The 56697-nt window shown below is 59.5% G+C and carries 54 protein-coding genes (2 of these 54 running past the window's edge); 27 read left to right on the forward strand and 27 right to left on the reverse strand.

Annotated features, from left to right (window positions below):
* Positions 1–3397 carry the 5' portion of a dermonecrotic toxin domain-containing protein gene (locus LJX92_RS05480; protein WP_228309391.1) on the reverse strand. Its footprint begins 2174 nt before the window's first position, so 3397 of the gene's 5571 nt are visible here — the first part of the coding sequence; its start codon is at positions 3395–3397; its stop codon lies beyond the left edge, outside the window.
* Positions 3398–3678: 281 nt separating this feature from the next.
* Between LJX92_RS05480 and LJX92_RS05485 the strand changes: the two genes are divergently transcribed.
* The 5 genes from LJX92_RS05485 to LJX92_RS05505 all read left to right on the forward strand — a co-directional run bounded on the left by LJX92_RS05485 (position 3679) and on the right by LJX92_RS05505 (position 7265).
* Entirely contained in the window at positions 3679–4698 is a 1020-nt protein-coding gene (locus tag LJX92_RS05485; RefSeq protein ID WP_216090811.1) for an alpha/beta fold hydrolase, read from the forward strand.
* 55 nt (positions 4699–4753) lie between these two features.
* Positions 4754–5407 carry a DsbA family oxidoreductase gene (locus tag LJX92_RS05490; protein ID WP_032877552.1) on the forward strand — a complete coding sequence of 218 codons (654 nt, stop codon included), beginning with the start codon at positions 4754–4756 and terminating at the stop codon, positions 5405–5407.
* Between the two features lie 159 nt (positions 5408–5566).
* Positions 5567–6487 carry an arginase family protein gene (locus LJX92_RS05495; protein WP_103733406.1) on the forward strand — a complete coding sequence of 307 codons (921 nt, stop codon included), beginning with the start codon at positions 5567–5569 and terminating at the stop codon, positions 6485–6487.
* A complete protein-coding gene (locus tag LJX92_RS05500; protein WP_032877549.1) occupies positions 6484–6864 on the forward strand; it encodes an EamA family transporter in 381 nt (126 codons plus the stop codon). The genes LJX92_RS05495 and LJX92_RS05500 overlap by 4 nt, the downstream gene beginning before the upstream one ends.
* Entirely contained in the window at positions 6861–7265 is a 405-nt protein-coding gene (locus tag LJX92_RS05505) for an EamA family transporter (protein ID WP_078820405.1), read from the forward strand. The genes LJX92_RS05500 and LJX92_RS05505 overlap by 4 nt, the downstream gene beginning before the upstream one ends.
* A 108-nt stretch (positions 7266–7373) precedes the next feature.
* Here the strand turns inward: LJX92_RS05505 and LJX92_RS05510 are convergent, their stop codons facing one another.
* Entirely contained in the window at positions 7374–8144 is a 771-nt protein-coding gene (locus tag LJX92_RS05510) for a MipA/OmpV family protein (RefSeq protein WP_005785228.1), read from the reverse strand.
* Positions 8145–8370: 226 nt separating this feature from the next.
* On the opposite strand from LJX92_RS05510, the gene LJX92_RS05515 reads away from it, so the two are divergent.
* Genes LJX92_RS05515 through LJX92_RS05540 form a run of 6 tightly spaced genes read left to right on the forward strand, consistent with a single transcriptional unit; the run spans position 8371 to position 15700 of the window.
* Positions 8371–9075: an MtnX-like HAD-IB family phosphatase gene (locus LJX92_RS05515; protein WP_228309392.1), complete on the forward strand. Its 705-nt coding sequence runs from the start codon at positions 8371–8373 to the stop codon at positions 9073–9075.
* On the forward strand, positions 9068–10462 hold the full coding sequence (locus tag LJX92_RS05520) for an aspartate aminotransferase family protein (protein WP_005785231.1): 1395 nt from the start codon (positions 9068–9070) through the stop codon (positions 10460–10462). Before LJX92_RS05515 ends, LJX92_RS05520 begins: the two co-directional genes overlap by 8 nt.
* Complete coding sequence (locus LJX92_RS05525; protein ID WP_005785233.1) at positions 10459–11352, forward strand: alpha/beta hydrolase; 894 nt, start codon at positions 10459–10461, stop codon at positions 11350–11352. The genes LJX92_RS05520 and LJX92_RS05525 overlap by 4 nt, the downstream gene beginning before the upstream one ends.
* Positions 11353–11410: 58 nt before the next feature.
* Complete coding sequence (locus LJX92_RS05530; protein ID WP_228309393.1) at positions 11411–12535, forward strand: GNAT family N-acetyltransferase; 1125 nt, start codon at positions 11411–11413, stop codon at positions 12533–12535.
* Positions 12535–14313 (forward strand): HAMP domain-containing sensor histidine kinase, encoded by a 1779-nt coding sequence (locus tag LJX92_RS05535; protein ID WP_078820407.1) that lies wholly within the window; start codon positions 12535–12537, stop codon positions 14311–14313. The genes LJX92_RS05530 and LJX92_RS05535 overlap by 1 nt, the downstream gene beginning before the upstream one ends.
* Positions 14303–15700, forward strand: coding sequence for a sigma-54-dependent transcriptional regulator (locus LJX92_RS05540; protein ID WP_005785239.1), 1398 nt, complete (start codon positions 14303–14305; stop codon positions 15698–15700). The genes LJX92_RS05535 and LJX92_RS05540 overlap by 11 nt, the downstream gene beginning before the upstream one ends.
* Before the next feature lie 58 nt (positions 15701–15758).
* Here LJX92_RS05540 and LJX92_RS05545 read toward each other — a convergent pair whose 3' ends face one another.
* The 11 genes from LJX92_RS05545 to LJX92_RS05595 form a co-directional block, all read right to left on the reverse strand.
* Positions 15759–16097, reverse strand: a complete 339-nt coding sequence (locus tag LJX92_RS05545; protein WP_005785241.1) for a GlpM family protein — start codon at positions 16095–16097, stop codon at positions 15759–15761.
* On the reverse strand, positions 16097–17377 hold the full coding sequence (locus tag LJX92_RS05550) for a sigma-54-dependent transcriptional regulator (protein WP_236648085.1): 1281 nt from the start codon (positions 17375–17377) through the stop codon (positions 16097–16099). The genes LJX92_RS05545 and LJX92_RS05550 overlap by 1 nt, the downstream gene beginning before the upstream one ends.
* A 53-nt stretch (positions 17378–17430) precedes the next feature.
* Positions 17431–19332 carry a sensor histidine kinase gene (locus LJX92_RS05555; RefSeq protein ID WP_228309394.1) on the reverse strand — a complete coding sequence of 634 codons (1902 nt, stop codon included), beginning with the start codon at positions 19330–19332 and terminating at the stop codon, positions 17431–17433.
* A gap of 170 nt (positions 19333–19502) precedes the next feature.
* The gene (locus LJX92_RS05560; protein ID WP_003188952.1) at positions 19503–20237 is read right to left on the reverse strand and encodes an amino acid ABC transporter ATP-binding protein; all 735 of its coding nucleotides are present in this window, start codon (positions 20235–20237) and stop codon (positions 19503–19505) included.
* A complete protein-coding gene (locus LJX92_RS05565) occupies positions 20234–20905 on the reverse strand; it encodes an amino acid ABC transporter permease (protein ID WP_003188954.1) in 672 nt (223 codons plus the stop codon). Before LJX92_RS05565 ends, LJX92_RS05560 begins: the two co-directional genes overlap by 4 nt.
* Positions 20905–21651, reverse strand: coding sequence for an amino acid ABC transporter permease (locus LJX92_RS05570; protein ID WP_003188956.1), 747 nt, complete (start codon positions 21649–21651; stop codon positions 20905–20907). Before LJX92_RS05570 ends, LJX92_RS05565 begins: the two co-directional genes overlap by 1 nt.
* A 193-nt stretch (positions 21652–21844) precedes the next feature.
* Positions 21845–22771 carry a glutamate/aspartate ABC transporter substrate-binding protein gene (locus tag LJX92_RS05575; protein ID WP_005785249.1) on the reverse strand — a complete coding sequence of 309 codons (927 nt, stop codon included), beginning with the start codon at positions 22769–22771 and terminating at the stop codon, positions 21845–21847.
* Between the two features lie 361 nt (positions 22772–23132).
* Positions 23133–24671, reverse strand: a complete 1539-nt coding sequence (glpD, locus tag LJX92_RS05580) for a glycerol-3-phosphate dehydrogenase (protein WP_228309395.1) — start codon at positions 24669–24671, stop codon at positions 23133–23135.
* Between the two features lie 276 nt (positions 24672–24947).
* A complete protein-coding gene (locus LJX92_RS05585) occupies positions 24948–25703 on the reverse strand; it encodes a DeoR/GlpR family transcriptional regulator (protein ID WP_003188962.1) in 756 nt (251 codons plus the stop codon).
* A 73-nt stretch (positions 25704–25776) separates the two neighbouring features.
* Entirely contained in the window at positions 25777–27282 is a 1506-nt protein-coding gene (glpK, locus tag LJX92_RS05590) for a glycerol kinase GlpK (protein ID WP_005785253.1), read from the reverse strand.
* 76 nt (positions 27283–27358) lie between these two features.
* Positions 27359–28213, reverse strand: a complete 855-nt coding sequence (locus tag LJX92_RS05595) for an MIP/aquaporin family protein (RefSeq protein ID WP_032877537.1) — start codon at positions 28211–28213, stop codon at positions 27359–27361.
* Positions 28214–28540: 327 nt separating this feature from the next.
* On the opposite strand from LJX92_RS05595, the gene ybaK reads away from it, so the two are divergent.
* Complete coding sequence (gene ybaK, locus LJX92_RS05600; RefSeq protein WP_005785257.1) at positions 28541–29011, forward strand: Cys-tRNA(Pro) deacylase; 471 nt, start codon at positions 28541–28543, stop codon at positions 29009–29011.
* Between the two features lie 62 nt (positions 29012–29073).
* Here ybaK and LJX92_RS05605 read toward each other — a convergent pair whose 3' ends face one another.
* Entirely contained in the window at positions 29074–30117 is a 1044-nt protein-coding gene (locus LJX92_RS05605; RefSeq protein ID WP_078820412.1) for an ABC transporter ATP-binding protein, read from the reverse strand.
* Entirely contained in the window at positions 30114–31034 is a 921-nt protein-coding gene (gene argF / locus LJX92_RS05610; protein ID WP_057701405.1) for an ornithine carbamoyltransferase, read from the reverse strand. The genes LJX92_RS05605 and argF overlap by 4 nt, the downstream gene beginning before the upstream one ends.
* Positions 31035–31467: 433 nt before the next feature.
* Between argF and LJX92_RS05615 the strand changes: the two genes are divergently transcribed.
* Together LJX92_RS05615 and grxD are read left to right on the forward strand one after the other, a co-directional pair.
* Entirely contained in the window at positions 31468–33576 is a 2109-nt protein-coding gene (locus tag LJX92_RS05615; RefSeq protein WP_032877531.1) for a molybdopterin oxidoreductase family protein, read from the forward strand.
* Positions 33577–33662: 86 nt separating this feature from the next.
* Positions 33663–34001 carry a Grx4 family monothiol glutaredoxin gene (gene grxD, locus LJX92_RS05620; RefSeq protein ID WP_005785264.1) on the forward strand — a complete coding sequence of 113 codons (339 nt, stop codon included), beginning with the start codon at positions 33663–33665 and terminating at the stop codon, positions 33999–34001.
* Between the two features lie 61 nt (positions 34002–34062).
* On the opposite strand, the gene bfr is transcribed toward grxD, so the two are convergent.
* Positions 34063–34533: a bacterioferritin gene (gene bfr, locus LJX92_RS05625; RefSeq protein ID WP_005785266.1), complete on the reverse strand. Its 471-nt coding sequence runs from the start codon at positions 34531–34533 to the stop codon at positions 34063–34065.
* A gap of 200 nt (positions 34534–34733) precedes the next feature.
* Positions 34734–34952, reverse strand: a complete 219-nt coding sequence (locus LJX92_RS05630; protein WP_005785268.1) for a bacterioferritin-associated ferredoxin — start codon at positions 34950–34952, stop codon at positions 34734–34736.
* 244 nt (positions 34953–35196) lie between these two features.
* On the opposite strand from LJX92_RS05630, the gene LJX92_RS05635 reads away from it, so the two are divergent.
* A complete protein-coding gene (locus tag LJX92_RS05635; protein ID WP_003172097.1) occupies positions 35197–35799 on the forward strand; it encodes a peroxiredoxin in 603 nt (200 codons plus the stop codon).
* Positions 35800–35867: 68 nt separating this feature from the next.
* Here LJX92_RS05635 and rnt read toward each other — a convergent pair whose 3' ends face one another.
* Positions 35868–36539 carry a ribonuclease T gene (rnt, locus tag LJX92_RS05640; RefSeq protein ID WP_005785271.1) on the reverse strand — a complete coding sequence of 224 codons (672 nt, stop codon included), beginning with the start codon at positions 36537–36539 and terminating at the stop codon, positions 35868–35870.
* The gene (pyrC, locus tag LJX92_RS05645) at positions 36536–37582 is read right to left on the reverse strand and encodes a dihydroorotase (RefSeq protein WP_223017644.1); all 1047 of its coding nucleotides are present in this window, start codon (positions 37580–37582) and stop codon (positions 36536–36538) included. The genes rnt and pyrC overlap by 4 nt, the downstream gene beginning before the upstream one ends.
* Positions 37583–37738: 156 nt before the next feature.
* Here pyrC and LJX92_RS05650 point away from each other — a divergent pair, with 156 nt between their 5' ends.
* The 3 genes from LJX92_RS05650 to LJX92_RS05660 all read left to right on the forward strand — a co-directional run bounded on the left by LJX92_RS05650 (position 37739) and on the right by LJX92_RS05660 (position 41258).
* Positions 37739–38647: a flagellar protein MotY gene (locus LJX92_RS05650; RefSeq protein WP_032877528.1), complete on the forward strand. Its 909-nt coding sequence runs from the start codon at positions 37739–37741 to the stop codon at positions 38645–38647.
* 128 nt (positions 38648–38775) lie between these two features.
* Positions 38776–39993: an argininosuccinate synthase gene (locus LJX92_RS05655; RefSeq protein ID WP_005785276.1), complete on the forward strand. Its 1218-nt coding sequence runs from the start codon at positions 38776–38778 to the stop codon at positions 39991–39993.
* A gap of 632 nt (positions 39994–40625) precedes the next feature.
* Positions 40626–41258 carry a response regulator transcription factor gene (locus tag LJX92_RS05660; RefSeq protein WP_005785278.1) on the forward strand — a complete coding sequence of 211 codons (633 nt, stop codon included), beginning with the start codon at positions 40626–40628 and terminating at the stop codon, positions 41256–41258.
* 82 nt (positions 41259–41340) lie between these two features.
* Here the strand turns inward: LJX92_RS05660 and LJX92_RS05665 are convergent, their stop codons facing one another.
* The 4 genes from LJX92_RS05665 to metG all read right to left on the reverse strand — a co-directional run bounded on the left by LJX92_RS05665 (position 41341) and on the right by metG (position 45432).
* Positions 41341–41520: a PA3496 family putative envelope integrity protein gene (locus LJX92_RS05665; RefSeq protein WP_005785279.1), complete on the reverse strand. Its 180-nt coding sequence runs from the start codon at positions 41518–41520 to the stop codon at positions 41341–41343.
* Positions 41521–41627: 107 nt separating this feature from the next.
* Positions 41628–42266 carry an endonuclease III gene (gene nth / locus LJX92_RS05670; protein WP_032877527.1) on the reverse strand — a complete coding sequence of 213 codons (639 nt, stop codon included), beginning with the start codon at positions 42264–42266 and terminating at the stop codon, positions 41628–41630.
* A gap of 58 nt (positions 42267–42324) precedes the next feature.
* Positions 42325–43293, reverse strand: coding sequence for an electron transport complex subunit RsxB (gene rsxB / locus LJX92_RS05675; RefSeq protein ID WP_228309396.1), 969 nt, complete (start codon positions 43291–43293; stop codon positions 42325–42327).
* Positions 43294–43380: 87 nt separating this feature from the next.
* Positions 43381–45432 (reverse strand): methionine--tRNA ligase, encoded by a 2052-nt coding sequence (gene metG, locus LJX92_RS05680; RefSeq protein ID WP_228309397.1) that lies wholly within the window; start codon positions 45430–45432, stop codon positions 43381–43383.
* Positions 45433–45604: 172 nt separating this feature from the next.
* Here metG and apbC point away from each other — a divergent pair, with 172 nt between their 5' ends.
* A complete protein-coding gene (gene apbC, locus LJX92_RS05685) occupies positions 45605–46699 on the forward strand; it encodes an iron-sulfur cluster carrier protein ApbC (RefSeq protein WP_032877523.1) in 1095 nt (364 codons plus the stop codon).
* 461 nt (positions 46700–47160) lie between these two features.
* On the opposite strand, the gene fdxA is transcribed toward apbC, so the two are convergent.
* The 4 genes from fdxA to LJX92_RS05705 form a co-directional block, all read right to left on the reverse strand.
* Positions 47161–47484 carry a ferredoxin FdxA gene (gene fdxA / locus LJX92_RS05690; protein ID WP_003208688.1) on the reverse strand — a complete coding sequence of 108 codons (324 nt, stop codon included), beginning with the start codon at positions 47482–47484 and terminating at the stop codon, positions 47161–47163.
* A 142-nt stretch (positions 47485–47626) separates the two neighbouring features.
* On the reverse strand, positions 47627–50218 hold the full coding sequence (mutS, locus tag LJX92_RS05695) for a DNA mismatch repair protein MutS (RefSeq protein WP_228309398.1): 2592 nt from the start codon (positions 50216–50218) through the stop codon (positions 47627–47629).
* Between the two features lie 281 nt (positions 50219–50499).
* Positions 50500–50871, reverse strand: coding sequence for a hypothetical protein (locus tag LJX92_RS05700; protein ID WP_032877520.1), 372 nt, complete (start codon positions 50869–50871; stop codon positions 50500–50502).
* Entirely contained in the window at positions 50864–51352 is a 489-nt protein-coding gene (locus LJX92_RS05705; RefSeq protein ID WP_032877518.1) for a Panacea domain-containing protein, read from the reverse strand. The genes LJX92_RS05700 and LJX92_RS05705 overlap by 8 nt, the downstream gene beginning before the upstream one ends.
* Before the next feature lie 233 nt (positions 51353–51585).
* On the opposite strand from LJX92_RS05705, the gene LJX92_RS05710 reads away from it, so the two are divergent.
* From LJX92_RS05710 to LJX92_RS05745, 8 genes are all read left to right on the forward strand, one after another.
* Positions 51586–52329: a LexA family transcriptional regulator gene (locus tag LJX92_RS05710; RefSeq protein WP_177327421.1), complete on the forward strand. Its 744-nt coding sequence runs from the start codon at positions 51586–51588 to the stop codon at positions 52327–52329.
* 590 nt (positions 52330–52919) lie between these two features.
* Positions 52920–53258: a phage holin family protein gene (locus tag LJX92_RS05715; protein WP_005785384.1), complete on the forward strand. Its 339-nt coding sequence runs from the start codon at positions 52920–52922 to the stop codon at positions 53256–53258.
* 23 nt (positions 53259–53281) lie between these two features.
* Positions 53282–53797, forward strand: coding sequence for a hypothetical protein (locus LJX92_RS05720; RefSeq protein WP_078820417.1), 516 nt, complete (start codon positions 53282–53284; stop codon positions 53795–53797).
* A 3-nt stretch (positions 53798–53800) separates the two neighbouring features.
* Positions 53801–54412 (forward strand): phage baseplate assembly protein V, encoded by a 612-nt coding sequence (locus LJX92_RS05725; protein WP_060767087.1) that lies wholly within the window; start codon positions 53801–53803, stop codon positions 54410–54412.
* A gap of 9 nt (positions 54413–54421) precedes the next feature.
* Positions 54422–54754, forward strand: a complete 333-nt coding sequence (locus LJX92_RS05730; protein ID WP_148852484.1) for a phage baseplate protein — start codon at positions 54422–54424, stop codon at positions 54752–54754.
* Positions 54751–55746, forward strand: coding sequence for a baseplate J/gp47 family protein (locus LJX92_RS05735; RefSeq protein ID WP_228309399.1), 996 nt, complete (start codon positions 54751–54753; stop codon positions 55744–55746). The genes LJX92_RS05730 and LJX92_RS05735 overlap by 4 nt, the downstream gene beginning before the upstream one ends.
* Positions 55743–56381 (forward strand): phage tail protein I, encoded by a 639-nt coding sequence (locus tag LJX92_RS05740; RefSeq protein ID WP_228309400.1) that lies wholly within the window; start codon positions 55743–55745, stop codon positions 56379–56381. The genes LJX92_RS05735 and LJX92_RS05740 overlap by 4 nt, the downstream gene beginning before the upstream one ends.
* A protein-coding gene (locus LJX92_RS05745; RefSeq protein ID WP_228309401.1) for a phage tail protein crosses the window boundary here: on the forward strand, positions 56378–56697 show its 5' portion. The gene runs 211 nt beyond the window's last position; the window shows 320 of its 531 coding nt (coding positions 1–320); its start codon is at positions 56378–56380; the stop codon falls past the right edge of the window. The genes LJX92_RS05740 and LJX92_RS05745 overlap by 4 nt, the downstream gene beginning before the upstream one ends.

Below are 56697 nucleotides of genomic sequence, written 5' to 3' on the forward strand. Positions count from 1 at the left end.
CCTGGCGGCGTTTCAAGGATCGCCAGAAGCTTGGGCTTGGCGCCTGTTTGCCTTGGCGTGCTGCGGTCAGTTGGCGGGCGGTGCTGGCGCGTGCGCTGGGCACCGCGGCCATGGCCAGGGCATCCATGGCCGCATACAACAGGCTTTCGAACACCGAGGCCAGCAGGTCGATGCCATCGTCGATATCACCGCGCCGGAACGCAGCAACCGCCTGATGTAGGCTGATGCGAGCGTCTACCAGGGATACGGCGGTGCCAACCACCGGGACAATACTCAGGGCAATTTTGATGCCGTTGAACACCTTGGCGCTTTGAAGATGGTACCTCTCATTGGCCAGATCATCGTTGGAGCGCGAGTCATTACGATGGGCTTCGAGCAGGCGGCCCCTATGGGCATTCAACTGATGGACAGCCAGCGAAGTGGTGGCCGGCCAAGCAAAGCCTGACTGGATCATCGCGTTTTGGTCTTTGTCGATGGCCTGGCCGATGCGGCTGATGTGTGCCCGTACGTCCCCCTTGATTGCACGGCCCGCGACATACTCCAACATGCTGTCGAGCCGGCACAGTTCAAACAGAGCAAGGCGCGCCTTTTCAAGGCTGGCATAACCGCGCAGGTAGCGTTGGTCGGGGGCGTCGGGTAGGTAGAGCACGATGCTCCCGCTGTTCTGTTCCTCAATGAATGTGATACCCGATAGTGTGATCGGGCTTTCCTGGTTTGTGTCCTTGCCGCCTATGCTCAGGTGGGCCGGCAACAGGCGGATGCGCTTGCCATCGACATCCCAGGCGCTCTGGGTATCGGCATCGATCGCTGTATTGAGGGTACTCAGTTCGTCGCTGTTGATATGGTTTTGCATGACCGCCAGCAGGCCTTGGGCCTTGAGCATCAGACGCAGGGGTTCGACCAGGCATTCGCGGCGGTACTGTTTTTGGAATGTAGACTCCTCCGGTGAACCATCGAAGGCCCTGATAATCCGCGTTTCATAGCGTTGCGCCAGATTGAGGTCCTTGACCATGGCCGCCAGATAGTGGCTGGTGACACCCGCCTTCAGGGTGTTGCCTTCGAGGGGATCATCGGCCGTCACTTCGACGCTCACGAACCCCAGGCGCAGACTTATATCAGAGCCGATGTTGAGTAAGGCCAGGGTATCCAGGGGCATCTTGCTGCGTTTAGCGCTGGGGACATCGATCATTTTGATTGGCGAGCCCGGCGCGGCACCGGCAACGATATCGCGCTTTTGCGCCACCGAGTCGGGCAGCTCCAGCTCCAGGGTAAAACCTTTTTTAATGCCGAAATCCTTGCGCAAGCGTGCATCCAGCTGTTGGCTGACAAACACGTCACGTGCTGGCAGCGAGCGTCCAAACAAGGCCTGTGAACGGGTCAGCGCGGGGATATAGGCGCTCAGCAGTTTCTTTAGGGTTTCGTGTTTTTCTGTGGACTGTAGGCGCATCCACGGTTGCATGTCGTTGGCCAGCACCTGGGCATTGTATTGCTCGATGAGTTGCAGGTACGCGGCTTCGCGTGCCGCGTTATCCGGGATCAGCAAGCTCGGCAGCGTTTGTGCACGCAGTCTTTCCAACTCACCGGCTAGCGTTGCGGCGTCTTCCGGGGCGGACCAGGTTTGGCGCAGTCTCGCGGCTTTTTCTTCGAAGGCGGTTTGTTGACTGCTCAGGCTGTACTCGAAGGGATCTTGGGCCAATGGCTTGAACTGCAGGGCCAGTACCTCATCTTGGGGATGGATGGCGAACAAAGCTTCTTCCAGCGCCTGTCGGGAGGCGAAGCGTTGCAAGCCGCCGTCGTTACCGGGCCAGTAGACGAAATGCGTGCCGCTGCCGGTGGTTGGGGTTTGCGGGTCCTGGGGGGGAAGCAAGACCAGCGGCCCGTTGAGTTCGGTGTGTGTCGGCTGGAGATCGCCGGGCCGCTTGACCGACAACACCAACGTCATGACGTCAGGCTCAGGCGTATCCAGGGCACTGGTGATCTGTAGCAGTTCGGCTTCGGTGATCTGGTCCAGGGCCCGCTGAATGTTCGCCTCGATCCGCAGCCCCTGCAGGCGCGCCTGGTAGAGCGCGGAGTAGTGGGTGTTGAGTGCGGCGAAATCCAAGTGTCTACGGTCCAGCATGGCGCGTGCCGCGTCTTCAGCGGCGCGTTGCTGCACTTTCAGGTTGTCCAGTTGCTGTTTGAACGATTGCCAGGCTGGGCTCGTCGGGGTGTTGCTGCCGAACAGTTTTTCCAGGGCGCGGCGGTGCTGTCTTATCAGGACCTTGCGTTGGCTGGCGTGCATGCCGTTATGCAGCAGGCCGAACTGTGGCAGGTTACTGTCGACCTGTGCATCGACGGTCGTCCCCGGTTGGTCGGGCGCTTGCGCAAAGAGTGCCTGGGCCCGGCGCTGAACATCGCGTTGGTCAATGTGCTGGCTGGCCTGGTAGGCATTGTGGATCTTGACGTGGGCCAACGGCTTGATCGCGTCCTGGTATTGCTGGTTGGCCAACTGCTTGAGCCAAAGGTTGAGGCCGGCTTCCAGCGGGTTGTTGTTGATCTTGTACTCGATACTGGCCAGGGGATCGATGTCGCTGGCTGCGAACAATGTGGTTTGCCGGTCGAGCAACCAACGTTCCAGGTCCAGGCGCCGGCTAAAGGTATGCCAGGCAGGCGCCTGTGTCGGCAGGTACACCAGTTGGCTGACCGGTTGTTCTGTATCCAGGGTCAGGACCCAGGCGCCGGGCAGCGCGATGGCATTGGCCCCGGTGCGCTTGAGCAACAGCTGCTCGGCGCAGAATTTTGGCGCGTCGGCCGTGGGCGCTACCGGGTTGATCAGCGAGAACAACGGTGTGAGCACTTCGGGATGGATCTTTTTTTCGGCCAGCAAGTGTTCACCACTGGCTTCGAAGTGGATCCGGTAGAGTTCGATCGCCCGGTTGAGGCAGGTCAGAGGCGTATTGGGGGCCCGCTCCGTGCGCCAATAGCGCAACCAGTTGTCCTCGATCGCTTGCTCCAGATCCAGGGTTTTAAGCTCATCGAGCAGTTGGGCAACGGTGTGTTGCGCCAGGGGCGGTTGCGCCGGCAGGTAAAGCAGGTTGCATTCCGGTATTTGCGTCGTGTCCAGGTTTGGGTGTTGTTGCAGGTAGAGGCAGGCATCGGTCAGGCTGATCAGGCTGCGGCCGCGTTGTTCGGTAGCGGGGAATTGCAGCATCACGCGCTCGCCGTCCAGTTGCAGATCGGTTTGGAGCAGGCGGTTGATCGAACTGCGAACCGTCGGAATGCCGGCCATCAGCGTGAGCATATCGCGGCGGCAGTCTTGCCAGCGTTGGGTGGCGTCGACCAACAGGTCTTCGTCAATGCTCGGTAGCGGCAGTGGAGACCAGACGCCGAAATCGGTGGGGCCTGTAGTGTGGGTCATGGTTTCAATCCTTGAAGTAGGGCGTTGGAGCGCACAGGCCGCTACGTTGCGGACTGTGCTGAAGTGAACAAGCTTTATTCGCTGGCGACCCAAAGGGGACGGTGCTCACGAAAAAAGAGAGCCTCATTAACGTTGAGCAAGAGGAAGGTTGTGGCCTACATAGTTAGAGGCCGATGACCGCTCGGCGTCATTCATCAAATTGTCACGCAACTGTGGCAGCGCGCTTGAACAAACTTCATCAGACTCGCGCTCTACTGGGGTTCTGCGTTTCGGTGTTTTTCATGCGTGTGTTGCTTTTACTGGCCGCTCTGCTATTCGGCCTGCCGTCCTTTGCGGCTTCTCGATGTGATGTCAATGTCCCGACCCAAACCGTCGACCTGGAACAGGTGAGCATCGCCTACCAAAGTATCGGGCGGGCGTCGGACCCTGCCTTGCTGCTGGTGATGGGCCTGGGTGGGCAGTTGATCCACTGGCCGGATGAAGTGGTGGTCGCCCTGTGCGAGCAAGGGTTTCGGGTGATCCGTTACGACAACCGTGACGTCGGCCTGTCCACCTGGCGGCAAGCGCCGGCCAGTGCCAACCTGACCTTCGAGGTGCTGCGCTACAAGCTCGGTTTGCCGGTGGCTGCGCCGTATACATTGACCGACATGGCCGACGACGCGCTGGGCTTGATGGATGCGTTGCAGGTGCAGCAATTCCATGTCCTTGGCGCAAGCATGGGCGGCATGATCGCCCAGCACCTGGCGGCAATGGCGCCGCAGCGGGTGGAAAGCCTCACGTTGATCATGACCAGCTCCGGCGCCGAGGGCCTGCCCGCCCCGAACGCGGCGCTGGTGCAATTATTGTCACGGCGCAGCGCGCCCAATCGTGAGGTGGCCCTGGAGCAGCAAGCCGATTTGCTTGCGGCGCTGGGCAGCCCGAATGTGAAGGATGATCGTCAAGCGTTGCTGCATCAGGCGGCGCTGTCCTACGACCGTGCGTTCAACCCCGAGGGCGTCAAGCGCCAGATCATGGCGATCCTCGCCGAGCCCAGCCGCGTGCCGTTGCTCAACCAACTGCGCGTGCCGACCCTGGTGGTGCACGGCACGGCCGATCCGTTGTTGCCGGTGATGCACGGCGTGCACCTGGCCGCGCATATCCAGGGTAGCCAGTTGAAACTGATACCCGGCCTGGCCCACCGTTTCCAGGAAGCGTTCAAGGCGCCGTTGCTGGCGGCGGTGTTGCCCTACCTGCAGGCTCATCGTGAAGATACCGCGCACTGGGCGCAGATCGACTTGGGCGAGCCTTCGAAGGTGTTGTGAAGTTGGTGTATCGTGCAACCTTTGCGGCGCATTCAAGCCAGCGAGGTTGCCTACCATGAGTACTCCCCTGAAAATCGATTTCGTCAGCGACGTGTCCTGCCCCTGGTGCATCATCGGCCTGCGCGGCCTGACCGAAGCCCTCGACCAGCTTGGTGCCGAGGTGCAGGCCGAGATTCATTTCCAGCCGTTCGAGCTGAACCCGAACATGCCCGCCGAAGGTCAGAACATCGTCGAGCACATCACTGAAAAATACGGCTCCACCGCCGAAGAATCCCAGGCCAACCGTGCGCGCATCCGCGACATGGGCGCAGCGTTGGGCTTCGCTTTTCGCACCGACGGCCAGAGCCGCATCTACAACACCTTCGATGCGCATCGCCTGTTGCATTGGGCCGGGTTGGAAGGCTTGCAGTACAACCTCAAGGAAGCACTCTTCAAGGCGTACTTCAGCGATGGCCAGGACCCGTCCGACCACGCGACCCTGGCGATCATTGCCGAAAGCGTCGGCCTGGACTTGAAGCGCGCCGCCGAAATTCTCGCCTCTGATGAATATGCCGCCGAAGTGCGCGAGCAGGAAAAACTGTGGATCACCCGCGGAGTGACCTCGGTGCCGACCATTGTGTTCAACGACCAGTACGCTGTCAGCGGCGGCCAGCCGGCTGAAGCCTTTGTGGGCGCGATTCGCCAGATCATTGCCGAAGCGCGATCCTGACGCCGCTCTAATGTGGGAGCTGGCTTGCCAGCTCCCACACTTGATACTCATTGTTTTCAAAAACGGCGCTCATCCAAACGCTGGCCCATCCCTTGCATTACCCCCCTAAAGCCCGGCCGGCCTGCGGTTGGGCGCTGCCATTAGGGGTGAAACACTACCTTGAACATACTTGACCTCGACCACAGCCTTACCGGCCAGGCACCCATTGCCCGACGGTTGGCCAACGGCCGGGCCACGCGTCTGGACCTGCTCGATCTGGGGCCGAAACTGCGCCTGTGGTCCACAGAAAAAACCTGGAAACGATTCACCGAACGCCTGGCCCAACGGCCTCGGCCCAGGGATGCGCGCCCGGAAATCCTGTTTGTCGGCTCCGGTGACTATCACCACCTTACGCCGGCCTTTTTGGCTGATTTGAAAGAGCCCGTCAGCCTGATCCACTTCGACAACCACCCCGACTGGGTACGCTTTGCGCCCAAGCGCCACTGTGGTTCTTGGGTCAACCGCGCACTGAAGATGCCGGCGATCAAGCGCATCGTCACCCTCGGCCCGTGCAGCGATGACCTGCATAACCCACAACTGCGTGGCGGCAACCTTGGCGCGCTCAAGCGCGGGCAATTGCAGCTGTTTCCCTGGCAGCACCCGCCGTCGAAGGTCTGGGGTCGGGTCGGTGATGGAGCGGGTCACCAGCAGCAGGAAAACCACCTGCACTGGCGCAACCTGGCAGAGCTCGATTGGGCGAAATTCCTCGACCAGATGATCGCCAGCCTGCCCACCGAAGCGATCTGGATCACCATCGACAAGGATGTGCTGGCCAGCGAAGACGCCGCTACCAATTGGGATCAGGGCGGTATGCGCCTGACCCATCTGCTCCAGGCCCTGCGGGCGTTGGCGGCGCATAAACGCATCATTGGCATCGACGTGTGCGGTGAGTTCGCCACGCCGGTGTTCAGCAACGCGTTCAAGCGCTGGGAAGCCAAGTCCGACCAGCCGCCGCCGCAGCGCTGGAGCGTGCAAGATTTGCAGCGCAATGCCGCGACCAATGAGGCCTTGATCAACCTGTTTGAGGAGCTGTTCCCGTGACCCTGACCGTGGTGTTGCTGCTGGCGTTTTCCATTGTTCTCGATGTGATTGGCCAGCTGTGTTTCAAACTGGGCGTGGACCGCTTACCGCAACTCGATGGCGGGTTCAGCCTGCGCGCATTCTGGGGCCAGGTGTTCAATGCACCGTTGCTCTGGGCCGGTGTGGGCGCCTATGTCATCGAGTTTTTCGTCTGGCTCGAAGCCCTGTCCCGTGCGCCATTGAGTCTGCTGTTTCCGTTGGCGGCTTTGGCCTATTGCCTGGTGGTTCTGGCGGGCAGGGTGGTGCTCAAGGAAAGGGTCAGCCCAAGGCGTTGGTTGGGCACGCTGGTGATTACCTTGGGTGTGATGTTGGTCGCGATTGCGGGGAGCCAGGCATGACGACGCAGACAGTCGATAGCGGTTGGTTACATGGGCGCCTGGGCACCCTGGTGCTGTGGGCGCTGCTGATTGCCACCGAAAGCGCCGGGCAATTGTTTACCAAGGTGGCCGGTGATCAATTGGGGCAGATGGATTTCACTTGGCAGTGGCTGGCCGACGTGGCGCGTAACCCGGGGATCCTGGCGGCGATTGCCAGTTACCTGGGGGCGTTTTTTGTGTGGATGCTGATCTTGCGGCGCAGCAGTTTGTCGCTGGCGTTTCCCCTGAGTTCACTGGTGTTTGTGGCGGTGCTGCTGGGGTCGTGGTTGGGGTTGGGTGAGCACATCAGCCTGTTGCATTGGGTGGGGGTGGGGGTGATTATCGGTGGTATCGCGCTTTTGGCTGAGGGCGAAGAGCACTGAAAACTGTGCTGCGAATCACAGGCAAAATGTGGGAGGGGCGGTGCGACGATTCGACTTGCCCCTCCCACATTTTGGATGTGCTTACTTAAGGCAGAACTGCATCGGGTTCTAATCGAAGGTGTAGCTGATCGCCGTCTGCACCTGCCCCTGATTCACCTCGCCGGCCTGCTTGACGATGCTGCTTCGGGCCGCCGAGCCAACCAGATGCACCCAGCTTGCGCTGGTCAGCAGCGACCAGTGGGGCGCCAGGGGAAAGGCGAAGCTTTGGCTCAACGTCACGTTCTGGAAGCCGCCGCTGGCGTTGTAGGGCCGAAAGCCGGTGGCGGCGGCTTCGTTGTTGTCTACGCCAAAGAAGGTATTGGCCTGGCGTGCATCGGCAAAATGCGCCACCAGCCCACTGCTGCCGATAATCCCGCCGCCCAACGGGTAGCCCAGTTCGCCGCCGATCTTACCCAGGGTGCCGCTCTGGGAATGCCCGCCGCCCACGGCCTGGCCCAGTTGCGCGTAGACCCGCCAGAAGTTGGCCGGGGCGTACTGGATGAAACCGCCGACCTCAGCCATGTCCGACACATTGCGCAAGCCCTGCAACTCACCGTTGGAGGTACGCCCTGCCAGGTAATTGATATAGGGGCCGGCGGTGATGCCGTGGGTGTTCAGCGCGCTCCAGGTCAAGCCGTCGTCGGTGCTCAGGCTGACGTCGCCCCAATCCAGGTCCAGGTAGGGCACGGGCCGGGTTTCGTAGCGGCTGCCGGTGGGGTCATGGGGCTGATAGCTCAGGCCCGCGCCCACGTCGCCGCTGATGCCGTCTGCCCAGGCGGCACTGGAGCAGCCCCATAGGCCGAGCAAACCTGCGAATACGGCAGAAGTGATGTTGGTCATGGTGTACGTTCCTGAGGTGACAGGCGCGCATGAACGCGCAAACCCTCGCGCCTGCGCAAGCACTCATGTTGTTTGTAGCAAGCTACAAAAATTGTAGCTTGCAGCACGCCTATCACTGCGACTCTGCCGGCAAACCCCCAGCCCCACTGGGTTTTGACTAGTTGGCACACTCCCTGCTCTATCCCTGTTGCAAGCGCATACAGCGCGCTCTCTCAGGTACAGGTAGATGATCCACTGGCATATCGTGTGTGACTTCGATGGGACCATTACCCCCACGGATGTCATCGACAACGTCCTCCAACGCTTCGCCGGCCCCGAGTGGGAAACCATTGAACAGCAATGGCTGGACGGGCATATCGGTTCACGCGAATGCCTGAGCCGCCAACTGGCGCTGATCAAGGCCACCCCAAGCGAACTGCTGGCGTATTTCGACAGCGTCGAGATCGACCCGGACTTCCCGGATTTCGTTGATCACGTCATGGACCTGGGCGCCTCTATCGAGGTGGTCAGCGACGGCATCGAGCAGGGCATCGCGCGCATCCTGTCGCGCAATTACGTGACCTTGTTGCCGATCCTCGCCAACCGCCTGCGCCAGATCGACCAGAACAGCTGGCGTATCGACTTCCCCTACGCCAGCGATGCTTGCCGCGCCGCTTCCGGCAACTGCAAGTGCAAATCCACCCCGCGCAACAAGCGTGTACTGGTGATCGGTGACGGCAAGTCCGACATGTGCGTGGCTTCCACCGCCGACTTCGTGTTCGCCAAGGGCAGCCTCGCCGAGTACTGCGTCGCCAACCACATTCCTCACGCGCGCTTCGACACCTTTGCGCAAGTGACCGCACTGCTGGCCAAGCTGCCCCAAGGCATCGCCGCCAACGCCACCACCTTCAACACCTCTTCTGACACTCAGGAACTCTTCCATCATGTCTGATATCCGTATCGCTACCGCCGAAGACCAGATCCTTCTGGATAAAGAAGCCAAGTATTGCTCCTACGGCGACACCGTTCACTACATCGAGCCTCCGCGTATTTTCAGCCGTTGCGAAGGCTCCTACGTGTGGGACACCGAAGACCAGGCTTACCTCGACCTGCAAATGTGGTACTCGGCGGTCAACTTCGGCTACGCCAACCCGCGTCTGAACAATGCGCTGAAACAACAGATCGACACCCTGCCGCAAATTGCCAGCCAGTACCTGCACAAAGGCAAGATCGAGCTCTCGGAAATGATCGCGGTCGATGCCAAGAAGAAGTTCGGTCTCGACGGCCGCGTGCACTTCAACGTCGGCGGCTCGCAGTCCATCGAAGACTCGTTGAAGGTGGTACGCAACGCCAGCAACGGCAAAAGCCTGATGTTCGCCTTTGAAGGCGGCTACCACGGCCGCACCCTCGGAGCCTCGTCGATCACCTCCAGCTTCCGCTATCGTCGTCGCTACGGCCACTTTGGCGAACGCGCCAACTTCATCCCATTCCCTTACCACTTCCGTGGCCCGAAGGGCATGACCAAGGAAGAGTACGGCAGCCATTGCGTGCAGCAGTTCGCCCGTTTGTTCGAGACCGAATACAACGGCGTCTGGGACCCCAAAACCAACCAGTGCGAATACGCAGCTTTCTATGTCGAGCCGATCCAGGGCACCGGCGGCTACGTGATCCCACCGATGAACTTCTACCGCGAGCTCAAGCACGTCCTGGACCAGCACGGCATCCTGATGGTGTCCGACGAAATCCAGATGGGCTTCTACCGCACCGGCAAGCTCTGGTCGATCGAGCACTTCGATGTGCAGCCGGACGTGATCGTGTTCGGCAAGGCCCTGACCAATGGCCTCAACCCATTGGGCGGTATCTGGGCCCGTGAAGAGTTGATCAACCCGAAGGTGTTCCCGCCAGGTTCGACTCACTCCACCTTCGCCTCCAACCCGTTGGGCACCGCCGTCGGCCTGGAAATGTTCAAGATGACCAACGAAGTCGATTACGGCGCGATGGTCATGGCCAAGGGCAAGTTCTTCCTGGAAGGCTTGCAGGACCTGCAAAAACGCTTCCCGATCATCGGCGATGTCGACGGCCTGGGCCTGGCGCTGCGCTGCGAAATCTGCGGCCCGGACGGCTTCACCCCAGACAAGGCGACCCTGGACTACATGGTCGAGGAAGGCATGAAAGGCGACATGGTGGTGGACGGCCAGAAGCTGGGTCTGATCCTCGACGTGGGCGGTTACTACAAGAACGTGATCACCCTGGCACCGTCCCTGGAAATCAGCTACCCGGAAATCGAATTGGGTCTCAAGCTGCTTGAGCAACTACTGGTGCGAGCGACCAATCGGTGAATGCGCAAGGGATCGACCTCGGTGAAGGTACCGCCGGCTTCGTTCTCGGTGAAGGTCCGGTCGGGATCCTGTTGATCCACGGCCTGACCGGCACACCGACCGAGTTGCGCCAGGTCGCCAAGGGCCTGGCCAAGACAGGCAATTGCACGGTGTATGTGCCCACGTTGGCCGGGCACTGCGGCGATAACAGCGACTTGCAGGCTACCGGCTGGCGTGACTGGTACGAAGGCGTGCGCAAGACCTTCCTGCAGGTCAAGCAACGCCACGGGCAGGTGTTTGTCGGCGGCTTGTCCATGGGCGCGGTGATGTCCATGTATGTGGCCGCCGAACACCCAGGCCAGGTCGCCGGGCTGCTGATGTACTCCACCACCCTGAAGTACGACGGCTGGAGCATCAACAAGCTGGCGTTCCTCACGCCGTTGCTGATGAAGATTCCATTCGGCGTGCACGTTTGCAGCTTCGAAGAAAAGCCGCCCTACGGCATCAAGAATGAGCGCCTGCGGGCCATCGTCGAACGGCAGATGAAGGAAGGCGAAAGCAGCGAGGCCGGTTTGCTGACCATGGAAGGCATTACCGTGCGCGAATTGCACCGCATGAACGCGGTGGTCAAAAAGCGCATGCCCGACATCAAGGTGCCGGCGCTGGTGCTGCATTCGATCGAAGACGACATCACCAGCCGCTGGAACGCCGACTACGTGGAACGCCACCTCGGCGGCCCGGTGACCAAGATTTTGCTGGATAACTGCTACCACATGATCACCGTCGACCTGCAATACCGACGGGTGATCGAGTTGAGTGCCGAGTTTGTCGAGCAGCACACAGCCTTCAGGTCAACGCCGGTCAAGGTGGGCGCTGGCTTGCCAGCCATGGCATCACTGCGGTCTGCCTGACGCACCGAGGCCAGCTCTCACATTTGATCGGCGTTCGCCATAGAAATAAGGGCAATCTGTGATAACCACCCAAGCCTTCCCGACCATCCGGGCGATCCAGCGCGATGCCTGGAATGATTGTTTTCCCGGTGCCCTGGAGGATTGGGACTATTACCTGGCTGTAGAAAACGCCGCTATCGATGATTTTCAGTGGCGTTACCTGGCGGTCTACGAAGATGAAACGTTAGTGGCTGTGGCTGCTGCGTTCATTACCCATTATCGCCTCGACACCACGGTGTCGGGGGCGGGCAAGCGCGTGACCGAACGCCTGGCTCGCCTGTGGCCGCAGGCTTTGCAATTGGCGCTGTACGCCATTGGTTCGCCGGTGGCTGAGCGTTGTGATGCGGGGGTCGCCAGCCATGTGCCCGAGGCCCGCCGCGCGTTGTTGTTGCGCCAGTTACTGGCGGCTGCGCGTCGGGATGCCGACCACTTCGGTATTGGGTTGGTGGCGGTCAAGGACGCGCCGACCAACGACCCGCATTGGGCCGACAGTTGTCGTGCGGCCGGCTTTCAGACCATGCCGAGCTTGCCGACCGGGGTGTTGCCGTTGCCCTATGGGTCGGTGGATGCGTACCTGGGCTCGCTGGGCAAATCCACGCGCAAGGACCTGCGCCGCAAGCTACGGGCACCCGGACCGCGCATCGAGTGGCGGCACAACGTCGATGATGTGCTGCCCCAGATCATGCGCCTGTACGAGGCCACGCTTGCGCGCGCAGATCTACAGTTCGAGCGCCTACCTGCCGCTTACTTCACCGGCGTGCTTGAACACCTTCACGAACGGGCGGTCTGTGTTCTTTACTGGGTGGACGAACGCCTCGTTGCGTTCAACTTGATCCTGCTGGATGAGCAGCGGCTGGTGGATAAGTTCTTTGGCCATGACATCGAATTCAGCCGTGAGTACAACCTGTACTTTCGCAGTTGGCTGACTAATGTCGACTATTGTATTGAGCACAATATCCCGGTGTACGAGTGCGGCCAGGCCGGGTATGCCAGTAAACTGCGGCTGGGGTGCGAGTTCGAGGGCAACAGCCTGTTCTTTCGCCATCGCAACTGGCTGGTCAACGGCCTGCTCAAGCTTGTAAAACTGTTTATTCGACCGGATCGTTCCGACCCTGCCATGGCTGCTGCGATAAGCGAAACCTGATGATCACCAAGACCCGCCAGAAAGCCCGCCCCTTTGCCATTTCGCGTTGGAGCGTCCAGCGCAAGCTGGTGCTGGCGTTCTGGCTGGTCAGCGTTATTCCGACCATGATTGCCGCTGAGCTGGCCGCCACCACGCTGTCGCAGATTTTCGACAGCAACGTGCGTATCTGGCTGCAAGAGTCGACCAAGATCGTCAAGGATGAGATCGGTGACATCCTTCATGACAACGCGCGCATGGCCAAGCTGTTCTTGCGCTATACCAGCCCACCGTCGTCCAAACAGGCGGCCAAGCATGACCGGCTGACCGCCGACATTGCCGATGCCACCGATATCGACGTGGTCGCGCTGATTCGCACCAGCGACCACAAAGTGGTGTTCAGCACAGCCGCCGATGACATCGTCAGGCAGATCAACCTGACCAGCAATGCCGTGCTGCAGACCGTGCAAGTCGCGGGGGTGAGCACGGGGCTGGTGGTGTCAACCTTCGAGACCAGCCGCGATGGCGTTGATTACCTGTTGTTGGTGGCGACCTACCTGGACAGCAGTTTCCTCACCAGCGTGGCCGATGTGCACTCCCTGGACCTGCGTTTGTACCTGGCCAATCCGGCGGGTTTTTCAGAGATATTTTCCACCCAGCGTTTCGAGAATCACCCTTCGCGCATCCCGAAGAACGTCGAGGCCGCGCTGCGCAGCACCAAGCAGCCCAGCGAGCAATTCACTAACCAGTACAGCGGTTTGTACTGGCCGATCTTCAATGATGCCGGCGAACTGCAAGGCGTTATATTCAGCGGCCTGTTGCGTCACACCAGCCTGGTAGGGCTGGTGAACCAGAGCAACCTGTTCGTGCTGATCTTCCTGCTCAGCTCGGCGCTGTCACTGGCGGCCGGGGTGCTGGTGTCGCAGCGCCTGACCAAACCGCTGCGCGACTTGTCCCAAGGTGTGAACGCGGTGATCTCCGGTAGTTACGCGCATCGCGTGGTGGTCAGTGGCGGTGATGAACTGGCGCAGTTGAGCAGCACCTTCAACCACATGACCGAGCGCCTCGGCGAACTGCACCACCTGGAAGCCCAACTGCGTCGGCGTGATCGGCTGCATGCCCTGGGTGAAGTCGCCATGGGCCTGGCCCATGAAATCCGCAACCCGCTGGGCATCATCAAGACCGCCACCCAATTGTTGCACCGGCGGGCCGACCTCGCGGAAACCGATAAGCGTCACCTGGAGTACGTCATCAGCGAGGTCAGCCGCATCAACGAGCTGATTACCGAGTTCCTCGATTTCGCCAAGCCCAATCCACCGATACGCGTGCTGCAGCCGGCACGTGCCCTGGTGGAAGAAATCCTCGGTTTCTGCGGCCCGGAGCTGAGCACTCACAATATTGATGCACAGATTGACGATCAGGCGCCCGACGCCACGATCTATGCCGATGCCAAGCAGCTCAAGCAGGCTTGCCTCAATCTGATACTCAACGCCATCGACGCGATGCCCGAAGGCGGGCGCCTGACCCTGGGCATCCGCAACGTGGGCGACAACACGGTGATCAGCATCGCCGATACGGGCCAGGGTATCCCGGCGGATATGGTCGAGCGTATCTTCACGCCGTTTGTCACCACCAAGGCATCGGGCACCGGACTGGGCCTGGCCAAAGTCTATTCGATCATGGAAAGTCACGACGGCAGCATCGAATGCGCCAGTGAGAAAGATGCCGGCGCCACCTTCAGCCTGTACATTCCGGCTAACGGTGAAGACGACGGCGAGGATGAGGACGGGCATGACGCATAACGTATTGGTGGTGGACGACGAGCCCAAGCTCTGTGATTTGCTGACCCAGGCCCTGAGCCAGAACGGTATCCAGGTGTTCAGCGCGGGCAACGGCCTGCATGCGCTCAAGGTGCTGGGCGAGGAGGACATCGACCTGGTGATCAGCGACTGGCGTATGCCGGGCATGGACGGGCCGGCATTGCTGGCCGAGATCAAGGTGCGCTATCCACAGGTGCCGGTGATTGTGATGACCGCCTACAGCACGGTAAAAAATGCCGTGCAGTCGATGCGCAACGGTGCCTATGACTACATCGCCAAGCCGTTCGATATCGACGAGCTGGACATCACCGTGGCCAAGGCCCTGCAATTTCGCGACATCATGCGCGATAACGCGCGGATGCGCGCCGAGCTGGATGAACATGCGCAGTTCGACAGCCTGGTGGGCGACAGCCCGGCGTTTCGCAAGGTGCTGCAAGCCGTGGACTCGGTGCGTGACAGCAGCGCAACCATCCTGCTGACCGGCGAAAGCGGCACCGGCAAGGAAATGGTCGCCCGCGCCATCCACAAGCATGGCAGCCGCGCCGACAAACCCTTTGTGGCCGTCAACTGCGCGGCGATTCCCGAAGGTTTGCTGGAAAGCGAGATGTTCGGCCATCGCAAAGGCGCCTTCACCGGCGCCGTGGCCGACCGGGTAGGGCGCTTCATGCAGGCCGACAAGGGCACGCTGTTCCTCGATGAAGTGGGGGACATGCCCCTGGCGTTGCAGGCCAAGATTTTGCGCGCCTTGCAAGAGCGGGTCATCGAGCCGGTGGGCGATCCACGCGAGCGCAAGGTGGATGTGCGGGTCATTGCCGCCACCAACAAGAACCTGCTGGACGCAGTGGCGAACAAAGAGTTTCGCGAAGACCTCTACTACCGCCTCAACGTCTTCCCGATTCCATTGCCGGCCCTGCGTGAGCGCGTGGAAGATATCGCGCCCCTGGCCCGGCATTTCGCCCAGACCTTGAGCGCCACCGCCGGTAAGCGCATTACCGGCTTCAGCCCCGAGGCATTGCAGGCGATGGCGGCGTATCACTGGCCGGGCAATATCCGCGAGCTGCAAAACTGCGTGGAGCGCGCGACCATCGTGGCAGCGTCGCCGGTGATCGAGGATATTGATTTGCCGGGTTATCTGTTTGCTTCAAAACCGAGCGAGGGCGATGTGACGGCGATCCTCAGCGACGGCCCGGGCGTGCCGCAGGATCTGGATGCGGCGCTGGCCGAGGTGGAGAAAGCCTACATTCTGGCGGCGTTGCAGGAGAGCAACGGGGTGCAGGCCGCGGCGGCGCAGCGGATCGGCATTTCCGAACGCAGTTTCTGGTATCGCCTGAAAAAACTCGGGATTCAAGTCGACAAAATCGTCCGCTGACACACGGCGGGCAAAAAATGTGGGAGGGGCTTTCTCCCACATTTTTGACCGAGTTGAGTCAGGAGTGGAGGCGAACCCAGATGCTGACCAGGATCGTCGCGGCCATCAACCAGGCCACGGCAGCCACTGCCAGTGATGCCTCCAGCCGCATCCGATCGACCATCACATACAAGGTCGCCAGGTACACGAAGTACGGAATGATCGACCACATCCCGAACACGATGGTGGTCTTCAAATCCTCCACCGAACGCCCTTTGCCGACGATGTAGTGGGCGATCAGCGCGAAGGTCGGAAACAGTGGCACCAAGCCTGCGATGTAATAGTTTTTGGTCTTGGCCAGTGCCGCCAGGATCAGCACCACCGCCGCGCCAAGTGCGGCCTTCAAGAACAGATCCATCAGTGGCTCAACCCGTATTTCTTGACCTTGTCGAACAGCGTGGTCTTGGCCATGCCCAATTCCTGGCTGGCCTGGGTCAGGTTGCCGCCGCTACGCTGCAGGGCGTCCACCAGCAGGTTGCGCTCAAAGGCTTCTACCGCTTCGGTAAAGGCCAGGCCATGGTTGCCGCTGCTGGCGCCGCTTTTCTTGAAGGCGGGCAGCCCCAGGGCAAAACGTTCGGCGACGTTGCGCAGTTCACGCACGTTGCCCGGCCAGTCGTGGCTCATCAGGCTCGACAAGGTCTGGTTGTCCAGCTCCGGCACCGCCCGGTCGAAGCGCAGCGACGATTGCTGCAGGAAGTGTTCGAACAGTTGCAGGATGTCTTCGCGCCGCTCGCGCAAAGGCGGCAGTTCCAGGGTGACCACGTTGAGGCGGTAGTACAGGTCGCTGCGGAACTGGTTGGCGCGGCTCAGTTCGTCGAGGTCGGACTTGGTGGCAGCGATTACCCGGCAATCCACTGCCACGCTCTGGTTCGAACCCAGGCGCTCCAGGGTGCGTTCCTGCAGCACCCGCAGCAGTTTGATCTGCAGGTTGATCGGCATACTTTCCACTTCATCGAGGAACAGCGTGCCTTGGTGGGCGTGTTCGATCTTGCCGATGCGGCGTTTGCCGGCGCCGGTGAAGGCATTGGCCTCGTGGCCGAAAATTTCGCTTTCGAACAGGTTTTCCGGCAGGCCCCCGCAGTTCAAGGCGACGAACTGATGGGAGTGGCGTCGGCTGAAATCATGCAGGCAACGGGCAACCAGCTCCTTGCCAGTGCCAGTCTCACCTTCGATCAGCACGTTGGCCGACGTGTCGGCGACGTTGGCGATCAGCTCGCGCAGGTTCTGCATCGCCGGCGAGCGGCCAATGATGCGGCCTTCCAGCGAATCACGCTCGGCCAACTGGCGGCGCAGTGACCAGACCTCTCGCGCCAGCCCACGCTGCTCCAGGGCGCGACGGGCAACATCGACCAGGCGCTCGGGAGAGAAGGGTTTTTCCATGAAATCGTAGGCGCCGTTGCGCATGGCGCCGACGGCCATGGAAATATCGCCATGCCCGGTAATCAGGACCACCGGCAGGCTTTTATCCAACGCCTTGAGGCGGGTCAGCAGCTCCAGACCATCGATGCCCGGCAGGCGAATATCGCTGATGACGATGCCGGCAAAGTTTTCGCCGATACGTTTGAGCGCTTCTTCGGCGCTGCCCACGCCGACGCTGTGGATGTCTTCCAGCGCCAGGGCCTGTTGGCAACCGAGCAGCACGTGGGGATCATCTTCGACGATCAGCACGGTCAGTTCTTGGGGATCAGTATTCATGTCGACTCAACTTTTTTAGCGCCCGCCAGCGGCAGGTTAAGGACAAAGGCAGTACCACCACCGGCCGGGTGTTCCACGGCCAGGCTGCCACCGGTCGCGGCTGCGAGGCTCGCGGACAGGGTCAGGCCCAGGCCCAGGCCTTGTTCGCCGGGCTTGGTGGTGAAGAAGGGTTCGAACAAATGCTTGCGTGCCTCAGGGGCGATGCCGTGACCATTGTCGCGTACCAGCAGGCGGTATTTGCCCTCGGTACTCTGGCCCTCCAACCACAATTGCGGCGCCGGTTGCATCTGCATCGCGTCCAGAGCATTACCGATCAGGTTGACCAGAATCTGTTCCAGGCGTGTCTGGTCGATCTGCAACTGGGCGGGTGCGAAGTCGCGGTGCAAGGTCAGTGGCAAACCGTCCAGGCGTGCGCCCAGCACCTGGAACGCAGCGTCCACGGCCTTGCCCAGGCTGGCTTCGCCCTGGTCATCGCCGCGCCGGGCGAACGAGCGCAGGCTGGCGGTGATACGGCCCATGCGGTCGATCAGTTCGTTGATGGTCTTGAGGTTGGTGCTGGCGGTGTCCAGGGCGCCGCGCTCAAGGAAGCGCACGGTATTGCCGGACAGGGTGCGCAGCGCGGCCAGCGGCTGGTTCAACTCGTGGGCGATGCTGGTGGACATCTGGCCGATGGCGGCGAGTTTGCCGGCCTGCACCAGTTCGTCCTGGGCGCGGCGCAGGGTCTCTTCGGCCTGGCGCCGTTCGCGGATCTGGCCCTTGAGCCGTTCGTTACTGGCGCGCAGGTCGGCGGTGCGTTCGGCGATCCGCCGCTCCAGTTGGCTGTTGGCTTCCTGCAGGGCTTCCCGAGCGGCGAGGCGGGTGGCGATGACCTTGCGTCGCTCGTTCCAGGCAATCAGCAGGAAGGCGACAAGGCCGAAGGCAACTGCCACCAGGATGCCCTGATTGATCGCGGCACGGCGCAGATCATTGAGCGGGGTGAGCAGGGTGAAATTCCACGGCGTGTCGTTGAGCGGTCGGGTTTGCGCCAGGTAGCTGACGGCGTGCTGGTCGTTGACCACTTCCGAATTGGCCGGGAAGGTCAGTTTCTCGGTGCCTTCGTTCAGGCGCTCGCGGGCCAGGGGTTGCAGTTCATTGAGCGTCGCCCAGTAATATTGCAGGCTGTGGGCCAGGCGATCCTTGGTGTCATCGCTCAGCGGGCGTACAGCCTTGAGGCGGCGCGCCGGGTCACTGGACAGAATGATGATGCCATTCTCGTCGCTCACGAACGCCTCGAGACGGGCGCGCTGCCAGCGTTCTTCGAGGGCTTCGAGGCGCACCTTGACCACGGCGACGCCGATGATCTTGCCGTGCTCTTCCAGGCCATGGGCCAGGTAATAGCCGGGTTCGCCGTTGGTGCTGCCGATACCGTAGAAACGGCCGGGCTGGCCGCGTACGGCATTCTGGAAATAGGCGCGAAAAGACAGGTCCTCACCCTGGTAACTGTCGGCATCGCGCCAGTTACTGGTGGCCAGCACGCGGCCGGTGGTGTCCATCACGTAGATGGCGCGGCTGCGACTGCGACGATTCAGGCCCTCAAGGTAGTCGTTGACCGTTTTGCGGGTTTCCTGGTTCGGCTCGGCCAGCAATTGCGACACGCTGGACTCCAGCTCCAGCAGGCTGGGCAGGTAGGTGTATTTGCTCAGTTCACTTTCGACGGTGCGGGCGTGCAACTCCAACTGGCGTTCGCCGTTGTCGCTGAGGGTGCGGATACCATAGTACTCGCTGACCCAAAAGCCGATATAACCCAGGCCGATCATCAGGGCGATGATCAACGGAGGCAGGAACAGTTGGCGTATCAGACGAGGCTTCACGGCAAGTGATGGCGGCGCGGCGCGATATTGATTGGGGTCGCATTTCATCACAGATGCCTTGGGTCAACCAGAGCTGCCAGCCTGTGCGATCCAGTGTGGGAGGGGGCTTGCCCCCGATAGCAGTGTGTCAGTCGATACATCTGTGACTGATCCACCGCTATCGGGGGCAAGCCCCCTCCCACATTGGCCATATTCCTACAGTGGGAGCTGTTTAGTACTTAGTGCTGCAGGATTTTCTCAAGGAAGTGCTGCGCACGTTCGGAGCGTGCGCTGATGTCGCCGAAGAACTCTTCTTTCGGGCAGTCTTCGATGATCTTGCCGGCGTCCATGAAGATCACGCGGTCGGCCACTTTGCGGGCGAAGCCCATTTCGTGGGTCACGCACATCATGGTCATGCCTTCATGGGCCAGTTGCACCATCACGTCGAGCACTTCGTTGACCATTTCCGGGTCCAGCGCCGAGGTCGGCTCGTCGAACAGCATGACGATCGGGTCCATGGCCAGGGCGCGGGCAATCGCCACACGTTGCTGCTGGCCGCCGGAGAGCTGGCCAGGATGCTTGTGGGCGTGTGCCGACAAGCCCACGCGGTCGAGCAGTTGCAGGCCCTTCTTGGTGGCTTCTTCCTTGCTGCGGCCCAGCACCTTGATCTGCGCGATGGTCAGGTTTTCAGTGATAGTCAGGTGCGGGAACAGCTCGAAGTGCTGGAACACCATGCCAACGCGTGAACGCAGTTTTGGCAGGTTGGTCTTCGGGTCGGCGATGGAGGTGCCATCGACCACAATGTCGCCCTTCTGGAACGGTTCCAGCGCGTTGACGCACTTGATCAGGGTGGACTTGCCCGAGCCGGAGGGCCCGCACACCACGATCACTTCGCCTTTTTTAACCTCGGTGCTGCAATCGGTCAGCACCTGGAAGTCGCCATACCACTTGTTGATGTTCTTGATAGAGATCATACGGCAAACCTTTTTTGCAGACGCTTGACCAGCAGCGAGGCGGAAAAGCTGATGATGAAGTAGACGACACCGGCAAAGATCAGGAACTCATTGGAGCGGCCGATGATGTCGCCGTTGGAGCGGGCGGAGTTGAGGAAGTCCACCAGGCCCACGGTGTAGACCAGGGAGGTGTCCTGGAACAGGATGATCGACTGTTGCAGCAGCAACGGCGTCATCTTGCGGAACGCCTGGGGCAGGATGATCAGACGCATGGTCTGGCCGTAGGTCATGCCCATCGCTTGTGCCGCTGCCATCTGGCCCTTGGGGATCGACTGCACGCCGGCCCGCACGATTTCGCAGAAGTACGCAGCCTCGAACATCATGAATGCCACGACGCAGGAAGTGAACGCACCGATCGGCGTGTCTTCGCCGGTGATCCAGCGCAGTACGAACGGCACCGCCAGGTAGAACCAGGTGATCACCAGCAGCAGCGGGATCGAGCGGAAGTAGTTCACATAGGCGCCGGCCACACGCGACAGCAGTTTATTGGACGACAAGCGCATCAGGGCCAGGATGGTCCCGATGATGATGCCGCCGACCACGCCCATGACCATCAGCTTCAAGGTCATGACCATGCCGTTCCACAGGCCCGGGATGGCGGGGATGATGCCGCTGAAATCGAAGTCCATTATTTACCCCCCACGGAGATCAGGCCGGGCACTGCGACTTTCTTCTCCACTACGCGCATCAGCAGCATCAGGCTCATGTTCAGGGTGAAGTAGATCAGCGTGGCCAGGGTGAAGGCTTCAAACAGGTTGGCCGAAAACTCGGCGGTCTGTTTGGTTTGCGCCAGCAGTTCCATCAAGCCGATCAAGGACGCCACGGAGGAGTTCTTGAACACGTTGAGGAATTCGGAGGTAAGCGGTGGAATGATGATGCGATACGCCTGGGGCAGCAGCACGTTCCAGTAGATCTGCGGCAGCTTGAAGCCCATGGCGCGCGCGGCGGATTCCTGGCCACGTGGCAGCGCCTGGATGCCTGTACGTACTTGCTCACACACACGGGCGGCGGTGAACAGGCCCAGGCACACCACAACGCTCAGGTAGGCCGAGGTGGTCGGGTTCAGGTCTTGTTTGTACCAGTCCTGCAGGTTTTGCGGCAGCATGTCCGGTACCAGGAAGTACCAGATGAACAGCTGAACCAGCAGCGGCACGTTACGAAACAGTTCTACGTAGCAGGTCGCAATGCCCGACACGAGGCGGTTTGGCACCGTGCGCATGACCCCCAGAATGGAGCCCAGCAGCAAGGCGATAATCCATGCCACGATGGCGATGGCGATGGTCCAGCCCAGCCCGGAGAGGTACCAGTCGAGATAAGTCTCGCTGCCCACGCCGGTGGACTTGAAGAACACGCCCCAGTCCCAGTTGTAATTCATTAGGGTCTCCCCTCGAGATCGATCGATGTACAAGCACCCGCTTGGGAAGATCCTTTTCCGCCCGACAATGAATGCCAGGCACACGCGATCGGCTCGAAAACCGCCAGGTCGAGTGTTCCAAGTTGAAGCTAGCAGGTAATTACAGACGCCTGAGGGAGGGTTGGCTCCCTCAGGAGATAAGCTTAGTCAGGTATCAGATTTTTACTTCTGGCGCTGGTTTGTCGCTTGGGTTGGCGATCAGCTCCTTGACCTTGTCGCTCATCGGGAAGTTCAGGTTCAGGCCCTTCGGTGGGATTGGGCTTTCGAACCATTTGGCGTAGATCTTGTTGATCTCGCCGGACTTGTACAGGGCGACAATGGCGTCATCCACGGCTTTCTTGAAGTCCGGGTCGCCTTTGCGAACCATGCAAGCATAGGCTTCGAAGGACTGCGGAGTGCCGGTGATAACCCAGTCATCCGGCTTCTTGGCCTTGGCTTCTTCACCGGCCAGCAGCGCGTCGTCCATCATGAACGCAACGGCACGGCCGCTTTCGAGCATCTGGAAGGATTCGCCGTGGTCTTTGGCAGAGATAACGTTCATGCCCATCTGCTTGTCGGCGTTCATCGCCTTGATGATGCGCTCGGACGTGGTGCCGGCGGTGGTCACGACGTTCTTGCCTTTGAGGTCGGCAAAGTCAGCGTAGGACGGCTTGCCTTCCTTGTCTTTCTTGACCAGCAGGCGGGTGCCGATTTCGAAGATGTTGACGGTGAAGTCGACTTGCTGGGCGCGTTCGGCGTTGTTGGTGGTGGAGCCGCACTCCAGATCCGCGGTGCCGTTCTGGATCAACGGGATACGGGTTTGCGAGGTCACCAGGTTGTATTTGGCTTTCAGGTCGGGTTTGTTCAGGTCTTTTTTCAGTTGTTCAACGACGGCCAACTGAATGTCGTGGGAGTAGCCCACGGGTTTGCCCGAACCATCCGCAATGTAGGAAAACGGAATAGAGCTGTCGCGGTGAGCGAGAGTGATGGTGCCGGAGTCGTTGATTTTCTTCAGCGTGCCGGTGAGTTCTGCGGCGAAAACTGGAGTGCTGATCAGAGCAGCAGCGATAGCTGCGCCCAGGATATGGGGAACGATACGCATCAATACTTCCTCGACATTTGTTTTTTTTATGAAGCCAGGTGAACGGCTCTCTTGTATAGCGAATGCCCGTGACGGCTCCTAAGGCGCCTCAGGTAATCGTCAGAGAGTGTAGAGCATGAGTCGTGCCATACCGAAAATAAAAGGGTAACTACATGATTTATATGGATATTAACTTTTTGTTTCGGCGATATTTTCAGGCGGAGGTCCGGCAAACCGAATAGGGTGGAGGGGTGTGTTCGGAAAACCGAATAGTCCGTAGGGGCGAGCTTGCTCGCGAAAAACGCAAAAACGCCGCGTTTATGCTGAATAAACGCGCGCTCTCAGGTTTTTCGCGAGCAAGCTCGCTCCTACAATTGGGCGGTCAGGCCGCTTCGATCTTGCTGCGGCTCTGCTCGACCTTGGACAGGTAACGCTGCAGGTTTTCCTGCTCCTGAGGTGTGGTGAACAGGCCAAGCTTGGTACGGCGCCACAGCACGTCCTGCGGTTGGGTCACCCACTCTTCGGCGCACAGGTAGTCGACTTCGCGGGTATACAGGCCGCCACCCAGGTGGTCACCGAGGTCGGCCAGCGATTGCACGCCTTCCAATAGGCGCCAGGTGCGGCTGCCATAAGTGGTGGACCAGCGACGGGCGATCTCGCTCGGCACCCAGTCGAACTTGTTGCGGATGGATTCGGCCAGCGCTTCAGGCGTGCTCATGTTTTCGCCGCCGGGCAGGCTGGCGGTGGCGGTCCAGCTTGGGCGCATCTGGGTAAAGTACGGCGCCAGTTGGGCCATGGCCGATTCGGCCAGCTTGCGATAGGTGGTCAGCTTGCCGCCGAATACCGACAGGATCGGCGCTTCGCCGGAGCCGCCGGACAGCGACAGGGTGTAGTCACGCGTAATGGCCGATGGGTTGTCCGACTCGTCATTGCACAGTGGGCGCACGCCGGAATACGTGTGGACGATATCCTCGCGGCTCAGCTGCTTCTTGAAGTGCGCGTTGACCACTTTGAGCATGTAGTCGGTTTCACCTTCGGTAATCGCTACTTTAGCCGGGTCGCCCGTGTATTCGCGGTCGGTGGTGCCGATGATGGTCAGGTGGTTCAGGTACGGAATGGTGAAGACGATGCGTTGGTCTTCGTTCTGCAGGATATGCGCGTGGGCGCCCTCGTACAGTCTTGGCACGATCAGGTGGCTGCCCTGGATCAAGCGGATGCCGTAAGGCGAATCCAGCTTCAGGTCGTCCCTGATGAATTTGGCTACCCACGGGCCGGCGGCATTCACCAGCGCGCGTGCGCGGATCGAGAACAGGCTGCCGTCGGCACGTTCCATGTTCATTTCCCACATGCCGTTGCTGCGCTTGGCGCTGACGCAACGGGTCTGCGTGTGGATGTGCGCGCCTTTTTCGCGGGCAGCCATGGCGTTGAGTACCACCAGGCGGGCGTCGTCGACCCAGCAGTCGGAGTATTCAAAGCCCTTGGTGATTTCGCTTTTGAGCGGGCTGTCGGCGCCGAACTTGAGGCTTTTGGAACCTGCCAGCTTTTCGCGCTTGCCCAAGTGGTCATAAAGGAACAGACCGGCACGAATCATCCACGCCGGGCGCAGGTGCGGGCGGTGTGGCAGTACGAAGCGCATTTGCTTGACGATGTGCGGGGCCTTGGCCAGCAGTACTTCACGCTCGGCGAGGGCTTCCCGCACCAGGCGGAATTCGTAATGTTCCAGATAACGCAGGCCACCGTGGATCAGCTTGCTGCTGGCCGAAGACGTGTGGCTGGCCAAGTCATCCTTTTCGCAAAGGAATACCGACAAACCGCGCCCGGCTGCGTCTGCTGCAATGCCGACGCCGTTGATCCCGCCGCCAATCACGGCAACGTCATAGACTTCGGCAAGCGGTGGAGCAGGCAAGGTGGAAGGGTTCATCGGCTAGCCTCGCGATCTTTTCGTCTTGGAATTCGAACATTAATGTTCATTTGCGAAAATGGTAGCTGATAAATGCGGGCACAGCCAGCTGACTTCGATTGAAAAAACTCATCGAAGGGCAGGAAAAGGAAAATTTGTGAACATGAGTCGGGGGAAGACTCAAGAGGTTGAGTGCTGGATAGATCGCCATCGGGAGCAAGCCCCCTCCCACTTTGGTATGTGTTCACAGCTCAAAATGTGGGAGGGGGATTGCTCCCGATGGCGGCAGTGCAGGCGCTACACGACCTCGAGCCGCACCTTATGCTCATTCAACACTTGCACCAATGCGGGCACTGGCTGTTGATCAGTCACTAGGCAATCCACCAGGCTGATCGGCCCCAGGCGAATCATGGCATTGCGCCCGAATTTGCTGGAGTCCGCCGCCAGGATCACCTGCCGCGCATTGGCGATGATGGCCTGGGAAACCCGCACCTCCTGATAATCGAAGTCCAGCAGGCTGCCGTCCTCGTCGATCCCGCTGATACCGACCAGGGCAAAGTCGACCTTGAACTGATTGATGAAATCGACACTGGCCTGGCCCACCACGCCGCCGTCGCGGCGCACGTTGCCGCCGGTCAGCAACACATCGAAGTCGTCCTTGGCACTGAGCATGGTGGCGACGTTGAGGTTATTGGTGATGATTTTCAGGTGGCTGTGATTGAGCAGCGCACGAGCGATGGATTCGGTGGTGGTGCCGATGTTGATGAACAGCGAGGCATGATCGGGAATCTGAGCGGCGATCGCTTCGCCGATGCGTTGCTTCTCGTCACGCATCTGATCGGCCCGCATGGCGTACGCGGTGTTCTCGACACTGGAGTCATAGGCCGCGCCGCCGTGGTAGCGGCGCAGCAGATTGGCGTCCGCCAGTTGGTTGATATCGCGGCGGATGGTTTGCGGGGTGACAACGAATAGCTGCGCCATTTCCTCGATACTGACGTAGCCGCGTTCGCGGACCAGTTCGAGGATTTGTTGTTGGCGGGGAGGCAGATTCATGGGGCGTCCTTTGGGCTGCCATACAAAAGTGGCCCATGATGACGCAGGAATCCGCTCCCTGCCAGTTACAACCTTATTCAGCGCCTTCGTGCGGTTCCCAGTCACGGGTGCGGCTCACCGCTTTTTGCCAGCCGGCGTAGAGTTTCTCTTTGGCCGCTTCATCCAGCTGTGGTTCGAACTCGCGCTCGATCACCGCCTTGCCACGCAACTCCTCCAGGCTGCCCCAGAAGCCACACGCCAGGCCAGCCAGGTAGGCGGCGCCGAGGGCAGTAGTCTCGCGCATTTGTGGGCGTTCGACCTGAGTGCCGAGGATGTCGGCCTGAAATTGCATCAGGAAGTTGTTGGCGACCGCACCACCGTCCACGCGCAGGGCCTTGAGGCGTTCGCCCGAGTCCTGCTGCATGGCGTCGAGTACGTCGCGGGTCTGGTAGGCAATCGACTCCAGCGCCGCACGAATGATGTGGTCCACGCGTACGCCTCGTGTCAGGCCGAACAGCGCGCCACGGGCATACGGGTCCCAGTACGGTGCGCCCAGGCCGGTAAAGGCGGGTACCAGATACACGCCGTTGCTGTCCTTGACCTTGCCGGCGAAGTATTCGGTGTCGTGGGCGTCGTTGATGATTTTCAGTTCGTCACGCAGCCATTGCACAGTGGAGCCACCATTGAATACCGCGCCTTCCAGAGCGTAAGCCACTTCACCGCGGGGGCCGCAGGCGATGGTGGTGAGCATGCCGTGCTTGGATTTCACCGCCTTGTCGCCGGTGTTCATCAGCAGGAAGCAACCGGTGCCATAGGTGTTCTTGGCCTGGCCGGCTTCGACGCACATCTGGCCGAACAGCGCGGCCTGTTGGTCACCGGCAATACCGCCAATGGCGATGCCACTTTTGGTGCGGCCGTAGATTTCGGAGGACGACTTCACTTCGGGGAGCATTTCCCGCGGGATGTCGAGAATCTCCAGCATCTTCGCATCCCACTCCAGTGTGTGGATGTTAAAGAGCATGGTGCGCGACGCGTTGGTGTAGTCGGTGACGTGGGTCTTGCCGCCGGTAAATTTCCAGATCAGCCAGCTGTCGACGGTGCCGAACAACAGCTCGCCATTGCGCGCACGTTCGCGGCTGCCTTCGACGTTGTCGAGGATCCACTTGAGCTTGGTGCCGGAGAAGTACGGGTCGGTAACCAGACCGGTAGTGTCGCTGATGTACTGCTCATGGCCGTCTCGCTTGAGTTGCTGGCAAATTTCGGTGCTGCGTCGGCACTGCCAGACGATGGCGTTGTAGATCGGGCGACCGGTGATTTTATCCCAGACCACGGTGGTTTCACGCTGGTTGGTGATACCGATGGCGGCAACCTGATCATGGTGCAAACCGGCCTGGGCCAGCGCCTCTACCATCACCGCGCTTTGGGTGGCGAAGATTTCCATCGGGTCATGCTCAACCCAGCCGGCCTGCGGGTAGTGTTGGACGAATTCACGTTGCGCGGTGCACACCACGTTGGCGTCGCGATCGAAGATGATCGCCCGCGAACTGGTGGTGCCCTGATCGAGGGCAATGATGTAGTTCTTATTCTGAAGGTCGGTCATGTCAATTGCCTTGAACGAAATAAGGAAGTCAGAAATCAGCCTGGGCCGTGAAGGGCAGTGGACCAGGCTGGCGCTTTCAGGAAATACGAGTCTTGCCGTCGACAGCCGTGTCAGGTGTTTCAGCTATAGCAGGTGCTGCGCTCGGCAGGTGGCGAGCGATCAGCCCGCGATAGGCGGCAGCACCGAGGCAAGCACCGACAATCGGGGCGAATATCGGTACCAGGAAGTAAGGAATATCGCGACCGCCAGTAAAGGCCATTTCACCCCAACCGGCGAAAAAGGTCATCAGCTTGGGCCCGAAGTCCCGTGCCGGGTTCATCGCAAAGCCGGTCAGCGGGCCCATGGCGCTACCAATCACGGCGATCAATAAACCGATCAGCAGCGGGGCCAGCGGGCCGCGAGGCAGGCCGTTGTTGTCGTCGGTGAGGGCCATGATCACGCCCATCAATATTGCGGTGATGACCATTTCCACCAGGAATGCCTGGGCCGTGCTCAGCAATGCATGGGGGTAGGTGGAGAACACCGACGCCAGTTCCAGGCTGGCCTGGGAGCCACGGACCATCTGGTGGGTTTGTTCGTAATCGAAAAAAAGATTGCTGTAGAGCGTGTACACCAGTGCGGCGGAGCAGAATGCGCCGGCGACCTGGGCGAGAATATAGAAGGGCAGTTTGCGTTTTTCGAAGTCGGCAAAAAGGCACAGGGCGATACTTACCGCCGGGTTGAGGTGAGCCCCGGATATACCGGCACTCAGGTAGATCGCCATGCTGACACCGATCCCCCAGATGATGCTGATTTCCCATAACCCAAAGCTCGCACCCGCGACCTTGAGCGCAGCGACGCAACCGGTACCGAAGAAGATCAGCAGCGCAGTGCCCAGGAACTCGGCCATGCATTGGCTCGAGAGTGAAGGCTGTTGAAGAGCAGTTGTCATGGAAAACCTCAGTTGTTGTTCTTGTCTGGCGCACTGCCTCAACGGGCGGTTGCGCGATTTTCACCGTGACGAGGATCCCCATCCTTAGTCGCGGCTTACTGCTGGAGCACTGATGGACTATTCCTACAGTATTCGGAAACGAAAAAATATAGACAAGAATGACCGCTGTCAAAGGTCGAAAGTGAACCATTGGTCACTTTCGAACTATTGGTCTGGTGAATGATCACGCCCTTTATACCGAGCTTGTGACCCAGCAGTGCTTGGACTAGAGCGTTTTGCCGGCGCTTGGCCTAGAATTGGGCACCTGTTTTCCCTGCCGGAGACGCCATGACGCCCGCACTGGATTTGTTGAAAAAAGTTCGCGCCGAACATCGCATTCACAGTTATGAACATGACCCCAAGGCGGCGTCGTATGGTCTGGAAGCTGCGGAGAAATTGGGCCTCGACCCGGCGCAGGTGTTCAAGACGTTATTGGCGAGCAGCGAGAAGGGCGAATTGTTGGTGGCGGTGGTGCCGGTCGTCGGAAGTTTGGACTTGAAGGCGCTTGCCCATGCGGCTGGCGTAAAAAAGGTCGAAATGGCAGACCCGGCGGCAGCGCAGCGGTCTACTGGCTATCTGTTGGGCGGTATCAGCCCGCTGGGGCAGAAGAAGCGCTTGCGCACGTTTATCGACGAAACTGCGCAACCCTTTGCAACGATTTTTGTCAGTGCCGGGAGGCGAGGGCTGGAGGTGGAATTGCCCGCCGCGGTGCTGGCTGAACATACCCAAGCCAAATTCGCGGCCATCGGCCGGGCCTGATGATCAGCCGTGTGGAGATCTAATGGGGGAGGGGGCTTGCCCACTCCCACATGTATAACCGCTTACGCCTGGAACAGCACCAGATGCTCGGCCGCCACTCGAATCCCCACGTCCGTCCCCACCTGTTGATCAACATGGCTGGGGAAAATCGATTCCAGCTGAGCGCCCGTTGGCAGTTGCAACCGGTACAAGGTCGAGGCGCCCTGGAACGTCTTGCCGACGATCCGGGCTTTCAATGCGCTGTCCGGTGCGTAGACGATGTCGTCCGGGCGTAGCAATACATCCACCGCGCCACCTGTGGGCCAGGTATAGGCGCGATTGCCGCGCAGGTCTCCCAGTTCGGTGCTCACTGACTCCGGTGAGTTCAAGCGACCTCGAATGAAGTAACCCTGCCCGATAAAGCTGGCGACATAGGGCGTCTGCGGTTCGTGGTAAAGGTTGTAGGGCGTGTCCCATTGCTCCAGACGACCTTCCTTGAACACGCCGACATGGTCGCTGACCGCGAAGGCTTCTTCCTGGTCGTGGGTCACCAGGATCGCACTGGTGCCGCGTGCCTTGAGGATGTCGCGCACTTCATGGCTGAGCTTGCGGCGCAATTCGCCATCGAGGTTGGAAAAGGGTTCATCCAATAGCAACAGTTGCGGCTCTGGCGCCAGGGCGCGGGCGAGGGCGACGCGTTGTTGCTGGCCACCGGAAAGCTCATGAGGGAAGCGCTTGCCCAGATTCTTGAGGTTGACCAGTTCCAGCAGCTCGGCGACCACACGATCCTTTTGCGGATGTTTGCGAATACCAAAGACGATGTTGTCTGCCACGCTCAAATGCGGGAACAGTGCGTAGTCCTGGAACACCATGCCAATACGCCGTTTCTCCGGTGCCAGGGTAAAACCTGCACTGGAGATGACTTCGCCCGCCAAGCTGATTTCGCCTTCGTGTACCGGTTCAAAGCCGGCAATGGCGCGCAAGGTGGTGGTCTTGCCGCAACCGGACGAGCCAAGCAGGCAACCGATGTCGCCGGCATTGAGGTGCAGGTTGAGGTTCTGCACCACCCGTTGATCTTGATAGCCGCATGCCAGATTGCGCAGGTTCAGCAGTAATGGCTGGCTCATGCGTGGTGGTACGACGGTGGGACGAGAAACTCGAGCAAGGCTTTTTGCGCATGCAGGCGGTTTTCGGCCTGGTCCCAGGCGACAGAGCGTGGGTCATCGAGCAGGTCGAGGCTGATTTCCTCACCTCGGTGAGCAGGCAGGCAGTGCATGAACAGTACGTCCGGCGCTGCGGTATCGAGCAGGGCACGTGTCACCTGGAAAGGTGCGAACTGGGCCAGGCGCTTGGCCGTTTCGTCTTCCTGGCCCATAGAGGTCCAGACGTCGGTGCTGACCAGGTGTGCGCCGACCACCGCATCCTTCGGATCACGCAGCAACTGCACGCGGCCATCGGCCTTGGCCATGAACTCGGCGCTCGGCTCGTAGCCTTCAGGGCAAGCGATACGCAGGTGGAAGTCGAACTGGATCGCCGCTTCTATATAGCTGTTGCACATGTTGTTGCCGTCACCGATCCAGGCCACGGTCTTGCCCTGGATCGAACCGCGGTGTTCGAGGAAGGTTTGCATGTCGGCCAGCAACTGGCAGGGGTGCAGGTCGTCGGACAGCCCGTTGATCACCGGCACGCGCGAGTTGGCGGCAAATTCGGTCAGGGTGCTGTGGGCGAAGGTACGGATCATTACGGCATCGAGCATCCGCGACATAACGATGGCGCAATCGCTGATCGGCTCGCCACGGCCCAGTTGGGTATCACGCGGGGACAGGAAGATCGCCTGGCCACCCAGCTGGATCATGCCGGCTTCGAAAGACAGGCGTGTACGAGTCGAGGACTTCTCGAAGATCATCCCCAGTACACGGTTTTTCAAGGGCTCAAACAGTACGCCGCGGTTACGCAGGTCTTTAAGCTCAATGCCTCGACGGATCACGCTGACCAGCTCTTCGGGCGTGCAATCCATCAGGGAGAGAAAGTGCCTTGCGCTCATCATTAACTACCTTTTTGCAACAGACCGCAGATACTCAAAGCCTTGTTTATTGTGACAACGGGCGAGACCTGCGGCGAAAGCCGCACGGGGCGACGAAATAGGGGAAGGCGCGATATTGACATTAAATGTCGCGTCTTACCAATAGGGCTACGGTTTTTAAGAGTGTTCAAGCAGGGCGCTGACGCGCGTTTGAAGACGATTTCCTGACAGCAGCGGGCCATTTGTACACTGGCGCCGCGACCTTTTGCAATGCGCGGGGGCGGGCCCAGGCCAGGTTGTGTCGGTTTTAGTCGGTGCGCGGGAGGCTTCTGAAACATTTGCTCATGGTTAGCCATGCCTTTGCCTATGCCCGTCGATTCACAGCGCGAAGGTTGCTGGCGCCCTGGGCGGTCGCGGGCCATAGTTGGCCAAAGCCCTTATAAAGAGACTGGCCATGACCAAGACTCTCCATCACCGTGCCTGCCACCTGTGCGAAGCCATCTGCGGCCTGACCCTGGAAACGACTCAAGCCGAAGACGGTCGCCTGGCGATCACCTCGATCAAGGGCGACCCCCTGGACAGCTTCAGCCGCGGACACATCTGCCCCAAGGCGGTAGCGCTGCAGGATATCCAGAATGACCCGGACCGCCTCCACCAGCCCATGCTACGGGTTGGTAACGAATGGCAGCCGATCTCATGGGAAAGTGCCTTTGCGCTTGTAGCCGAACGCCTTGCGGGTATCCAGGCCCGGCATGGCCAGAACGCGGTGGCGGTTTACCAAGGCAACCCCAGCGTGCACAACTATGGGCTGATGACGCACAGCAATTATTTTCTTGGCCTTTTGAAGACGCGCAACCGGTTCTCTGCAACCTCCGTCGACCAGTTGCCCCACCATCTGACCAGTCACCTGATGTACGGCCATGGCTTGCTGCTGCCGATCCCGGACATCGACCACACCGACTTCATGCTGATTCTGGGTGGCAACCCGCTGGCGTCCAATGGCAGCATCATGACCGTGCCCGATGTGGAGAAACGCCTCAAAGCCATCCAGGCACGGGGCGGTAAAGTGGTGGTGGTCGACCCTCGACGCAGCGAGACGGCGGCGATTGCCGATCAGCATTTGTTCGTACGCCCCGGCGGTGATGCGGCGTTGTTGTTCGGGGTGCTCAACACCCTGTTTGCTGAAGGGCTGACCCGCGCCAGCCATTTGCCGGTTGAAGGCCTGGACGACGTACGCCGGGAGATCGCCAACTTTAGCGCCGAGGCCATGAGCCGCCAATGTGCAGTGCCTGCCGAGCAGATCCGTCAATTGGCGCGAGATTTTGCGGCCGCCGATAAAGCGGTGTGCTACGGACGCATGGGCGTCTCGACCCAGGCGTTCGGCACGTTGTGTCATTGGCTGGTGCAGTTGATCAACCTGGTGACCGGCAACCTGGATCGGGTGGGAGGTGCGTTGTGCACCACACCAGCGGTGGACCTGGTGGCGTCGACTGGCGGTGGGCATTTCAATCGCTGGCAGAGCCGCGTGTCCGGGCGTCCCGAGTACGGCGGGGAACTGCCGGTGTCAGCCTTGGCCGAAGAAATGCTCACCGAAGGTGAAGGGCAAATCCGTGCCCTGGTGACGGTGGCCGGCAACCCGGTCCTGTCGACGCCCAATGGCCGTCAACTGGAGCAGGCGCTGGATGGGTTGGAGTTCATGGTCAGTGTCGATCTCTACATCAACGAAACCACGCGTTATGCCGACCTGATCCTGCCGTCCACATCGGCATTGGAAAATGACCACTACGACACCACCTTCAACATGTTCGCGGTGCGCAACGTCACGCGCTTCAACCGCGCGATCCTGCCCAAACCCGCAGGCGCGCTGCACGATTGGGAAATTTTCGTCGGCTTGGCCAAAGCCTTTGCGGCGCAGACCGGCGTGTCACTCAAACCCACAATGCCGCCCGCGCAAATGATCGATTTCGGGCTGCGCGCCGGCACTTATGGTGATGCGTCTGTACATAAGCTGTCGGTGGCGATGCTGGCCGATCACCCCCACGGCGTAGACCTGGGCCCGCTCCAGCCAAACCTGGGCGCGCGGCTGAAAACCGCCGATGGCAAGGTGCAGGCGGCACCGCCGGTGATCCTGGCGGACCTGTCGCGTTTTGCCGCGCAACCGGTGCCTGCGGTGGACGAACTGCTGCTGATTGGTCGCCGTCATGTGCGCAGCAATAATTCGTGGATGCATAACTATCACCGGCTGGTGAAGGGCAAGCCGCGCCATCAACTGTTGATGCACCCCGACGATCTGGCCAGTCGGCAGTTGAGCGATGGCCAGCGAGTGCGAGTGAGTTCGCGCATCGGCATGATCGAAGTGGAAGTCGTGGCCAGCACGGACATGATGCCGGGTGTGGTCAGCCTGCCTCACGGTTGGGGTCATGATCGTCCGGGCGTGCAGATGAGCATCGCAAGCGGCCAGCCGGGTGCGAGTGCGAATGACTTGACCGACGAGCGGCAACTGGATGAGTTATCGGGTAATGCGGCGCTCAATGGGGTGCCGGTGCAAGTGGCGGCTGCGTGAGGTGCCCGAGCACTGCGCTGGGATTTTGCGTTACAATGCGCCACCGTGCCGACCTGTGAGTCGCAAAGTTCCAGCCGAGGTGTTCCATGGATATCATCGAAACGATCAAAGACCAGATTGCCAACAACACCATTCTGCTCTACATGAAGGGCGCGCCTAACGCTCCTCAGTGCGGTTTTTCCGCAAAAGCCTCCCAGGCCATCATGGCGTGTGGCGAGAAGTTCGCCTACGTGGATATCCTGCAGAATCCGGAAATTCGCGCCAACCTGCCTAAATACGCTAACTGGCCGACTTTCCCGCAACTGTGGGTAGCCGGTGAGCTGGTTGGCGGCAGCGATATCATCACTGAAATGGCAGCCGATGGTTCGCTGCAAGCGCTGATCAAAGACGCAGCGGAAAAAGCGGCAGCCAAGACTGAAGCTTGATTGACCTGCAATAAAAAGCCCCGCTTCTCTGACGAGAGCGGGGCTTTTTTGTATGTAGGGGTTATTCACCCATCTGCGATTGCAGGTAGTTCTCCAGGCTGACCTTGTCTATCAGGCCCAACTGGGTTTCCAGCCAGTCGATATGCTCTTCCTGGTCTTCCAGGATGTCTTCCAGCAGCTCACGGCTGCCGAAATCGCCTTTGGTCTCACAGTGGGCAATCGCTGCCTTGATGTCGCTGTGGCTTTTGCGCTCAAAGCCCAGGTCACTGCCGATCATTTCCTGAGTGTGCTCGCCGATGTTCAGCTTGCCCAGGTCCTGCACGTTCGGCAGACCTTCCAGGAACAGGATGCGCTTGATCAGCGCGTCGGCGTCCTTCATGGCCTTGATCGATTCTTTGTATTCACGCTTGCCGAGCTTTTCCAGGCCCCAATCGTCGTACATGCGCGCATGCAGGAAGTACTGATTGATCGCGACCAGTTCATTGGCAAGGATTTTGTTGAGTTGCTGGATGACTGAGATGTCGCCTTTCATGACTGGGGTCCTGCCCTGTAATAGCTGTGTATAAGGGGGAGTCTGAGCGGTGAAAATCCCAGTGTCAAACCTAAGTTATTGAATAATAAATGAAAATTAATCGGAATAAGAATGTTTGTGTTCCGCGTCTTGGCGCTAACTAATTGAATTACAGGCATAAAAAAACCGGACACAAGGTCCGGCTCTTTAAAACATGCCTATCAGGCGTGTGTAAATTCTGTCGAGTAGGGGATCGCGGCCTGGGCTGTTTGCAGCTGCGTCAGGGTTTCCCGTACCACTTGCTTGGCGAGGCAGGCGCATTTGCCGCACTGGCTGGCAACGCCCGTGGTTTCACGCACTTCTTTGTAGCTGCAGCAACCTTCGTAGATCGCTTCGCGGATTTGTCCGTCGGTGACGCCAGTGCAGAGGCAGACATACATAAGTGAGAACCGTCGCGGGTTTATGGCTTAAGTGCGATGGATCTTAATGTTAACGAGAATGATTGTCAAAATAGTTTCAGCAGCAATCCGAGAGGAATTGCCCGTGCGCTGACGAACGGTTTTTTCGGTGTATGATGGTCGGTCTTCACGAAGCGTGATTGCGTCATATTTCTGTCTGCTTCCACAGGCAGACTCGACCGGTCCTTTTACTTCAATCGTCACCCCCTATATCAGGAGATATCCAATGAGCGTACTCGTCGGTAAACAAGCCCCGGATTTTGACGTTCCAGCCGTCCTCGGCAATGGCGAAATCGTAGACAGCTTCAAACTGTCTGAAGCCATCAAAGGCAAATACGGCCTGGTATTCTTCTACCCGCTGGACTTCACTTTCGTCTGCCCTTCGGAGCTGATCGCCCTGGACCACCGCATGGACGATTTCAAGGCGCGCAACGTAGAAGTGGTTGCCGTGTCCATCGACTCCCATTTCACCCACAACGCCTGGCGCAACACCGCCATCAACGACGGCGGCATCGGCAAAGTCAAATACACCATGGCTGCCGACATGAAGCACGACATCGCCAAGGCCTACGACGTTGAGTCTGAAGGCGGCGTCGCTTTCCGTGGCGCGTTCCTGATCGACGACAAGGGCGTCGTGCGTTCGCAGATCATCAACGACCTGCCGCTGGGCCGTAACATGGAAGAGCTGATCCGCCTGGTTGACGCCCTGCAATTCCACGAAGAGCACGGTGAAGTCTGCCCTGCCAACTGGAAAAAAGGCGACAAAGGCATGAACGCTTCGCCAGAAGGCGTTGCCGCTTACCTGACCGAGAACGCCGGCAAGCTGTAAGCCTGCGTCGAGGTACAAAAAAACCGGCCTGAAAAGGCCGGTTTTTTTATGGGAGGGGCGGTGCAGGCTCAGTCGTTGAAGTCTTCCCAGCCACCCATCTGTTTCCAGCGGTTGACGATGCCACAGAACAGGTCGGCGGTCTTTTCGGTGTCGTAGCGCGCCGAGTGGGCTTCACGACCATCAAAGTCGATACCCGCTGCCTGGCAGGCTTTGGCCAGTACGGTCTGGCCATACGCCAGGCCTGCAAGGGTGGCAGTGTCGAAGCTTGAGAACGGGTGAAACGGGTTGCGCTTCATGTCCAGGCGCGCCACGGCGGCATTCAGGAAGCCCAAGTCGAAGCTGCTGTTATGGCCGACCAGGATCGCGCGTTTGCAGCCATTGGCCTTCAGCGCCTTGCGCACGCCACGGAAGATATCGGTCAGTGCTGCTTCTTCACTGACGGCCATGCGCAGCGGGTGGTCGAGCTTGATCCCGGTGAACTCCAGGGCCGCGGCTTCGATATTGGCGCCTTCGAACGGCTCGACACGGAAGAAGTGGGTGTGTTCCGGGAACACGAAACCCTGTTCGTCCATGCCGATGGTGGTTGCGGCGATTTCCAGCAGGGCGTCGGTGGCGCAGTTGAAGCCACCGGTTTCTACGTCGATGACAACCGGCAGATAACCGCGAAAACGCTCGGCCATCGGGTGGCGCGAGCCGCCGCCACTGTGCTCTTGTTCGTCATCGTAATGGTCTTCACTCACTTGCTTTCCTCCAGCAGGCGCCAGCGCAGTGTTTCACCGGCGCGCAGCGGGATAACGGTCAGCTCGCCAAACGGCAGGCTGGCGGGGGCGGTCCAATCTTCACGGACCAGGGTAATGCGGTCGGTATTCGTCGGCAGGCCGTAGAAACGCGGACCATTGAGGCTGGCAAAACCTTCGAGTTTGTCCAGGGCATTGCGCTGTTCGAATGCTTCGGCATACAGCTCGATGGCGGCAAACGCCGTGTAGCATCCGGCACAACCGCATGCGGCTTCCTTGGCGTGCTGGGCGTGGGGCGCCGAGTCGGTGCCCAGGAAGAACTTCGGGCTGCCGCTGGTGGCGGCATCCAGCAGTGCCACCTGGTGAGTGTTGCGCTTGAGGATCGGCAGGCAATAGAAGTGCGGCCGAATTCCGCCCACCAACATGTGGTTGCGGTTGTAGAGCAGGTGGTGAGCGGTGATGGTCGCGCCAACGTTAGCCGAAGCTTCGGTGACGAACTGCACGGCATCGGCGGTGGTGATGTGCTCGAACACTACCTTTAAAGTCGGGAACAACTCGACCACACGACGCATGTGTTCGTCGATAAAGATTTTCTCGCGATCGAACACGTCCACATCGCCACGGGTCACTTCCCCATGGATCAGCAACGGCATACCAACTTCGGCCATGGCTTCGATCGCCGGCAGGATCTTGTCGATACTGGTCACGCCGGAATCAGAGTTGGTGGTCGCGCCGGCCGGATAGAGCTTGGCAGCGTGTACGAAGCCGCTAGCCTTGGCCTGGCGAATCTCTTCAGGCTGGGTGCGGTCGGTCAGGTAGAGCACCATCAACGGTTCAAAGCGGCTGCCGGCCGGTCGTGCAGCGAGAATACGCTGGCGATAGGCGTCGGCTTCTGCGGCATTGCGCACCGGAGGTACCAGGTTAGGCATGATGATGGCACGGCCAAACGTGCGCGCCACATCGGCCACGGTTTGGGGTAACGCAGCACCATCGCGAAGATGAATATGCCAGTCGTCGGGACGCAGCAGGGTCAGGCGGTCGGACATTGGGGATTCCAGGCGGGTCAATCTGGTGGGAATGCTACCGGAAAAGACTCTTGCAGGCACTCGCTATCAAGTTTTGCCGAATGCGACCGATATCCCCGGGTATGCCTTAACGATGTATGACGCTTTGAAGTGTTGTAGAAACCAGTGGAGCCTCCCGTGCGCCAGCATTATCTAGCCCTGCTCAGTGTGTTCGCCAGCCTGCCCGCTATGGCCCTCACGTTCCAGACACGTCTGGAGAATATTGAGTGGAAGGTAGAGGGCGACCAGTTCGAGTGCCGCCTGACGCAGCCGATCACCGACTTTGGTTCCGGGGAGTTCGTGCGCCGGGCCGGCGAGCAGGCGACGTTTCGCCTGAAAGCCTATAACGGTGCGTTTGGCGCAGGCTCGGCAACCTTGTTGGCCGCCGCTGCGCCCTGGCAGCCGGGCCGAGGCGATATCAACCTCGGGGCGGTACGTGTCGGCAGTGGCGACGTACTGTTCAATAGCTCCCAGGCCCAGGCCGGGCGCCTGTTCACTGGATTGCTTGAGGGGCGCAGCCCGACCGTACGGCATTACGCGCGCGAGGGCGGGTACTCGGAGGTGCGTCTGCTGCCGGTGAGGTTCAGCAAGGCTTACAGCGACTATCAGTCGTGCACTGCCAAGCTGTTGCCCATGAATTACGATCAGGTCAAGCAGACTGAAGTCGGATTCCCCGGTGGCGGCATTGAGCTGGACGCTGCCGCCAGGAAGAAGCTGTCTGTGATTCTTGCGTTCATGAAGGCCGACCCTACCGTCAATCATGTCGAGTTGAACGGCCACTCGGATAACAGTGGCAATCGCCTGACCAATCGCGACGTCTCGCGCCGCCGCGCCCTGGCGGTGATGGATTACTTCAAGGCCAATGGCATTCAGGAATCGCAGATCACCCTGCGTTTCCACGGCGAGAGCTACCCTCTGGCACCCAACACCAGTGCCGCCAACCGCGCCCGCAACCGCCGTGTGAATATCCAGCTTGAGCGGGTCGCTGCCCCCGAGAAACCGGCATCCCAAGCCACGGTACCGAGCAACCCGGCGGCTACCTCGTAGGTGCGACGATCGGTCGCCCACTCGACATAATCTGTCGCTTTATCTTCATTTGCTGTCGCGCCCCTGTAATTTCGCGGTTTTGATCGGTAGAATCGTTGCCTTTCCGTACAACCCCGTGGAGTGATGGCATGGCCGACGTAAACAAGGTCGTTCTCGCGTATTCCGGCGGCCTGGACACTTCGGTGATCCTCAAGTGGCTGCAGGATACTTATAACTGTGAGGTGGTGACCTTCACCGCTGACCTGGGTCAGGGCGAAGAGGTCGAACCTGCACGTGCCAAGGCGCAAGCCATGGGCGTGAAAGAGATCTACATTGACGACCTGCGCGAAGAGTTCGTCCGCGATTTCGTATTCCCGATGTTTCGCGCCAACACTGTCTACGAAGGTGAGTACCTGCTGGGTACCTCCATCGCACGTCCGCTGATCGCCAAACGTCTGATCGAGATCGCCAACGAAACCGGCGCTGATGCCATTTCCCACGGCGCCACTGGCAAGGGCAACGACCAGGTGCGTTTCGAACTGGGTGCCTATGCACTCAAGCCAGGGGTAAAAGTGATCGCCCCTTGGCGTGAATGGGACCTGCTCTCCCGTGAAAAGCTGATGGATTACGCTGAAAAGCACGCGATCCCGATCGAGCGTCATGGCAAGAAGAAGTCGCCGTACTCGATGGACGCCAACCTGCTGCACATCTCCTATGAGGGCGGCGTGCTGGAAGACACCTGGACCGAGCACGAAGAAGACATGTGGAAATGGACCGTCTCCCCGGAGAACGCTCCAGACAAGCCACAGTATCTGGAACTGACTTACCGCAACGGCGACATCGTCGCGTTGGACGGCGTTGAAATGTCTCCGGCCACCGTGCTGGCGACCCTCAACCGTATCGGTGGCCAGCATGGTATCGGCCGTCTCGACATCGTCGAGAACCGCTATGTGGGCATGAAGTCCCGCGGCTGCTATGAAACCCCGGGCGGCACCATCATGCTGCGTGCTCACCGTGCCATCGAATCCATCACCCTGGACCGTGAAGTCGCCCACCTTAAAGACGAGCTGATGCCCAAGTACGCCAGCCTGATCTACACCGGTTACTGGTGGAGCCCTGAGCGTCTGATGCTGCAACAGATGATCGACGCCTCCCAGGCCCACGTGAACGGCGTTGTGCGCCTGAAACTCTACAAGGGCAACGTGATCGTCACGGGTCGTAAATCCGATGAGTCGCTGTTCGACTCCAACATTGCGACGTTTGAAGAAGACGGTGGCGCCTATAACCAGGCGGATGCGGCGGGCTTCATCAAGCTGAACGCCCTGCGTATGCGGATTGCTGCCAACAAGGGGCGCTCGTTGTTCTGAGTGTTGCCTCGGTTGTGAAAAATGGCCCCTTATCCAAGGGGCCATTTTTTTTGCTTGTTTATTATTGGATGAACATAAATAGGGCAATGATGTTTATCAGTGTTTAGCGGGTGCTTGAGTGTGTTTTTTCTGAAACTTTACTGGTTGTTTTACTTTTTTGCGTTTTGTTTTTAACGCTGAATGATTTTTTACATCTGCTGAGGAACTATGTCTGACAGAAAATTCACTCATGTAACTGCAATAGCGAGGTTATTCGTTGAATTTTCTGTAGGAATTATGGAAATCTATAAATATGTTAAATGGAACTAATACAGACGGGCTTTCCTTGTCGTTCTGCGTGCAGCCAGGCTCCAGGCAAGGGGTATTTCCTGAAAGTCTTGTGCGGTGCGTTTACCTTCATAGGCTTATGCCAAGGACATTTCACTCAAAATATGTGCGCGTCGAGAAAAGTCTGAAAGCATCCATAAAGCCCTATACATCTAAGTTTGCGATTTTTTGTAGGCTAATTCCTATCTTCCTGTGGGTTGGGTCTCTCCCTGCCGTTGCTCGGGGTGGAATGCTATGCCAACTAGTAATCGACTAGGCTATTGTGTTTGCTCTAAATAATTCGAACAGCGAAATTGGACTTTCTCATGAATAAAGTGCTGATCGTGGATGATCATCCCGTCATTCGTCTTGCTGTGCGCATGCTAATGGAGCGTCATGGTTATGAGGTCGTTGCCGAGACCGATAACGGTGTCGATGCGTTGCAACTTGCACGGGAACACATGCCGGATATTGTGATACTGGATATCGGAATCCCCAAGCTCGACGGCCTGGAGGTGATTTGCCGGTTGGCTTCAACCAAGCAAGCCATATCGTTCAAGGTGCTGGTGCTGACGTCCCAGGCCCCTGGCCATTTTTCCATGCGCTGCATGCAGGCAGGGGCGGCCGGCTATGTCTGCAAGCAGCAGGATCTTACCGAGTTGTTGAGCGCCATCAAGGCGGTGCTCTCCGGCTACAGCTACTTCCCGAACCAGGCGCTCAATTCAGTGCGTTCAACCATGGGCAACGCCAGCGAAGCTGAAATGGTTGAACGCTTGTCGGGGCGAGAGATGATGGTGCTGCAGCAACTGGCACGTGGCAAAACCAACAAGGAGATTGCCGACGGCATGTTCCTCAGTAACAAAACCGTCAGTACCTACAAGACTCGCCTGCTACTCAAGCTCAATGCCCGCTCCCTTGTGGACCTGATCGAGTTGGCCCAGCGCAACGGCTTGGTGTAGGAGGACGTTGCACCGCTCAAAACCCGTGTATCCGGCAGAAAAAAGCCTCCGTCAGGGAGGCTTCCGGTCGTTCACGCATCGATCACAGATCGAAGTCGTAATCGGCCAGCTGTTTTTGCAAGCGTCGCTCTTCCAGAAGATTGTCGATAGTGCGACGTTTGCTCAAATTGGTCTTGGCTACCTCTACAGGTGTCTCTACCGCGTCCTCATCCGACTCAGCGAGGTCGTCTTCCACTTCCAGTTGTTCTTTGCCAGCGCTCATAAGATTAACTCCGGGCTAAGACTGCCATTGGGGCTCCTTATAGCGATAATCTGCGAACGGGTAAAAAAGATTTTTTCAATCGACTGATCAAAAAAATCAATGGTCGCTCAATCGTCGGACGTCTTGTCCTTGTATTCACACAGATCTTCGATGCGACAGCTGCCGCAGCGGGGCTTGCGAGCCTGGCAAACGTAGCGCCCATGCAGGATCAGCCAATGATGGGAGTCGAGCAAATACGGCTTGGGCACGAACTTCATCAGTTGCTTTTCCACCTCGACCACATTTTTGCCCCGCGCAATGCCGGTTCGGTTACTGACCCGGAAGATGTGCGTATCCACAGCCATGGTCAACTGCCGGAATGCGGTATTGAGTACCACGTTGGCCGTTTTGCGGCCCACCCCTGGCAAGGCTTCCAGGGCTTCGCGCGTTTTCGGGACTTCACCACCATGCAGCTCTACCAGCAGGCGGCACGTTTCGATCACATTCTTGGCCTTGCTGTTATACAGGCCGATGGTCTTGATGTACTCGGACAAACCTTCCACACCCAGGGCGTAAATCGCGGCCGGGGTATTGGCCACGGGATACAGCTTCGCCGTGGCCTTGTTGACACCGACGTCCGTGGATTGGGCTGACAGGATCACCGCAATCAGTAATTCGAAAGGGGAGGAGTAGGCCAGTTCGGTTTTCGGTTCCGGATTGTCTTCATGAAACCTGCGGAAGATTTCCAGGCGTTTTGCGGCATTCATAGGGGCGGACGTTTCCTTGCTGGCGGTCGACGTGATGTTAGCAATGCAAAGCGCAGGTTCAGGCGTCGGTGTTGGCCTCGGCATCCTGCAGCGTCTGCTCGGCGGCGTTCAACGCAGCGCTCAAGGCTGCCAGTTGCTGCTCGCCAGCCTGCTCGGCCTGGGCCTTTTTCAACTCGGCTCGGCGCATGGCCAGTTGGATTTTTGCACGCTTGAGGTCGGCGCTCTTGGGGGGCGTTGTCGGCGGCGCACTGTTGGCCTCCAGCGCGGCAAGCGCCTGTTCGCAAGCCTCGAACTGCCGTTGCAGCATAATCAATTGCGACTGTTGCTCAAAGGTCGGGGGATGCCCAAACGCCTTCAACGATTTGTGCAATTGAGCGCGACTCATGGTGACGCTGATTTTGGCCTGCTTGATCGCGGCGTCCTGAGCGGCCTGATGATTATTGACCTGTGTCGTTTCCACCGCAGCTGCGCGTTTGGCCCGTGTCAGGCGTTCGGCGAGCTTGCAGGCTTCCTCACGTTGCAGGCGGGCGTTGCGTTGTTCGAAACGCCGTCGCGCCCGATCACGTTTGAGGTCGCGTTCACGCCGCTCGTCATCGGTGCCTGCCAAGCCGCCCACGATAGGCAGTACGTCAGCGAGCGCACGCATCTCGATACAGTCGACGGGGCAGGGGGCGACACAGAGGTCGCAACCGGTGCACTCGTCGGTAATCACGGTGTGCATCAGCTTGGCGGCGCCCACAATGGCGTCCACCGGGCAAGCCTGGATGCATTTGGTACAACCGATGCATTCGGCCTCACGGATATAGGCAATCTGCGCGGGCGCTTCCCCGCGGCTGGTGTCCAGGTCCAGCGCTGGCAGGTGTAGCAGTTGCGCAAGCCCGGCGATAGTTTCCTGCCCACCGGGCGGGCACTTGTTGATGGCCTCGCCCCTGGCGATGCCTTCTGCATAAGGCTTGCAACCCGGGTGCCCGCACTTGCCGCATTGAGTCTGCGGCAGCAGCGCGTCGATACGTTGAATGAGGTTCATGCTGTGATCATAGCGTTGACGCCCGGCCCAGGGAGGTGGGCAAGCTGAAAAGCCCCGCCGTGGCAACAGCGGGGCATTTTGCAGGAATTACTTGATGCGTTGGCCCGGCTTGGCGCCGCTGTCGGGGCTCAGCAGGTAGATTTCTTCGCCGCCAGGGCCCGCCGCCATCACCATGCCTTCGGAAATGCCAAACTTCATTTTCCGTGGCTTGAGGTTGGCGATCATCATGGTCAGGCGCCCATCGAGCTTGGACGGGTCCGGGTAAGCGCTCTTGATCCCGGAGAACACGTTGCGCTGTTCGTCACCGATATCCAATGTCAGGCGCAGCAACTTGTCGGCGCCCTCCACGGCTTCGGCCTTGATAATCAGTGCTACGCGCAGGTCCACGGCGGCAAAGGCGTCGAAATCGATTTCCGGAGAAATCGGGTCCTTGGCCAGTTCGCCATTGCCCGCAGGCGCAGATTGGCCGGTATCGGTCTGGCTGGCGACCAGGTCTTCCTTCGAAGCATCGGTCATGGCCCGGACTTTCACCGGGTCAATGCGGGTCATCAAGGGCTTGAACGCGTTCAACTGATGATTACCGAGCAAGGTGGCGTGATCGTTCCAGGTCAGCGGCGCCACATTCAGGAACGCCTCGGCATCGGCGGCCAGCAATGGCAGCACCGGCTTGAGGAAGATCACCAACTGGCGGAACAGATTGACGCCGGTGGCGCAGATAGCCTGAACCTCAGCTTCCTTGCCTTCCTGCTTGTTCAGCGACCACGGGGCCTTGTCGGCGATCCAGGCGTTGGCACGGTCGGCCAGGCCCATGATTTCGCGCATGGCGCGGGCGAAGTCGCGGGCCTCATAGGCGTCGGCGATGCTTGGTGCGGCGGCCAGGAAGGCGTCGGTCAGTTCCGGTGCGGCGTTCTCTGCTACCAGTACACCGGCGTTGCCCTTGTGGATAAAACCGGCGCAACGGCTGGCGATGTTGACGACTTTACCCACCAGATCCGAGTTGACCTTTTGTACGAAGTCTTCCAGGTTCAGGTCCAGGTCGTCGACACCCCGGCCCAGCTTGGATGCGTAGTAGTAGCGCAGGTATTCAGGCGACAGGTGGTCCAGGTAGGTGCGCGCCTTGATAAAGGTGCCACGGGACTTGGACATTTTCTGCCCGTTCACCGTCAGGTAGCCGTGCACGGCAATGCCGGTCGGCTTGCGGTAGCCCGAGCCTTCAAGCATCGCCGGCCAGAACAGCGCGTGGAAGTTGACGATGTCCTTGCCGATGAAGTGGTACAGCTCGGCAGTGGAGTCCTTGCCCCAGAACGCGTCGAAGTCCAGCTCCGGGGTGCGGTCGCACAGGTTCTTGAAGCTGGCCATGTAGCCGATCGGCGCGTCCAGCCATACATAGAAGTACTTGCCCGGCTCGCCCGGGATCTCGAAGCCGAAGTATGGCGCGTCGCGGGAGATGTCCCACTGCTGCAGGCCACTGTCGAGCCATTCGGAGAGTTTGTTGGCCACGGCGTCCTGCAAGGTACCGCTGCGCGTCCAGGTTTGCAGCATTTGCTGGAAATCCGGGAGCTTGAAGAAGAAGTGCTGCGAGTCCTTGAGCACCGGAGTGGCACCGGAGATCGCCGACTTGGGATCCTTCAGGTCGGTCGGTGCGTAGGTCGCGCCGCATTTTTCGCAGTTGTCACCGTACTGGTCTTCGGTGCCGCATTTGGGGCAGGTGCCCTTGATGAAGCGGTCGGCCAGGAACATCTTCTTTTCCGGGTCGAAATACTGGGTCACCGAACGTTGGTCGATGTGCCCGGCTTCCTTCAACCGCAGGTAGATCTGGCTCGACAACTCGCGGTTTTCGTCGGAGTGGGTCGAATGGAAGTTGTCGAAGTCCACCAGGAACTCGGCAAAGTCGGCGCTGTGTTCAGCCTGCACGTTGGCGATCAGTTGTTCCGGGGTGATACCTTCCTTTTCGGCGCGCAACATGATGGCCGAACCGTGGGCGTCGTCCGCGCAGACATAAATGCATTGATTGCCGCGATGCTTCTGGAAGCGCACCCACATATCGGTCTGGATGTACTCAAGCATATGGCCAAGATGGATGGAACCATTGGCATAGGGCAGGGCGCTGGTGACGAGGATCTTGCGTGGCTCGGACATGGGGCTCGGCTACTTGATGAAACGGAGGTCGGCCACTATAAAGCGCCGGGAAATTTATTTCACCCCGTGACGCTGTTTCAGAATCTTCCGGAACCTCGAAAGCGTGCCGTTCAACCGCCGGAACGGTTAGGATAGCCGCCTGTTTCAGTCAGTCTTTTTTCGGGAGTAGCCCATGAGCGCCGTCAATCGCGCAGCGGTGGAAGCCGTTCTTCGCCAGTACACCGACCCTTATTTGAACCAGGACCCGGTCAGTGCCGGTTGTGTGCGCAGCATCGAGGTCCAGGGCGACCAGGTGTCGGTACAGATGCAACTGGGCTATGCCGCAGGCTTGTTCAAACGCGGCTGGGCGCAGATGCTCCAAATGGCCATTGAGGGCATCGACGGCGTGGGTTCGGCCAAGGTCGATATCCAATGCGTGATCGCCCCGCACAAGGCCCAGGCGCAGATCCCGGGCCTGGCCAACGTCAAGAACGTGGTGGCGGTGGCCTCCGGCAAGGGTGGCGTGGGCAAATCCACCACCGCGGCCAACCTGGCCCTGGCCCTGGCCCGCGAAGGCGCGCGGGTGGGGATTCTCGACGCCGATATCTACGGCCCAAGCCAAGGCGTGATGTTCGGCATCGCCGAAGGCACGCGGCCGAAGGTCAAGGATCAGAAATGGTTTGTACCCATCGAGTCGCTCGGTGTGGAAGTGATGTCCATGGCCTTTCTTACCGATGACAACACGCCGATGGTCTGGCGCGGGCCGATGGTTTCCGGGGCGCTGCTGCAATTGGTCACACAGACCGCCTGGGGCGACCTCGATTACCTGGTGATCGACATGCCGCCAGGCACCGGCGACATCCAGCTGACCCTGGCGCAAAAAGTGCCGGTGGCCGGTGCGGTGATCGTCACCACGCCTCAGGACCTCGCGCTGCTGGACGCCAGGAAAGGCGTCGAGATGTTCCGCAAGGTCAATATCCCGGTGCTCGGCGTCGTGGAAAACATGGCGGTGCACATCTGCTCCAACTGTGGTCACGCCGAGCATCTGTTCGGTGAAGGTGGGGGCGAAAAGCTCGCGACCCAATACGGTGTCGAGCTGCTCGCTTCGTTGCCGCTGGCGATGGGCATTCGTGAACAGGCAGATGGTGGCAAACCAACCGTGGCGTCCGAACCGGACGGGCAGGTCGCGATGATCTACCAGGAACTGGCCCGGCATGTCGGCGCGAGAATTGTCTTGCAGGAAGCTGCTGCGCCGGCGATGCCGACCATTACTGTCAGTGACGACTGATGCCTTTCAACAGTAAGCGGTGGGGGCAATGAGGCTTATTGCCCTTTTCCGCAATTGTGCGTGTAAGCATTTGCTTACCTTTGCGTAAGCGATCGGTTTTTTTATCATGCATGGACGTCTCGATTTTTTTGAGACTTTTTTCATCTCATTGAAAAACAAGACTTATTTATCTGTGTTTAGGTGTCAGAGCGTGCCAGTCGATCGAACCGGGTCGCGTTGAACTTATCTTCGAACCCTCTAACATCAGCGCTGTGTCCACGGATTGACACAGCCATCAAGGAACGATGGTTTGAAGGAACGTCGCAGGATGCGATTCATCAGGATGATGAAAAGGAATACAGGGACTAGGGAAAAAATGTGGGCGGGTCATACCGCCCCTTTTTTCGCCTGTAGAAAAGTAAAAACGCTCCATCAGAAACGCAAAAAGGCCCGCAAGGGGCCTTTTGGGGGCGGCGACGCTATCAGCGTTCGAGGTCTGCAATCTTACCTTTTTTGCCATCCCACTCCGCTGCATCGGGCATCGGGTCTTTGCGCTCGGTGATATTCGGCCAGATTTCCGCCAACTCGACGTTCAGCTGAATAAACTCCTGCATCTCCGCAGGCACTTCGTCCTCGGAGAAAATCGCGACGGCCGGGCATTCTGGTTCACACAGGGCGCAGTCGATGCACTCATCCGGGTGAATAACCAGGAAGTTCGGGCCTTCGTAGAAGCAGTCCACCGGACACACTTCTACGCAGTCGGTGTACTTGCACTTGATGCAGTTGTCGGTGACGACGAAGGTCATTTCTAATTTTCTCCTCAGGCGGCGGCAGCGAAACCCCTTGTGGTGGGGTTCGCGAGGTTTGAGAGCGATAGTCTGCGGACCAGGCTAAAAGCCCGCAGCATCCCAAACCGCGCGAGATTCTATCAGCTTGCAAGCGTCTGCGTTATATCCGAGTCTTCAGTGCATATAACATTTCGAGCGCTTTACGCGGCGTCAAGTCATCCAGATCAAGCTTTGCCAACTCATCCAGCACCGGATGGGGCAGGCTGGCGAACATATCGCTCTGGTGCGGCGCGGCGGGTTTCTTGCTGGCCTTGGTAGGGCTGGCGACCACGGTTTCATGGGGCAGGGCTGTGGTTTCCAGGCGGCTGAGGTGTTCGCGGGCGCGAGTAATCACGTCATTCGGCACGCCGGCCAACTGTGCTACGGCCAAGCCATAGCTCTGGCTCGCCGGCCCTGGCAGCACATGGTGCAGGAACACGATGCGCTCATTGTGCTCGGTGGCATTGAGATGCACGTTGGCCACCAGTGGCTCGCTTTCCGGCAACACCGTGAGTTCGAAGTAGTGCGTGGCAAACAGTGTATAAGCGCGCAAATGCGCCAGGCGTTCGGCCGCCGCCCAAGCCAGGGACAGGCCGTCGAAGGTGCTGGTGCCGCGACCCACTTCGTCCATCAGCACGAGACTGCGCTCGGTAGCGTTGTGCAGGATGTTGGCGGTCTCGCTCATTTCCACCATAAAGGTCGAACGGCCACCCGCAAGGTCATCACTGGAGCCGATCCGCGTGAAGATGCGGTCCACCAGGGACAGCTCGCAACTGGCCGCCGGCACAAAGCTGCCGATATGGGCCAACAACACGATCAACGCGGTCTGGCGCATATAGGTGGATTTACCACCCATGTTCGGACCGGTGATCACCAACATGCGGGTATCGTCGTCCAGCGACAGGTCGTTGGCGACGAACGGCGTGGTCAATACCTGCTCCACCACCGGGTGGCGACCTTGCACAATGCGCATGCATGGCTCGCTGACAAACCGTGGGCAGTTCAGGTCAAGGTTCAGCGCTCGTTCGGCGAGGTTGCTCAGTACATCCAGCTCCGCCAGGGCGGCCGCAGTGTCCTGCAATGGCGCCAAACGGCTGATCAAATCCTCGAGCAAGGCTTCGTAAAGCATCTTTTCCCGGGCCAGGGCGCGGCTTTTGGCTGACAGCGCCTTGTCTTCGAACTCCTTGAGCTCTGGGGTGATAAAACGCTCGGCACCCTTGAGCGTCTGGCGACGTTGATAATCGATAGGCGCCGACTCCGCTTGCTTGCTCGGTAACTCAATAAAGTAGCCATGCACGCGGTTGTAGCCCACCTTCAGGTTAGCCAGACCGGTGCGGGCTTTTTCGCGGGCTTCCAGGTCGATCAGGAACTGGCCGGCGTTTTCGCTCAGGGACTGCAGCTCATCCAGCTCGCTGTCGTAGCCGGTTTTCAACACGCCGCCGTCACGGATGATCGCGGGCGGGTTGTCGATGATGGCTTTTTCCAGCAGCGCCGCGAGGTCCGGGTAAGTGCCGGCAGTCACCGCCAGCTGTTGCAAGTGAGGCGTGTCCAACTCAGTCATTGCCAGTTGCAACTGCGGCAGGGCGCTCAAGGCATCACGAAGGCGCGCCAGGTCGCGGGGTCGTGCATTGCGCAGGCCGATCCGCGCCAGGATACGCTCGATATCACCGATTTCTTTGAGTTGCGGCTGCAGCTTTTCAAAGCGATAGCCATCGAGCAGGCAGGTAATAGAGGTTTGACGCGCTTGCAGCACGGTCAAGTCCCGCAGCGGACGGTTCAGCCAACGAGTCAGCAAGCGACTGCCCATCGCGGTCTGGCAGCGGTCGACCACCGATTGCAGGGTGTTATCGCGCCCGCCGGCCAGGTTGGTATCCAATTCCAGGTTGCGACGGCTGGCGCCATCGAGCACCACGGTATCGTCCAGGCGTTCATGACGCAGACTGCGCAAGTGGGGCAGGGCGGTGCGCTGGGTTTCCTTCGCGTAGCTGAGCAGGCAGCCAGCAGCGCCGATGGCCAGGGTCAGCGTTTCACAGCCAAAACCTTTAAGGTCTTGCACCGAAAACTGCTGGCACAGACTTTTCAGCGCCGAATCACGCTCGAAATCCCACGGTGCACGCCGCTTGGTCCCACGACGTTTCTCCGCCGGCAAGTCCTTGGGCCAATCATCCGGGATCAACAACTCCACCGGGTTGATACGCTCCAGCTCCGCCAGCAGGTTCTCCCAGCCCTTGATCTCCAGCACGCTGAAGTTGCCGCTGGTGATATCCAGCACCGACAGGCCGAACAGACGCTCATCGCCCAACACCGCAGCGATCAGGTTATCGCGACGCTCATCCAGCAGTGCCTCATCACTCACCGTGCCCGGCGTAATAATGCGCACCACCTGACGTTCCACCGGCCCTTTGCTGGTGGCCGGGTCGCCGATCTGCTCACAGATCACCACCGACTCGCCCAGCTTGACCAGCTTGACCAGGTAGCCTTCCAACGAGTGATAAGGAATGCCACACATCGGAATCGACTGCCCCGCCGACTGCCCGCGCGCGGTCAGGGTAATGTCCAGCAGCTTGGCGGCCTTCTTCGCATCTTCATAGAAGATCTCGTAGAAGTCGCCCATGCGATAGAACATCAACTGATCAGGGTGCTGGTTTTTCAGGCGCCAGTACTGCTGCATCATCGGGGTGTGGGAGGACAGGTCTGAAGTGTTTTTACTCATTGGGTAGTAGGCAAATTCGTTGAAAGTGATGGGGCAAAGGGGGCGCTTGGCCCAGCATTTTTTGCGATGGAGGCAAGGTTAACACGCGAGGTCGGCCCTTCGCAGGTCGCAAACGGCCAGGTAAAACGCGAAAGCGGCGTCGCCTCAAGAAGCTCCCTCGCCACAGGTTAGCGGTTTAATCAGGCATTGCAGCAGCGTTAAACAATCCGGTCAGTGCCTGGAAGATGATGAGCTGACTTTTCATATCTCAATGCAGGATGCAGATCGTGAATACGACCAAGCTATTTGGATCTACGCCCACTGGCCGGAAACAACCCTCTGATCACCCCAAGAAACGCCGCAAACAAGTTGATTGAAGTCGCCGTAGTGATGGCAATCAATACATTGTCCGAGAACGGCGCTTTACCCGAGTAATACGTCGACCAGCCATTCCACACCAGCAGGACCGCCCAGAAGATCACGCCGCAGGCAGCAAACCAAAACGCACGCCCCGCATACTTCTTGCGCAGTTGCCGCTCGGCTTTCTGGTCTTTGAGGTTCTGGCTTCTTTCATCGTCGGTGCCTATGGCTTGCTCGCCACCGGCCTGGGAGTCCTGGTCAGGCCCTGCCACGGGGGGCAGGGTGAGTTCCAGGTTGTCGAGTTCTTCACTCACGGATACGGCTCTTTGGGTGAATGAGTGCTGCCATGTCTTCCCAGTCTATGGCGGAGCCGTCGGCGCCCTTGAGGGCCCAGGCTGTGCCGTCCTCGTGGGACAGGTTGGACAGTTGGGTGCCGGACCATTTGCCGTATTTGTTAATGATCCGGTCAATCAAACGATGGGTATAGGTATCGCTCTCCGGAACCCTCGGTGTAACGAAGACAATGTCTTCGGCGTCGGGCTTCAGGTTGCTGAGCAGTGAGGTCACCGGGCGATTACCGTAGGATTTCAGCTCATGGTAAAGCGACGGAATGACCGGGCCATATTGCCAGCGGGCGAAGTGGTCATCCATCAGGGGCTGGTCTCGCTCGCGCAAATGCCAGGACTGTGTATAGAACAGCAGTTTCTGCAGCTTCATCGGGGTCAGGCCCGAAACCTTGCCTTCCTTCGCGCGTTCAATGAAGGCGTTAGCAACAGCTAGCGCTGAATAAGCCATGAGCACCTCCGTCGTTGCTGGCTAGGTGATTGACGAGTTTTATACATAGCCCCTGAATTGTCGATAAGCAAGGGAGGCTGTTCATTTGCCGCGTCTTACCTCAGGCGCTCGCAATAATAGTGAGTATTTAACTGTCTGGATATACAGTATTTTGTTTCAGGCTAAACACAATTGGATGTTTAATGCATAAATATGCAAATTAGCATTTGCCATCCTTAAAAACTCCCGTCACTATCCGCGTTATGCAAAAACGCAATGTTTCTATCGTCTTAAGAGAGCTGCTGGATCGCGACCGGATCTCCCCCACGGAGCTTCATCGGCGCACCGGCGTGCCTCAATCCACACTGTCCCGGATCCTCAGCGGCAAGATCGTTGATCCGTCGGATAAACACATCTCCCGTATCGCCGAGTATTTTCGCGTGAGCACCGACCAACTGCGCGGGCGCGCTGCGGTGGGAGCCTTGCGCGATGACGGGCGCGACCCGATGCATTCGGAACTCAAGGACATAAGCCTGTGGGACGACGACACCCCCGTCAATGATGACGAGGTGTCGATCCCCTTTCTGCGCGAGGTTGAATTGGCTGCTGGATCAGGAAGATTCGTCATCGAGGAAAGCGAGAAGGCCAGCCTGCGGTTCGGCAAGCGCAGTCTGCGGCATAACGGCGTGCAGTTCGACCAGGCCAAGTGCGTGACGGTACGCGGCAACAGCATGTTGCCGGTACTGCGCGACGGCGCCACGGTTGGCGTGAACGCCGGTAAAAGCGGCATTGGCGACATCGTCGATGGTGATCTGTATGCCATCAATCACAACGGCCAGCTGCGGGTCAAACAGCTCTACCGCCTGCCTTCCGGGATTCGCCTGCGCAGTTTCAACCGTGATGAGCATCCGGATGAGGACTACAGCTTCCAGGATATCCAGGATGAGCAGATCAGCATCCTCGGTCATGTTTTCTGGTGGGGCATGTACGCCCGTTAACGTCCCCGCGTAAGACGAAACCCGCCCATGAGCGGGTTTTTTTTCGCCCGCAGAAAACCGCCAAACCCCAAGCCCGCAAGGCTCGGAATGCATGCGTGCATACTCGATGTAAAAATAAATGCATTTGTGCATTGACTGTATATGCATACATGCATATTCTTCACCTCAAGCCAGCCAACAAGGCCTGGTGGAGGCGGCAAGGATGCTGCCAAGGAAGACAAGGAAGGCACGCAACATCGGCAAGGACGCCATCGAAGCGATGGCAGGGATGCCAGGCAACACCGGCAAGGATGCCGACGCTCTTTAGTCTCAACGCTTCAAAAACAGGCAGCGATGAACCGGCCTTGACGGTTCAGAGGGTTGGCAACTGACCCGGGTGTGCAGCGTAAAGCACCAGAAGCAGTTATCCGGCAGACAGGGATCGTGGTCGGAAAAACATTGAGGAAAGGACCGTACCGCGCCAGTAGCGCCGAAAGTCCGAGGACAGCATTACTGAAAAGCCCGGGCAACCGGGCTTTTTGGAATGCCTACCTATCGAAGCATCTGTAAATGAAATATGGATTATTAAATGCTCAGCCAGGAGGCGTGACATGACAAATGAACAGCAAGCGTTAGCGGAAATGCCTATCTGGCTGGTCATCGTATTGGCCGTGATCGGCGGCGTATCCGGCGAGATGTGGCGCGCCGATAAGGAAGGGGCTCGCGGTTGGTCGCTGATCCGACGCCTGGCCCTGCGTTCCGGGGCGTGCATGGTCTGCGGGGTTTCGGCTCTGATGCTGTGCTACGCAGCGGGGATGTCGATCTGGACCGCCGGCGCCATTGGTTGCCTGACCGCCATGGCCGGTGCCGACGTGGCTATCGGCCTTTATGAGCGGTGGGCGGCCAAGCGCATCGGGATCAACCAAGGCTCCCGCCAGGACCCGCAGTAATCGTTGCAAGGACGCTACATAAAATGACGCTTATCGAAAAGCCATCCCAACTGCCCCAGGCCGTGGGCGCTGCGCTGCATGCAGCCTTCCCGGACCTCAAGGTCGGCAGTCATCAGGACTTCCAGGGCGACACTGAAAAAACCGGTGTGCAGGTCACAGTCGAAGGCAATGGCCCGGGCATTCGCTCTCGCGAAGGGCGCAAGGCTCACGTGCTGAGCATTTCACTCAGGGCCATGGTCGCCCCCGGGGCATTGCCGTTCGATGCCTGCGACCTGGCCAGCCAACTCATGGACCTTGTGCTGGATAACCGTTGGGACCTGCCCCAGGCACAGTGCGATTTGCCCGCAAATATCGTCGCCGCTCCGGCTGTGCGCAGCACCCTTGATGCGGACTACGACACCTGGACGGTTTCCTTCACTCAAACCCTCTATCTGGGGCCGCCGTTACTTGAAGATCCTACAGGCCAGCCGCTGTTTGCCTGCACCTGGGACGTCTCCAACATCGACGACCCGGCCCAATACAAACCACTGGCGGAGTAGCCCATGTTCGACGCGCTGTTACGCATGCAATTGGGACCGATCGTCGAACGCCTGGCAGAGATGGAGACCCAACTCGAAGACCTTTACCGCCGCGCTGAAAGCTTCTGCCGGATTGGCATTTGCCAGCAGGTCGACGCGGCGAGCAACACTTGCAAGGTCAGCCACGGTGATTTGCTGACCCCGGCGATCCGCTTTTTCAACCCCAGCGCCGGTGCGCAAACGGAAACCCGCATTCCAACGGTGGGCGAGCAATGCCTGTTGCTTAACTACGGTGGCGGGGAGGGCGGCGTGCAGTCAGTGGCGCTGTTCGGCCTCAACAGTGATCGCTTTCCGCCAGTCTCCAGCGTTGCGACGCTGACCCGGCGTCGCCATCAAGACGGCACCCAAAGCGACTACGACGACGCCAGCCATACTTTCAACTGGGCCAACGGCCCAACCACCGTCAGCGGCTCCCGTGAACAGGTCGACATTAAAGTCGGCGCTGCCAGCCTGACCATGAATGCCCAGAGCATCACTTTGCAAATCGGCGGCACCAGCCTGTTGCTGGATGCTGGCGGAGCTCACTTCAGCGGCCCGGTAGTGGACCATCAAGGACGCGTCATCAGCCCCCGATAAGGACATCCCATGCTCGGAATCGAGAGGAACACCGGCGCAGCCGTCGATGACTGGCTGCAATTTGTGCAGCGCGCCACCCGAGCGCTGACCACCCCCGTGGGCACCCGGCAAAAGCGTCCGTTGTATGGCTCGCTGATCCCGCAGTTGCTCGGGCAAAACCTCGGCGACGACCTGCTGATTCTCGCCCAGAGCCATGCCGCCCAGGCGTTCTACAACACCCATAACGGCATCAGCGATTTTGACCCCCAGGTCATCGTCGCCACTCGCCAAGGCGCCGGCCTGCTGCTGCGGTTTGCCGGTACCTGGAAAAACCGCCAACAAACCTTCGAGGTCGTGACATGAGCATGTTGATCCCCGGCCAGAACCAACTGGCGGAACCGACCATCATCAAGGTGGATGAGTTCGAACCGTTGCTGGCCGAGTTCAAGACGTTTGTCATCGACTACGTCGCCACCCGCGCGCCGCAAAGTGCGCTCAAACTCAAGGCCAGCCTCGACAACGAAAGCGAACTGCTGACCCTGGCCCTGGAAGCGTTTTGCGTGCGTCTGCAAACCCACGAGCGTAAATACAACGCCCGCATCAAGCAGATGCTGGCGTGGTGGGCCACCGGCAGCAACCTGGATGCGCGCCTGGCCGATATGGGCCTGGAGCGCCAAGTGCTCGACCCTGGCGACTCGGCGGCGTTCCCGCCCGTGCCGCCCACCCTGGAAAGCGACGACGACGCTCGCCTGCGTTACTACCTGGCCCCCCACGCCCCGGCAGCGGGCTCGCGGATGCAGTATCGCCGCGAAGTGTTCACCCTTGGCGAGCGCCCGGCGGTGAAAGTGCAGAGCGCGACGCCGGGTGTGGTGACGGTCACCTACACCTTCGATCCAGATGGTTATGCAGCCCAGGTCAAGGACGGCAACGCCCGACGCACCGCACCGGGTGAAGTCATGGTCACTGTGCTTTCCCGCGAGGGCGACGGCACGCCGTCTGCGGACTTGCTTGACGGTGTACGTCGACATTTCGCACGGCCGGATGTAAGGCCCGAAACCGATCTTGTCACCGTCCAGGGCGCTCAAATTCAGCCCTACAAAATTCGCGTGGTGGCCAAGATCAACGCCGGCCCGGACTCGGGGCTGACCCAAGTGGCGGCGCAGAAACTGCTGCAAGACTACGCAGAGTCCTGCCATCGGCTGGAAGGGCGGGTCGACCCCAGCTGGATCGACTACGCCATCCACAGCGCCGGTGCTACGCAACTGCAGATCCTGGAACCGCTGGCGCCGATTGTCAGCACCGCGTTCCAGGCCCCGTATTGCACGGGTGTCGAGGTGGAGGTGCGCACGCTATGAGTGAACCCAACGCGAGTCTGTTGCCGGCCAACAGTTCACCGCTGGAAAAGGCCCTGGACCTGGGCTTCGGCACATTGCTTGAGCGCGTCACGCCGCCGTTTCCAGCGCTGATGAACCCACTTCAAACCCCCAGCGAATTCCTCCCGTACCTGGCCGCCGACCGCGGCGTCAGCGAATGGGATGCCGAAGCCAGCGAGGCGGAAAAGCGCCTGACCGTGGCCTTGTCCTGGCAAATCCAGCGCCAGGCCGGTACGCCCAAGGCGCTGAGTCATGCGGTGGAGTCATTGGGCTTCACTCCCAACATCAGCGCCTGGTATCAGCAACGCCCCTTGGGTGTGCCTTACACCTTCGACGTACAGGCGATCATCGGGCGCAGTTGGTCCAGCGGCGATCACAACCGGCTGATCCGGCGTATCAATGCGGCCAAGAGTGAGCGCGATCAGGCGACGATCACCATCGTGCATGAAACCGAAGGTCACCTTGCATTCACGCAAGTGCTCGACGCCCCTTTAAGCGATGGCGAGTTTTATCTAAACGGCGCGTTGCCGGAATTGGCGCTGGTTGCTCGGCTTAACAGTGCCGGGGTTGCCCAGCACTACACCATTAACGACTACGACCTCAGGGCGCAGCCATGACAGATGAAATCACGCGCCTGGTGCGCTTCACTTCCAAAGGTTTGGATGAAGTGCTGCAGGCAAAGAACCAGGGCCTCAAAGGCCAAATCACCCACATCGGCGGCGGCACCGGCCGCTACAACCCCGACGGCACAGAAGTGGCCTTGCGTGACGAGCGACAACGGGTGGCCATCGTCGATTACGAAGACTTGGGCGAGCGCCAACTCAGGATGGCCGCGCTGTTTGATGGCGACGGAGAATATGAGATTGGCGAGTTCGGTTTTTACCTCGCAAGCGGGACTTTGCTGGCGGTGTATTCCGTGGCGGGGAAGTTGCT

This window comes from Pseudomonas sp. HN8-3 (assembly GCF_020790195.1).
Taxonomy (GTDB): domain Bacteria; phylum Pseudomonadota; class Gammaproteobacteria; order Pseudomonadales; family Pseudomonadaceae; genus Aquipseudomonas; species Aquipseudomonas synxantha_A.

What these genes read in the sequence shown, in the direction of transcription:
- metG (WP_228309397.1), bottom strand. Translation starts at nt 45,432, where the DNA reads ATGTCCGAGCCACGCAAGATCCTCGTCACCAGCGCCCTGCCCTATGCC.
- rsxB (WP_228309396.1), bottom strand. Translation starts at nt 43,293, where the DNA reads ATGAACCTCATTCAACGTATCGACGCGCTGCTGCCGCAGACTCAATGC.
- mutS (WP_228309398.1), bottom strand. Translation starts at nt 50,218, where the DNA reads ATGAGTAAAAACACTTCAGACCTGTCCTCCCACACCCCGATGATGCAG.
- glpK (WP_005785253.1), bottom strand. Translation starts at nt 27,282, where the DNA reads ATGACCGACCTTCAGAATAAGAACTACATCATTGCCCTCGATCAGGGC.
- LJX92_RS05705 (WP_032877518.1), bottom strand. Translation starts at nt 51,352, where the DNA reads ATGGCTTATTCAGCGCTAGCTGTTGCTAACGCCTTCATTGAACGCGCG.
- LJX92_RS05560 (WP_003188952.1), bottom strand. Translation starts at nt 20,237, where the DNA reads ATGATCTCTATCAAGAACATCAACAAGTGGTATGGCGACTTCCAGGTG.
- LJX92_RS05535 (WP_078820407.1), top strand. Translation starts at nt 12,535, where the DNA reads ATGATCACCAAGACCCGCCAGAAAGCCCGCCCCTTTGCCATTTCGCGT.
- LJX92_RS05575 (WP_005785249.1), bottom strand. Translation starts at nt 22,771, where the DNA reads ATGCGTATCGTTCCCCATATCCTGGGCGCAGCTATCGCTGCTGCTCTG.
- LJX92_RS05615 (WP_032877531.1), top strand. Translation starts at nt 31,468, where the DNA reads ATGACCAAGACTCTCCATCACCGTGCCTGCCACCTGTGCGAAGCCATC.
- LJX92_RS05715 (WP_005785384.1), top strand. Translation starts at nt 52,920, where the DNA reads ATGACAAATGAACAGCAAGCGTTAGCGGAAATGCCTATCTGGCTGGTC.
- LJX92_RS05585 (WP_003188962.1), bottom strand. Translation starts at nt 25,703, where the DNA reads ATGAATCTGCCTCCCCGCCAACAACAAATCCTCGAACTGGTCCGCGAA.
- LJX92_RS05510 (WP_005785228.1), bottom strand. Translation starts at nt 8,144, where the DNA reads ATGACCAACATCACTTCTGCCGTATTCGCAGGTTTGCTCGGCCTATGG.
- LJX92_RS05635 (WP_003172097.1), top strand. Translation starts at nt 35,197, where the DNA reads ATGAGCGTACTCGTCGGTAAACAAGCCCCGGATTTTGACGTTCCAGCC.
- LJX92_RS05505 (WP_078820405.1), top strand. Translation starts at nt 6,861, where the DNA reads ATGACGACGCAGACAGTCGATAGCGGTTGGTTACATGGGCGCCTGGGC.
- fdxA (WP_003208688.1), bottom strand. Translation starts at nt 47,484, where the DNA reads ATGACCTTCGTCGTCACCGACAACTGCATCAAGTGCAAGTACACCGAC.
- LJX92_RS05540 (WP_005785239.1), top strand. Translation starts at nt 14,303, where the DNA reads ATGACGCATAACGTATTGGTGGTGGACGACGAGCCCAAGCTCTGTGAT.
- LJX92_RS05730 (WP_148852484.1), top strand. Translation starts at nt 54,422, where the DNA reads ATGCTCGGAATCGAGAGGAACACCGGCGCAGCCGTCGATGACTGGCTG.
- nth (WP_032877527.1), bottom strand. Translation starts at nt 42,266, where the DNA reads ATGAATGCCGCAAAACGCCTGGAAATCTTCCGCAGGTTTCATGAAGAC.
- LJX92_RS05490 (WP_032877552.1), top strand. Translation starts at nt 4,754, where the DNA reads ATGAGTACTCCCCTGAAAATCGATTTCGTCAGCGACGTGTCCTGCCCC.
- argF (WP_057701405.1), bottom strand. Translation starts at nt 31,034, where the DNA reads ATGAGCGCAAGGCACTTTCTCTCCCTGATGGATTGCACGCCCGAAGAG.
- LJX92_RS05740 (WP_228309400.1), top strand. Translation starts at nt 55,743, where the DNA reads ATGAGTGAACCCAACGCGAGTCTGTTGCCGGCCAACAGTTCACCGCTG.
- bfr (WP_005785266.1), bottom strand. Translation starts at nt 34,533, where the DNA reads ATGAAAGGCGACATCTCAGTCATCCAGCAACTCAACAAAATCCTTGCC.
- pyrC (WP_223017644.1), bottom strand. Translation starts at nt 37,582, where the DNA reads ATGTCCGACCGCCTGACCCTGCTGCGTCCCGACGACTGGCATATTCAT.
- glpD (WP_228309395.1), bottom strand. Translation starts at nt 24,671, where the DNA reads ATGAACCCTTCCACCTTGCCTGCTCCACCGCTTGCCGAAGTCTATGAC.
- LJX92_RS05660 (WP_005785278.1), top strand. Translation starts at nt 40,626, where the DNA reads ATGAATAAAGTGCTGATCGTGGATGATCATCCCGTCATTCGTCTTGCT.
- LJX92_RS05735 (WP_228309399.1), top strand. Translation starts at nt 54,751, where the DNA reads ATGAGCATGTTGATCCCCGGCCAGAACCAACTGGCGGAACCGACCATC.
- LJX92_RS05545 (WP_005785241.1), bottom strand. Translation starts at nt 16,097, where the DNA reads ATGGATCTGTTCTTGAAGGCCGCACTTGGCGCGGCGGTGGTGCTGATC.
- LJX92_RS05655 (WP_005785276.1), top strand. Translation starts at nt 38,776, where the DNA reads ATGGCCGACGTAAACAAGGTCGTTCTCGCGTATTCCGGCGGCCTGGAC.
- grxD (WP_005785264.1), top strand. Translation starts at nt 33,663, where the DNA reads ATGGATATCATCGAAACGATCAAAGACCAGATTGCCAACAACACCATT.
- LJX92_RS05665 (WP_005785279.1), bottom strand. Translation starts at nt 41,520, where the DNA reads ATGAGCGCTGGCAAAGAACAACTGGAAGTGGAAGACGACCTCGCTGAG.
- ybaK (WP_005785257.1), top strand. Translation starts at nt 28,541, where the DNA reads ATGACGCCCGCACTGGATTTGTTGAAAAAAGTTCGCGCCGAACATCGC.
- LJX92_RS05485 (WP_216090811.1), top strand. Translation starts at nt 3,679, where the DNA reads ATGCGTGTGTTGCTTTTACTGGCCGCTCTGCTATTCGGCCTGCCGTCC.
- apbC (WP_032877523.1), top strand. Translation starts at nt 45,605, where the DNA reads ATGAGCGCCGTCAATCGCGCAGCGGTGGAAGCCGTTCTTCGCCAGTAC.
- LJX92_RS05605 (WP_078820412.1), bottom strand. Translation starts at nt 30,117, where the DNA reads ATGAGCCAGCCATTACTGCTGAACCTGCGCAATCTGGCATGCGGCTAT.
- LJX92_RS05555 (WP_228309394.1), bottom strand. Translation starts at nt 19,332, where the DNA reads ATGAAATGCGACCCCAATCAATATCGCGCCGCGCCGCCATCACTTGCC.
- LJX92_RS05630 (WP_005785268.1), bottom strand. Translation starts at nt 34,952, where the DNA reads ATGTATGTCTGCCTCTGCACTGGCGTCACCGACGGACAAATCCGCGAA.
- LJX92_RS05720 (WP_078820417.1), top strand. Translation starts at nt 53,282, where the DNA reads ATGACGCTTATCGAAAAGCCATCCCAACTGCCCCAGGCCGTGGGCGCT.
- LJX92_RS05595 (WP_032877537.1), bottom strand. Translation starts at nt 28,213, where the DNA reads ATGACAACTGCTCTTCAACAGCCTTCACTCTCGAGCCAATGCATGGCC.
- LJX92_RS05515 (WP_228309392.1), top strand. Translation starts at nt 8,371, where the DNA reads ATGATCCACTGGCATATCGTGTGTGACTTCGATGGGACCATTACCCCC.
- LJX92_RS05565 (WP_003188954.1), bottom strand. Translation starts at nt 20,905, where the DNA reads ATGGACTTCGATTTCAGCGGCATCATCCCCGCCATCCCGGGCCTGTGG.
- LJX92_RS05520 (WP_005785231.1), top strand. Translation starts at nt 9,068, where the DNA reads ATGTCTGATATCCGTATCGCTACCGCCGAAGACCAGATCCTTCTGGAT.
- LJX92_RS05725 (WP_060767087.1), top strand. Translation starts at nt 53,801, where the DNA reads ATGTTCGACGCGCTGTTACGCATGCAATTGGGACCGATCGTCGAACGC.
- LJX92_RS05570 (WP_003188956.1), bottom strand. Translation starts at nt 21,651, where the DNA reads ATGAATTACAACTGGGACTGGGGCGTGTTCTTCAAGTCCACCGGCGTG.